The following is a 57,671-nucleotide window of genomic DNA, read 5'->3' on the forward strand; positions in this document are numbered from 1 at the left end:
CTGAAATAAACAAGATATTGGATGATATAGTCAATGTTGAGATAGGCAGTATTACCAGGGTGAGGATATTAGAGGCGGCAGCGATAGGTGCTTATAGAGCAGAGACAGGCGCAGAAGTTGTAAAGGTCTTGGTATGTGATGACGCACCTCAATTTAAGTTAATAACTGAGGATTTAGGATTATGTTGGGTTCATGAAGGTAGGCATTACAAGAAGCTAATGCCAATTATCTCCGAGTATAAACGAAAGGTATCTCTATTTTTAGAGCAATACTGGGGATACTATAAGAAATTATTAAGGTATCAGGAAAATCCCTCTGAAGAAGTAGCAAAGGTATTAGACGAGGAGTTTGACAGAATATTCTGGCAACAGACAGGATATAGGGAGTTGGATGAGAGGATATTGAAGACATTTGCAAAAAAAGAGGAAATGCTAAAGGTACTGAAATACCCACAGATACCGTTGCACAATAATGGTACAGAACTGGAAGCAAGAGTTCAGGTAAGGTTACGAGATGTGAGTTTACAGACAAAAACAGACGAAGGTACAAAGGCAAAGGATACTTTTTTATCAGTTATCAGAACTGCTAAAAAGTTGGGAGTGAATGCCTATAAATACATATCGGATAGGATAAGCAGACAATTTAAAATGACAGCCTTATCTGATATCATCAGAAGTAAAACAGAAGGATTGTCTCCAGGGTAAAAAAGTGTTTACCTTGAAATTTAAAGAGGATACATTATATACTTAGTAGAATAAAAATATTATTGGGACATAACAAAAGAGAACATTATTGTATTTTCAGAAAAGTGAACAAAAACGATAAAATTTATGCAAACGATAGAGACAAGTTTATTTACGATCAGACCAAACAAGATTTAAGAATAAAGGATTTACAGAGATATTCAATAAATGTAGTTTTAGTTGATGAATACACTGAAATAACCGGTATTTTAGAGCAAGTTGAGAAGCTATACAGGAAAAAGATAGTCTTTATCTCTGGAAGTGCAAATAGCTATGGCGATTGGGAAACAGGAAAAGCTCTAAAATTCGTCAAGGATTTGAGTCATAAATTAGCCTCAGAGGGAAACAAACTTGTTTCAGGTTACGGATTAGGTATTGGTTCTACGGTTATCACCGGAGCATTGGAATATATTTTTTCCACCAGGTATAGACATTTAGACGAACATATCATGTTGTATCCTTTCCCCCAAACATCAAGTACAACATCGCCTGAACAACGGGAAGAATTATTTAGCAAGTATAGACATGAGATGATTTCAAATACAGGTGTGGCTATTTTTATTTTTGGTAATAAGATTAAAGAAGATGGTAGAGAAGTTATAGCTGATGGTGTATTAAAAGAGTTTAATATTGCTATCGAGCATGGATTAAATGTTATACCTGTCGGAGCAACGGGTTTTGCTGCTGAGGAGTTATGGAAAAGAGTTAATGATAACTTTGGTGAATTCTATGGCGATAACGATAAAATAAAGTCTCTGTTTCAAAAACTCGGAGATAAAGATTCTACCATTGAAGAGCTAATCGAAAGTGTAATAAAAATACTGCATATCCTGCAGCAATCAAACGTTAAAGGAGTATAAATAGCAATGAGATACGTATTTTTTAGTTTTGATTACGATAGAGATATTTGGAGGGTAAACGTTGTTCGTAATAATTGGGTAACAATGTGAGCTACTTGGATATCTGTCATTTCTTTCCGTCATTTTGTTATCATACATATAATGATGTATATTTGGTTATAGATTGGAGGTATTGAGATTGAAGAGGCTTAGAGGGATATTGACCCGTGACAGGGTAATGAGTGATAAGGGTGGTTTTACGTTGATAGAGCTGCTTGTTGTGATGGTGATATTAGGGTTATTGGCGGCCCTGGTTGGACCGAGGGTGTTTTCGAAGGTTGGCAAGGGTAAGCAGGCGGCTGCAAAGACACAGATCGAGTTATTATCTCAGGGCATCGAGCAATTTAAGGTCGATACCGGTCGGTTCCCCAGCAACGAGGAAGGTCTTGAGGCCCTGCGCACCAACCCCGGCGCCGATGGATGGGATGGCCCCTATCTGAAGAAGAAAGTCCCCCTTGATCCTTGGAAACAGCCCTATCACTACGTCTATCCCGGTACTAATGGCGATTATGATATCTTCTCCTATGGCGCCGACAACAAAGAGGGCGGAGATGGCGACAACAAGGACATCAACAGTTGGGAATGACAAATAACGGAGCATAAATGTTTAGAACATTAGGGATAAGAATAATGGGGTCAAGGGGACTGGTCCCCTTGCAGGGGGGTCTGAGGGGGGCGAGCCGCCCCCTTCTTTACTTCCTTACGTATAATTATGGGCAAGTACTTAACAAGAGAGGGTGGGTAGAAAAGTGTAGTTGTTTTACAGTCCCAGCTCCTGTGGCAGTCCGATCCTTCCAAGTACGGCTGATGCGGCGGCTACGGCCGGATTTGACAGGTAAACTTCGCTCTGTGGATGTCCCATTCTGCCGACAAAGTTTCTGTTGGTAGTGGCGATGGCCCTTTCTCCCTTTGCCAGTATTCCCATGTGTCCGCCCAGACATGGGCCGCACGTTGGAGTTGATACTGCAGCCTCGGCTTCTATAAACACCTCCAGTAGCCCTTCCCTCATGGCCTCCATGTAGATGGCCTGCGTGGCTGGGATGACAATGAGGCGAACGTTTGTGTTGACCTTCCGCCCCTTTATAACGGCTGCGGCCTCCCTGAGGTCTTCGAGGCGACCGTTTGTGCATGAACCGATGACCACCTGGTCAATGGTCACGTTGGTCAGTTCGCTTGCCGGACGCACGTTGGAGGGCAGGTGCGGGCAGGCCACGGTTGGTTGTATCCGTGAGCAGTCGTAGTCTCTGACGTCGAAGTAGGTTGCCTCTTTGCCGGAGGTGTAAAAAGTGCATGGTCGTTTGGCCCTGTCATTGAGGTATGCGCGCGTGGTGTCATCTGGGACGATGATGCCGCTTTTTCCGCCAGCCTCTATTGCCATGTTGCACATGGTCAGGCGGTGGTGCATGGGCATGGCGCTTATCACCTCACCCTCAAACTCCATTGCCATGTACAGGGCACCATCCACGCCGATATCGCCGATGGTGTGCAGGATCAGGTCCTTACCGCCGACCCACTTGTTCAACTTCCCGTGGTAGACGAACTTCATCGATTCCGGCACCTTAAACCAGCACTGCCCACTGGCCATGGCCGCGGCAACATCGGTGGACCCCACGCCCGTGGAAAACGCCCCCAATGCCCCATACGTACAGGTGTGGCTGTCTGCCCCAATGACCAGGTCTCCGGCAACGACCAATCCCTGCTCGGGCAGCAGGGCATGTTCAACCCCCATTCGGCCCACGTCAAAAAACAGGCTCATGTCGTACTCCCGTGCAAAGTCCTTGAGTTCCTTGCACTGTTCTGCCGCCTTGATGTCCTTCTGCGGGGCAAAGTGGTCGGAGACAAACACCACCCTGTCCTTGTCAAAGACGCCCTTGGCCCCTATCTTCCGGAATTCCTGGATAGCGATGGGGGCCGTTATATCGTTGGCCAGAACCAGGTCAACCTTGGCGTTGATCAGCTCCCCACGCTCAACCTCCTGCTTTGCGGCGTGTGCAGCGAGAATCTTCTCTGTGATAGTCATACATGTCCTCCAAAATAGTTACAAACAAAACATAGTCTCCTAATTTTAGCATATTGACTGAAGTGTTTATAAGCAAATTTTTTTACGTCGGCACCACTGTAGTGAATGTATTCCGGGTGAAAAGATTAAGCAGGTGTTTTTTGGAACCCCCTCCTCCCTCTGTGGTCGGGGTGGAGGGGGATTCGACTAAACTACGGAGTGTTTTTTGGATGTGTTTGTGGTCAGTACTTTATCTGCCAGGGTGACTGTATGGTCCCAGGGGAGCCGCCGCCGGTGATTGTCGCAGCGTTCATAAACCAGATGACCACCTCACCGGTAGATGGGTTTTGCCACAGGATATCTCCCTTGCCATCGCCGTTGAAGTCACGCACTCCTTTGGCCAGCCATGGGGTTGCAACCACAGCAACTACACCTCCGTTGATCACCATTGAGGCATTCATAAACCAGATGGCTGCATGACCACTGACCGTGTTTTGCCAGAGTACGTCTGCCTTGCCATCGCCATCGAAGTCACCGGTATCTACTATCAACCATTGAGATGCGGCATCTCCCGGAGAGCCTGAACTGTGTATCACTGTGCCATTCATAAGCCAGACAACAATTTGACCACTGGCCGTGTTTTGCCAGAGGATGTCTGCCTTGCCATCGCCATCGAAGTCACCGGTGGCTTTAATTTGCCAGTTTAAGTCGCTCACAATCCCAGGGAATCCACCGCTGACAATGACAGTTCCATTCATTATCCAGATGGCCACTTGACCTGTCACGGTGTTGTACCAGAGAATATCACTCTTGCCATCGGCATTTAAGTCAGCCACCGCTTTTATCTGCCAGGTCATGTCAGGGACAGTGGATGGCGAACCACCCAAGGTTATTGTATATCCGTCCATGAGCCAGATAATTACCTGACCGCTGGTGGTGTTTTGCCAGACAATATCGCTCTTGCCATCGCCGTTGAAGTCACCCGTTCCTTTTATCTGCCATGTCAAGTCTGATACTGTAGCTGGCGATCCTCCTGTTGCTATCTCGTCATCATCCAGTAGCCAGATGACTACCTGGCCGGTAGAGATGTTCTGCCAGAGGATGTCGCTCTTGCCGTCACCGTTAAAGTCTGCCCTCTTACCCGATTTGGGTGGTATGGCAGCACTATGGCCTGCATCGGCATCCTTGAGGCTATTGTCGGATATCTCCGGCTCCGGGACGTTGCCGAGGGTTGAAGCAAAGACCATACCCTGGTTGAAAACCGCTAACACCATGCAGACAAACAGCAACAGAAATCTTATAGACAACCGTGTATGTCTGACATGTTTATTCCTCACTTGTTTCATAGAATCCTCCTTTTTTTATGAGCCTGCTTTTTTACTAATCAGATTAGCACAAACAACCACGCCGTGTCAATCCAAAAGAGTCTTTAATAGCAATGGTCTATGGTGTATCCGAAAAAATATAAAAAAAATACACCCCCTTTATTAATTTATTGAAATCCTGCATAATATAAAAACAAGACAGGATGCTACTATATGAGTTTGCTGTTTTACTATAAAATTGAAGGATGAGAGGTTAATATGGCAGTAAAGCAAATGTTCGTATGTTGTAGGAAGTCTATTTATCAACAACTCAGTCTTATATTTAAGGAATATAACAAACAGGTGGACGTAAGGTATTTTGGCAGGACGGCAGACCTTGAAGAGGCACTCGGCCGGGATGAAGACTGCTGCATGCTAATGCTGGATGCCGTGATGGAAAAACGTTCCATCTTTGAGTTGGCCATAAAGATCAAGCAAGACAACCCTGAGATCAATACACTGTTACTGGTATCATCCGACGCCACCAAGGATGAACTGGTAGAGGTCATTGACGCCAAGGCTGTTTGCGGTGTACTGTTGATACCTTTTACATCGTCTCAGGTTGAGGACTATATCACACGGGTATGCTGTCTTGACAGGGAAGAAGAAGAAACCCCGTTAACGGCAAAAAAGAATGTTGTAAGAAAGCATAAATTCTAATTCTTTAGGGTAATAACCGTACTTTTGATAGTTTTATAAAAGAAAGACAAACCACCTACGCCTAAGATTGCTCTGCCATAAGAGCAATAAAACATGCCTTTCTTTTTAACTACAGGTGACACAGGTGCCTCTACAGCCGCTCGATCCACAACTTCCAATCAAGTTCCAGAGAGCAGCGTAGGGGGTATCTCTGTGTGGTTTATCCTTCGATTAGCTTGTATTTACGTAAGATGTCGAGCAGCTTGTTCTTGTCGATAGGTTTTACGAGGTAATCGTTACATCCCCACTCAAATGCCTCATTCTTTTCCTCTTGCAGGTCATAGGCGGTAGTCATAATGACCTTTACCTCGTATTGTTGTTCGACGCCGGCTTTTTTTTCCATTTCTCGCAAGTCCTTCAGTGCCTGCTGCCCATCCATCTCCGGCATCATTATGTCCATACAGATCAGGTCATAGGGTTCGCCATCCTTCCAGGCATGGACGAAGGCCTCCAGTGCCTCCTCTCCGTTTATTGCCACATCACAGTTCCCATATCGGGAAAGGATCCTCTGTAAGAGCGTTCTGCTCTTAAATTCGTCTTCTACGACCAACGCTTTCATCAACTTACCTCCGGTTTCTCATAAACATTCAATGAATTCCCTGATGGTTCTGCAGTGTTTAAACCACGGAAACCTCACACTCTAAACTCTATTGTAAACATGGCGCCTGTTTCGGTGTTTTCGACATATAAACTGCCGCCCATGTGATTTTCAATGATTACCTTTGACATATACAGGCCAATACCGATGCCGTCTTCCCTCGTTGTAAAGTACGGCTCAAAAACCCTGTCGATAATAGTCTCCGGTATGCCCTGGCCATTGTCTTTGATCTTTACCATGACATTTTTGTGGTCTCGGCATATAGTTATATCTATGTCGCCCCTGCTGTTGGTTGTGAACTCTCCGCCCTGGCGTTTTTTAAGAATTGCATCCCTGGCGTTATTGAGTACGTTGAGTATAACCTGCTGAAATTCACCGGGGTAACCTCTTATAACAAGCCCTGTTGAAGCACCCAAGCCCACAGTATTATCGGAGACAACGGTTGAACGGACATAGATGTCCATGCTCTGCAGTTGAATGTGTACCAACGAAATAACGTCCTCGATGGCCTGTCTTATATCAAAGGAGACCTGGTCCTTGTTGGGTTTGAAGAAATTGTAAAAATCCGTAATGGTGTTGGACATGAAGGCCAACTGCGCCATTGACTCCCTGGACATATTCTGTATGTATAGTTTGTCTATTTCGCCGAACTCATATGCCTCCTCAAGGTCCTGGATGAGCAACCCTATGACGTTTAAGGGCTGCCGCCACTGGTGCGATATGGCCACCATCATTTCGCCCATTGCGGCCAGCTTTGACTGCTGTATCAGCATGTGCTCCTTCCGGCGCCCCTTTTCGATCTCATCCCTCACCTTGGATTCGAGATTTTTGTTGAGCTCCTCCAGTTGTCTGGACTTCTCCTTCAACTTCCTTTCCATGTTGTGCTTATACAGGGCCATCTCTATGATTATACGCAACTCTCGCTTTTCAAACGGTTTGATTATATACCCGAATGGGTCCGTCTCCTTTGCCCTCTGGAGGGTCTTGTCGTCGGTATAGGAGGTCAGATAGACAATGGGTATATTCAGAAATGCGCTTATATTCTCTGCCGCCTCTATCCCGTCCATATCCCCGCGCAGGAGTATGTCCATGAGGATTATGTCAGGGCGTTCATCCTCTGCCTTCTTTACCGCATCCTCACCACTAAAGACTACCGAGCACACATTATAGTCCAACCCCTCAAGCATCTCTTTTAGGCTGGTAGCGATGATCCACTCGTCCTCCACAACCATAATCCTGGTTTTTACCAATTCAGTTGTTATCCCTTTCCCGCAACAGTTTTTATAAAGCTGCCATGCATCTATGCATAGTTATGTATATTCTATGAGGTCTTTGCCCTTTATGTCAACCATATCTTGTTGAACGCATAAAGAAAAATTTTCCTGACACCGTAAAAAAATTTCCACCCAGTCTGCCACCGCCCAATCACCGTGGATATCTCGTCAATGTGTCTCAGGCGGCAGGTTATCCTTAATACAAGCGGGTGTTAACCTGAATTCTTCCATGAATTTATTTTCTGGCACGACAGTTGCTATAGAATAATCAGTTTATTTTAAACTGGCTGTAGAATAACAGACTAACTGAGGTATTTTATTATGTTACTAAGTTGTTACAGGCAAGCTATACGGATGGATATAAAATTATCTAAGTTCAAACAATACATGGAGGTGTAATATGGCAGGATTTACAATCAACACGAACATCATGTCAATCAACGCTCAGAGAAATCTGAGAAAGACGCAGTCTCCCCTTAGTGAGACGATGCAGAGGCTGTCATCCGGTCTGCGCATCAACTCGGCCAAGGACGACGCTGCAGGGCTGGCAATTTCCACCAGGATGACCACACAGATAAGAGGTCTTACGGTCGCCACCAGGAATGCAGCCGACGGCTTATCGATGGCACAGACAGCAGAAGGTGCCATGGATGAAATAGTGAACAACCTTCAGAGGATCAGGGAACTTGCCGTGCAGGCAATGAGTGGTCAGTACGGTGTAACTGACGTCTCATTCATGCAGAGTGAGATCAATGCCCTCGTGGAGGAAATAGGCAGAACGGCTGAACAGGCCAAGTTCAACGACAGAAAACTCTTAAGCGGTGTGTTTACATCCCGTATACATGTAAGTTATGCCGCCTCAGACCCGTCAATCTCTTTCAAACTTGCGTCTCTGAACACCGATGCCATTGGCGGTGCAACCTTTACATCGACAGGCAAAAATGGCGCTATGATGTATCTGTACGATATACACACGGCCACTACAACCGGCGTAGTGGGTGTAGGTGACAATGCCTTCAGGGATAGTTCCGGCGCAGCCCCTACCTGGAGCGATACGACCAACGGACCGATAGTCTATACAGGAGCGGCTACCCTAATGGTTGCAGACCCAACCAGTTACACGGGGTTTTCATCCCGGGCATCCAATACCATAGCAATTTGTGACGGGGCCATGAACACGGTGATCAGCGAAAAGGCAAAGATGGGCGCCAAGTCCAATCAGTTTGAGGCAATTATCAGAAACATCGACAACGTCCTTGAGACTACGTATGCGGCAAGGTCAAGGATATTAGACGCTGACTTTGCTCAGGAGACAGCGAACATGACCAAGTTCATGATACTGCAGCAAGCCGGCATGTCAGTCCTGGCACAGGCCAACTCTATCCCGCAAAACGTACTGCAATTGCTAAAATAGCCCCCTCCCCCAACAACCTCATCGATAAGGATAAAGGGAAAACTCCATCACCCCTTTATCCTTACAGATTCCCGAATAAACTCACGCAAGCATTAACGCCAAACACGGCCAGGACAATGCCCCGGAGATTTTCAGGGTATTGTCAGGAGGCTATGTGTGCGCTTGCTGTATGGCTATAACTTAAGGGATTCAATGTCTATGTTGAATTCCCTGATCTTGAGCTGCAGGTTCTGTCTGTGGATATCGAGGAGTCTGGCCGCCTTTGATATATTGCCCTCGCTCTGTATCAGTGCCGATGTTATGAGGTCTCGTTCAAACTCGTACTTGGCAATCTTCATGGGTTTAATGAGTCCAATTCCGTGAGTTGGCCCAGGCGTCTGAGCGGTCTCTCTTCCACCGCGAATTGCACCCGATATGGTTGCAGGCAAGGCATCAACGGCGATGTGCTCACCGTGACCAAAGATGATGGCATGTTCGATGGCATTTTCCAGTTCCCTGACGTTTCCCGGGTAATCGTAGTTGGTCAGTGCCTCAATGACCTCCGGAGAGAGGCCTCTGATTTCCTTTTCCGGATACTTCTGCAGGTACTTGTTCAGGAAGTAAACGGCCAGCAGCGGGATGTCTTCGCGTCGATCGCGCAACGGGGGAAGGTGTATGGAGATAACGTGCAGTCGGTAAAACAGGTCTTCTCTAAAAGTTCCTTCTGTGACGGCCTTTTTGAGGTCCTTGTTTGTAGCGGCAATGAAGCGCGTATCCACCTTCTTGAAAGATGCCTCCCCCACTCTGTTAAATTCACCGTTTTGGATAACCCGCAGGAGCTTGACCTGAAAATCCGGTGCAGTCTCTCCTATCTCATCAAGAAACAGGCTGCCACCGCCTGAGAGCTCTATGAACCCAATCTTGTCCCTCAACGCCCCAGTAAATGCCCCTTTTATATATCCAAACAGCTCAGATTCGATGAGGTCCTTTGATATGGCGGCACAGTTGAGGGGCACAAAGGGGTTGTCCTTGCGATTGGAGTTGTAGTGGATGGCCCTGGCCACAAGCTCCTTGCCCGTGCCCGACTCACCGGTTATCACCACGCTGCCCGTGCTCTTGGCAGCGTACAGGATCGTCTTTCGTAGCTCGTACATGCACTGGCTCCTGCCCACCATGTTGTCAAATCCAAAACACTGACTCACCTCCTGGCGAAGGTGGTCTATCTGATCGGTCAACGTCAGCTTTTCTATTGCCCGTCTTGTGGTGACCCTAATCTTGTCGGGGGATAACGGTTTTGTGAGGTAATCGTAGGCGCCGCGTTTGATGGCATCCACGGCCGTCTCTATGCTGGCAAAGGCCGTGATAAGTATGACCTGTGGGCAGGGTATGCGTTTCTTGACCTCTGTTATGATCTCCAGACCACTGATATCAGGCAGGTTGAGGTCGGTGAAGATCACATGAAAATCCTGTTCGTATATAAGCGACAGGGCATGCACTCCCAACTGTGTGGTCACCACGTCGTGCCCCTCCTTCCTAAGGATGATCTCCAGGGTCTTACAGAGGCTCAGTTCGTCATCCACTACGAGTATCTTTATCTGCATATAGACCTCTCTTTATCCGTTTATTCTACACAGGTTCCTGTGATAGCGGTATTTTGATCTTAAAGACGCTACCACTGCCCAGGACACTCTCAACGCTGATACTACCCCGGTGCCTGTCGATGATCTTCTTGGAGATGGTCAACCCCAGCCCCGTGCCGCCAAGGTCCCTGCGTGTTGAGAAAAACGGCTCAAACAGGTTCGGTATCACCTCCGGAGGTATGCCGCTACCACTGTCCTTGATGCTAAACAACACGTGGGTCTCTGTTGTGTAGCCACGGACGTGAATGGTACCATTAACCGGTGTAAACTGGCAGGCATTGTTGATTATGTTGACAAAGACCTGAGTCATTAACACAGGGTCAACAACAATTGTCGTAGGCAACTGTTCGATATAGGTCGTGAGATAAGGCATGTTGGCTCCCAACTTCCTTCTGACCGTTTCAATGGCCTCCGTGACAAGCTCAGAGGGATTGGCTTCCTTTAGTTTCAGCGGCTGCTGTCTTGCAAAATCGGCCAGCGCACGAACCAGTACCTGACAACGGTTGGCGTCCTTTATCATCAACTGTACGAGTTCCCTCTTGTTATCAGACTCCGGTATCTCTTCGTAAAACAAATAGAGCATCGATATGACAGAGGAGAGGGGGTTGTTTATCTCATGTGCAATCTCTGAGGAGAGCAGACGCATGGCTGCCATGTTTCGCTTTTCTATGATCTCATCCTGCTTGTGCATCAGTTCGTTGTTGGCATCCTCCAGTTGCCTTATGGTGTTGGCGTAGGCTGCGCGCACTGTTGTCAGGTCGGCAATCGTGCGATTGTAGGCCGATATGAAAGAGCGTATCTCCTGCGGGCCATCGATATCGAGGTAGTAGCCGGAGTTGTTGTCCCTGGTGATGTTGTCAAGGGCATGTTCTACATCCTTGAGTGTAGTAATAATCCCTCTTGCCAGCATATAGCTTACGATGATTACTCCAATTACGATGAAGACAAAAGATAAGGCAAATGACAACTTCGCCCTGGATATCTTGTTGTTTATTTCATTCCTCTCTGACCTGGTGATGTTGACCAAGGTCTTTTGTATCTCTCTGGCATAGTTACGCATATGTCTGAGTGTTTCATCATATGTGGCATCTTGCTTGTCATGGATCAGGGTCTGCATCATGCCGTCATAGAGTGCAACGGTGGCCTTTAAAGCTAAAAAGGCACGCCTTTCATCCTTGGCAATGTAGTCGTAGTTGATATTGTCGATATTGTTTCTGAGCTGCTTCATACTATCCGTAAACAGTGCTGCGTGCTCGTGTTCTTCCTTGAACAACAGGATGTTTTTTTCGTACCTGCGAGCCATAAGAAACGTGAGGTATATGTCGTCTACTTTCTCTATGATCAGCACCTTGTGGTATATATCGTTTAGCCCCTGAAGCTCAACAAAGATAATGGCAAAGGCCATAAATATCGGCGACATCATGCTCAGAAATATCCGCTGACGTAACTTTAACTGTCGCATCACTGTGATAATGCTACGGATTGCCCGTCCATATTGTGCGACAGCCCCCTTGATACCATTACGGCACAAAGAGTGTGCTTAACGAACGACTGTTAAGCAGGGTCTTGGATATATCCGTCAACGTATTGTCGGCGGCTTTTTGTTTGGGGCGGATGACAATCAGACCGTAGTTGTGTGCCTCGGCAATGACCTCGCCTGCCTCGTCCGTCTCCTTTGCCGTCACGGGGATGGTAGCGTCTATGGCTGCAATGAGCTGTGTGGCCTCTGATACGATTGCCCGTGTGCGTTGTCTGTAGATATTTTCAAAGCGTCTAAAACTCTTGCGGGCCTTCATGTATGGAACCTCGCTAATGTGTCCATAGTCAACGGCAATGGCCAAAAGATCAGGTACCAGAGACATTATCCCAACCCGTGCCCTTAATGCCCTCGCCAGCATCCCTGCATGTTTCACCATTGCCCCGTAACTGCCGCCGGTGTCATCGACATCCTCTATGACTACCAGTATGCTGTTTATTGTCATCGGGTTGCTGCTTACAAGGACGGGTTTGTTTTGTTGCAGGATCACGGTCTTTATCACACCATCAATAAGCCTCTCCGTTGTCCCTGTCAATGCCCCATTACTCATTGCAATTAGCTTTACGACGCCATTTTCACCAGCATAGGCCAGTATCTCACTTGCCGGTTCACCACCTGACATCACCACCTCCATACCGACACCAAGCTCACTGCCAATGTCATAGGACATCCTGACTACCTCCCTGGCCAACATGTAATGTTCCGTTTCGATACGCCTCTTAACCGTGTGCCATTTCGAAAACTCCGGAGTATAAAGCTCCGACCTGTCCACGTGAAACGCCACCACGCTGTAGCCCATACGCAGGGCCAAAGTGCAAGCTCCCCTCAGCGTATTATAGGCATCACCTGAGCCATCAACCGGCACCAGTATCTTCATGACCACATTAAGATAAAAAGGTATCCTCTTTATATTTCACTGTAACTATACTGTTACGCATCTTGGATTCCTGGTCAAGCCAGGAATGACACACTTGAAAAACGGCTGTAACTGTCATTCCTGCGAAAGCAGGAATCCATGCCTTTTAACCGGGAAATAAATTTTTTACCCTGCTTTTTTGAGAGTATACATAAAAAGGGTTTTGTTTCTGATAACATCAACTCTCTTGTCTACAAAGCAACACATACCTGTATTATAGCACAACGACATGCCCGCACAAAAAAAAGGGACGGGGAGGTGTCTCAGACCTCCCCAAACGGTGTGTTTTTCTGCGAGTGCAGGTGTTTGAAGCCTCCCCGGAGCTATAGGACCGAAACAACCGGACATCTCATCTCTTGTGAGGGCAGCATCTTTCTGGCAAACTGCTTGATTGAGTCAAAGAAGACCGAGTAGTTGACGTTTTTCGTTGCGGCAGGCACGACGATGAGCCGTATGTTTTGGGTGTCGGCCTGGAGGGCAGTTATGATTTCGTCGATCTCTCCCTTTTCAATGCGCTGATCTGCCTTTATGCCGTTTTCCGTGCAGAACTGCTCCACCCTGTCAAAGAACTCGTAACAGTCCCGCTCTATCTTGTTGCACACGGCAGCGTTGTTGCCGTATTCGCCGATGGCCAGCATCATGTTGCCGGAATCCCTTAAATCAGGCATGACTGCCGTTACCACGAGGTCTGCGCTATACTCATTTGCCGTCTCTCTTGCGTACATTATCGCCTTCTTATACTCCAGGCCCGGATACACTACTACTGCTACCTTCTTATTTCCTTCGATCTTACTCATTTCAATTTCCTCCTTTTATATGTTTTTCAATCTCTTGATTCTTCAATCGTTAATCTGTAAGGATGCCTTACTTCGATGACTCTCGTGCATACTCGGTGGCGTGTAACCGTCTCTCATACCTTATGCCCTGCACCATCTTTACCACTATAACAACGCTCAATGCAGTTGCAGAGCCAAGCATCAGATAGCCAGAGTAATTGTTCCACATCTTTTCCATCGCATATGCGCTCTGCATGACATCAGGTTGTTGGACAATCCACGTCTTTACGGCGCTCTTGTTAAGAAGCAACCAGTCCTTGATCTGTGTCTTATCCGTCAATCCGGTGGTGGTCTTCACCCATGCGTTGAGACTGCCCGAGTACACATCTTTATAGCTTGACGATATGTGCTTGAACACCACCGACACGCCCGACAGGAGCATCGTCACTGCAAAGTAGAAGCGGATGATAAGACCCTTTACGTACTTTGTTGCCAGTGTCCCGAACTGAGCGCCCACCGCAGCGCCACAGAGCATGATAACGGCGGCCACGATCTCAACCCTGCCCTTAATGGCGTATGTAAATGCCCCGTATGCACCTGAAATCATGACTTCAAACAGGTCGGTACCCACTGCCACGGTTGTCGGACAACCTATGAGGTATATCAAAGCGGGCATCCTGATAAAGCCGCCGCCTACGCCTAAAAATCCGGCCAGAAATCCCGTCAATGTCGCTATGCCGCCAATGACCCACAGCGATATCGTAATCCCCGACGTCTTAAGGTGAACCATCGGAGGCAGGTTGATTTCGTGCAGTCTCAGTGCCAGTGGAGACGTACCGGCATCCGTGATCTTGCCGCCGCTATTCTTGCTCTTGCGTGACAATCCAAAGAACTCATACAGCATGTAGGAGCCAAGTCCAAACAGCAGTACCATGTAAACGACCCTGACAATCGGCCCAACCCTGCCGATCTTCTCCAACCACATGATCAGCGTTGCTCCAAGCTCGATCCCGATAGCCGTAAAGACTACCATCAGCAGGCCCAGCTTCAGGTCTACGTTGCCCAGCTTTCTGTGCTTGATGGTTGCCACAACCGACTTGCCCGCAATGTGAGCCATGTCGGTACCAATGGCGTAGGCCATCGGGAAACCAAATACGTTGAGTGCCGGGGTTACCATAAATGCCCCGCCCACTCCAAAGAATCCGCCTATTACTCCCACCGTCAGTCCGATCAGTATCAACTGCCAGCTCATCATATCCACACCCGCTATGGGTAAGTGTATCATAAAATAATCCATCGTCGTTTCTCCTTCTCTACCAGCTTTTAGTGGTGAATCTCTATCTTGTTGTACTTAATCCCAAGGGCCTTAAAGAACACCTCTATGCCGGCCCCTATCAATGCCCCTATCCCCGCCATCGTAACCACAGTTAAAATGGCAAATCCTACGTGATTGCTCTTGTTAAGTTCCACTGCCCAGTTGATGATGTTTTCCATGTGTGTAATCCTCCTTAAAAATTCGTATTATTGCTTAATGTTTACTCGTTGACCATGTCAATTTCCCTGCATATCTCAAAATGCGTGCCAGAGATAAACTTGGCGATTAATCAAGGGAAATCACTGGGCGTCATTAAGAAATAGCAGTTTTTTTATGGCACTGCCGGTGCAGCTTTTTTATATGCACCAATAGCTAATAGAGGCAAGTATACGGTTTAAACGCCAACGCTGTCGCTAAATCACTGCACGCATCAATATCACTGCGTCTGGATAGGATTGAGTATGATGGGGTCAAGGGGACTTCTTCATGGCCGGGGTGCCTCACCCCTCCCCTTGCAGGGGGTTCTGAGGGGGGGCAGAGCCGCCCCTTCTTTTGCTTCTTTACGTATAATTAATTATAGGTAGACACTTGTCAGACAGAGTTGGCACGATGTCCAGGTAACGGGGTATTGTTCGGAGGCTATGTGTGCGCTCATCTCAAAGCGATCAAGGAAACTTGAAATCTCACATTTTCATACACGGAGGGGACCTCGGTTGCATGAAAAATGCCTATCAAATATTAAAGTAAATATTTAGCATTTATAAAGTAACTTTGTATAAATAAATTTTTTTCTTGACATCGATTGGCCATGTGGTATAAAGTGGATCAGAGTGGTAGAAACGTGGTAGAGGCATGGCAGGTTTTTACGGCAGACATATTTTAAAGGTCGATGACAAGGGCAGGCTCGTTATACCTGCACAGTTCAGGGACGTCATAAAGGACAACTATGGGCGTAAGATATTTATCACCTGTACCGTCAATGACGAGTGTTTGCAGGTGTTTCCTGACAAGGAGTGGGAGGCGCTGATGAACAAGGTGGCGGCCTTGCCGCGTTCAAGCGATGCGGTGAAGTATTTTATGAGAAAGGTGGTAGGTTCGGCCTGTGAGAGTGAGTTTGACAGACATGGCAGGGTGGTCATCCCTCCGATACTCAGGGAGGAGGTCGGCATCATGACGGATACGGAGGTTGTGCTGACCGGCGTCAGCGACAGGCTTGAGGTGTGGCAGAGGCAGAGGTGGGAGAAGATGTTCAGGCCGGGCGATGCCGACGTCAGGCAGTATGAGACAGAGTTGGCAAGGTTGGGAATATGATAAGGTGGTATCTCTATATGAGCGGAGGGTTTAGTGTGCGTGTGTCACAAGCCGGTACTGGTAGCGGAGGTTATGCGATTCCTTGAGATAAACGGAGATGCCATCTGTGTTGATGCAACCACGGGCATGGGAGGACACACTCGGCAAATGCTGCAGAGCCTTGGCCCCGGGGGCAGGGTCATCGCCATTGACAAGGATGACGCCGCCATTGCCATTGCAAGGGATACAATTGCAGATGAACGCGCCGTTATAGTCAAGGAAGACTTCGCCAATATGCCCGACATCGTCAGAGGGCTGGGATACGATGGCGTCGATGCAATCTTGTTGGACCTGGGGCTGTGCATGGGACAGATCAGGGACAAGGAGCGAGGGTTTAGCTTTGACTCCGACTACCCCCTTGACATGCGAATGAACAGGGACATGCCACTGAGCGCACATGAGGTCGTAAATACATTCAGGCAGGAGAGGCTACAGGAGATAATCCGCACATACGGCGAGGAGGGCAGATACAGGGCCATCGCCAGGGCCATTGTTGCATACAGGAAGGACAAGGCTATAAATACCTGCCGGGAACTGGCCGATATTGTCTGCCGCCAATACCGGAGTGGTAGCCGGAGTGGTAGCCGGGGGGAAAGACGAAAGATACACCCCGCAACAAAGACGTTTCAGGCCCTGAGGGTGTTCGTCAACGACGAGCTTGGCACGCTGGCACGGACCCTGGATGCCTGCCCGAATTTATTGCGCAGTGGCGGCAGGTTATGTGTCATTTCGTACAATTCACTTGAAGACAGGATTGTCAAAATCTTCTTCCGACAGCAGCAGGCGGCAGGGCAGTTGCAAACCCTCACAAAAAAACCTATAACACCAGGCCCCCTGGAGGTGCGGGATAATCCCTCCTCAAGGAGCGCCAAACTACGAGGAGGTATCAGACTATGATCCGTACCAGGAGACATGAGTTGCTAGGCAACGTCCTTATGGTCATGGGTGCGTTGCTGATTGTGGCCGGTATATTTTTTACCGTGTGGCTGCGCTCGAGTATCAAATCGTTGCAGTACAGGCTGGGAAACCTGCAACAACGACAGCACCAGCTTATAAAGGAACAGAGAAACCTCATTGCCAAAAAAGATGGTATGCTCTCCATCGCCAACATAGACCAGGTGGCCAAGAAGATGGGTTTTGATTTCCCCGACAGGAGTAAGGTCATACATGTTAAAGAAAAAGGTTAACTATTTGAGATGATATCCGGCATGGATAATAAGGTGGATGAGCAGTGCTGAGGAGCAAACGTAGCATTTTTTTGTACGTGCTGATCTTTGTGGGGTTTTCTGCCATCATTGTGCGGCTGTTTGACCTGATGGTCATAAATCACGAGCGCCTCGCAAAAAAATCCGCCATACAAACCACCACCGAACTCTCCATAGAGGTCCGACGTGGAATGATACTGGACAGACTGGGCAGACGTCTTGCCGTAAACCTCGAACACAGCTCCGTCTACCTCGACAGGCTCAACTATACCCCGGATGAGAAAAAACTATACCAGATGGCACAGATTATCAACACCGACTATGACGACCTGGTACGGTCTATCAAGGGTGACAAGGGCTTTGTCTGGATAAAGAGAAAGATACCCATGGAGGACACAGTCAGGATAGAACAATTAAAATTCAACGGGATAGGCCTCCTGCCGGAACCCAAACGTCACTACGCTACGGGTTCGCTGGCCGCACATATACTGGGTTTCGTGGACATCGACAACAGAGGACTGGAGGGCATTGAGGCACAATACAACAAAGACCTCACCAAATCCGGCGGCAAGTACTCCGTGGAGCGGGATGCACGCGGAAACATCTTTTATACCTCCAACGAAAATGAAATAACCGGTAATTCTATTGTACTGACCATAGACCAGGGGCTTCAGTACATTGTGGAGACCGAGCTTGACACCGCCATTGACAAGTGGAAGGCATCCGCAGCAACGGCCATCATGCTCGACCCCTACAGCGGTGAGATACTGGCCCTGGCCAACCGTCCAACCTTTGACCCCAATCACCCCGCCGGGGTTACCCCCTCGGCACGACGCAACCGCGCAATAACAGACATCTACGAACCCGGCTCGACCTTCAAGATCGTAACGGCAACCGGCGTCCTGGAGGAGAAACTGGTGCGCCCCGATGAACTGATAGACTGCCAGGGCGGCTCTATCCAGGTCGGCAGAAAGAGGGTCAAAGACGCACACCCGCACGGCGTACTGACCTTCATGGAGGTTATCCAAAAATCCTCCAACGTGGGCACTATCAAACTGGCGCAGCGACTGGGCAAGCAGAGACTCTACGATTACGTCAGGAAGTTCGGTTTCGGCGAAAAAACTGGCATCGATCTGCCGGGGGAAATCCCGGGCTGGATCAGAAAGCCCGAAAAATGGTCCGGCACCTCCATCGGGGCAGTCCCCATCGGACAGGAAATAGCGGCCACCCCCCTGCAGTTAGTAACCGCATACTCAATAGTGGCTAATGGTGGTTATGCCGTCTATCCCCACATAGTCAAGGCTGTTATCAACCCCGAGGGCAAGACCGTTAAATACTGGAGTGACAACAAGAAAGAGAGACTGATATCCAAGCACACCATAGGTATTCTAACGGAGGCCCTCAAGATGGTCACCCAAAAGGGTGGCACGGCCAAAGACGCCACAGTAGAGGGCAACACCGTGGCAGGAAAAACCGGCACGGCTCAGGTCTTTGATAAAAGCATCGGCAGGTACTCAAGCGTTGACTACATCAGCTCCTTTGTTGGCTTCGTACCGGCAGACAAACCGGCCTTTGCCCTGATTGTCGTCGTGTGGAAGCCACGTGGACAGATTTACGGCGGCCTGGTTGCAGCCCCGGTGTTTAAGAACATAACGGAGAAATCACTCTCCTACCTCAACGTGCCAAAGGACGACACACCAACGGATGACAAAATAAAAAAAGACATCCTCGTTGTCGATAAAGGAACCGTAAACACAGCACCGGGGATATCAACCCCGTGGAAGGTAAACTAAAACATCATCAGGACAATGGACATAATTACAGTGTTGGAAAATATAAATAAAGTCAGCGACCCGGGACTGATAACAGAATATAACACGGGCAACCTCAGCGGCCAGGTCAACGATATATCGTGCGACTCAAGGAGGATCAAACAGGGCGGCATGTTCTTTGCCCTCAGGGGGGTACACTCCGACGGTCATGCCTTCATCCCCGATGCCATCAAACGTGGCGCTAGGTGGATCGTCTACGACAGCGATATATCACCGGAGTTGCTCAACTCCAGAGACGTAATGATGCTCAGGGTGACCGACGTCCCCCTGGCTATGGCACACATCGCCGCCAACTACTACGGCAACCCCGCAAGCGCTATGAAGCTGATCGGTATCACGGGCACCAACGGAAAGACAACAACCAGTTGCTTACTCAGATCAATACTTCAGGCATACTGTAAAAAAACAGGACTCATCGGAACCATACACCACATGATCGGCGACCACAGCTACAGCTCCTCACACACCACCCCGCAGGCCCCCGAGTTTCAGATGTTTCTTAGACGTATGTGTGACGAAGGCTGTCAGTACGTGGTATCGGAGGTCTCCTCCCACGCCCTGGCACAAAAACGGGTCGATGCCGTCACCTTTGATGCAGCCGTATTCACCAATCTCACCAGAGACCACCTCGATTACCACATCAACATGGAGGACTACTTTAATACCAAAAAGCGTCTCTTTACTGAACTGCTCAACCCCAAGGCCACGGCAATTATCAACACGGACGATATCTACGGCATTACCCTGTACAGGCAGCTCAGGGCACTCAACAAAAAAACCCTCTCATACGGCATAACGACCACGGCCGATCTAATGCCCTCTAATGTAGAGAAAACAATAAACGGTCTTGCCTTTAAGCTCCATGATAACGGAGAAACATACAGCGTGAGGTCAAACCTAAGCGGCTACGTCAACGTCTACAACATCCTGGCGGCTTTTGCCACGGCACGTAGCCTCGCTATCCCCGTTGATATCATCCTCAGGGGCATATCGCTGCTCCAGGGGGTCAGAGGCAGACTCGAGGCCATAGAGCGTGGACAGGACTTCTCTGTATTCATAGACTATGCCCACACCAACGATGCCATGGACAACCTGATCAGTGGTATAAGAAGATTTTACAATGGGCGCATTATTACGGTCTTTGGCTGCGGCGGCAACCGCGACACCGGCAAAAGACCAATGATGGGTAGAATCGCAACCTCTATGAGCAACTTCACGATTATCACCAACGACAATCCCCGCCACGAAGACCCCCTGGACATTATCGCCCAGATCAAGGCCGGCGTTGTGGGAAACCAATATGAAATCGAACCAGACAGAAGAGAGGCTATCAAAAGAGCCGTCTACATGGCAGAGGCCGGTGACGTAGTACTGATTGCCGGCAAGGGGCACGAAACCTATCAGGAGGTCAGGGGCGTCCGGTATCCCTTTGATGACAGGGAAGTGGCACAGGCATTTATCGATGAGCGCCTGGGGGGAAACGGGGTGGCAAATCCGCCCTCAGGTGAGCAATAACAATGCTTTATTATATACTATACAGTTTACACGGCCTCTACACACCACTAAACGTGTTCAGGTACATAACGTTCCGGACGGCCATCGCCGTCATCACGGCACTCTTGATCACCTTTGCGCTGGGTCCGACAGTTATCAACTTCCTCAAGCAGATCAGTCTGACCCAACAGATACGAACCGACGGCCCCAAAAGCCACCTCTCAAAGGCCGGTACCCCCACAATGGGCGGCATCCTGATCCTGGTCTCCATCCTCGTATCGGTCCTGCTCTGGGGTAACCTCGCCAACAGATACATAATAATCATGATATTCTCAACCCTGAGTTTTGGCCTCATCGGCTTTGTCGATGACTACCTCAAGGTCTCCAGACGCAACTCCAAGGGACTCAGGGCCATGTACAAGTTTGGACTCCAGATACTGGTCGCCCTGCTGGTGAGTGTTGCCCTGTATGTCTTCCCCTCCGACCAGTACGGCACAATACTCATCATCCCGTTTTTCAAGAAAATGCTGATAGACCTGTTTATCTTCTACGTCCCCTTTGCGGTGTTTGTCATCGTAGGCTCAACCAACGCCGTTAATCTGACAGACGGAATCGATGGCCTGGCAATTGGCCTGGTGGGGATCGCAACACTGGCAAACGCCGTGCTGGTGTACATATCAGGTCATGCGGAACTGGCAAAGTATCTCCAGATACTCTACCGCACGGACATCGGAGAGCTTACCGTGTTTTGCGGGGCCATGCTGGGGGCATCACTGGGCTTTCTGTGGTACAACGCCTATCCCGCCGAGGTCTTCATGGGTGACGTTGGCTCCCTGGGGCTGGGTGGGGCACTGGGTACGCTGGCCGTTATAACAAAACAGGAAATCGTTCTGGCTATCGTGGGTGGCATATTCGTTATCGAAACCCTGTCGGTTATCCTCCAGGTGGCCTCCTTCAGACTCACCGGTAAGAGGATTTTTAAAATGGCCCCCATACACCACCACTTTGAACTAAAAGGGTGGGCCGAACCAAAGACCGTCGTGAGATTCTGGATCATTGGCATAATGCTTGCTCTATTAAGTCTGACAACTATCAAATTGAGGTGAATTCTATGGAAAAAGGTTATTGTAAGTTCAAAAAGTTGACAGTAAGTTATGTTTGTGTCTTATTATCTTTCTTAATCGTTATTTTTATCTCAAATTCGTCCTATGGAAGTGATATTACGGCCAGGTCTGCCGTTATCATGGATAGTGACAATGAAAGGATACTTTATGCCAAAAATCCGACACACAAGCAACCCCCTGCAAGCACGGCCAAACTCGTCACGGCCATGGTGGTCATAGACAACATCAGGACGAACGATGTCGTCGCTATCTCAAAGAATGCCGCCAAACTGTACTGTTCCGGGGCGTCTCTGAGGGAAGGAGACATGTTGTATGCCAGGGACCTTCTGTACCTGCTGCTTGTCAGGAGCGTCAACGGGGCTGCGTTGGCCCTTGCCGAGGCTGTGTCCGGTTCCGAGGAGCAGTTTGTACTCCTGATGAACAAGAAGGCAGCACAGATAGGGGCAAAGGATACAAAGTTTGCCAACCCTCACGGTCTGCCCGGCGGGGAACAGTACATAACGGCATATGACTTGGCCCTGGTTATGAACGAGTCCTTGCACTATCCACTGATCAAGGACATAATCAACACAAAGACCAAGACCGTCTCCACCATAGATGGCCGCAACATAACGGTGGCCAACACCAACAAGTTGCTCTGGTCCGATAACGACCTCCTGGGGGGCAAGACCGGTTACACTAAGGAGGCACGTCACTGCCTGGCCTTTGCAGCCGAAAAGGGAGACAACACCCTTGTAGCAGCCGTCCTGGGTGACAGCAACAGGAGCTCCCTGTGGCACAGCGCCAGGAATATACTGTCCAAGGGCTACGACATATCGTCGGGTAATGCAGCCCCCGTAATCCTGGAAAGCAATATAGACGAAACACGTGTCAAGGCTGCCAGTGTGCATAAACTCAAAAAGAAGTATCGCAAAACAAAGTCTTCCCGCATCCGGCACAGAGGCAAGGACACGCAGGTAAGAGAAATGGCAGAAGGCGGAGACGACAACGTGGACAAAACCGGCAAGTCACGTGCTGTTGTTAAAAAAATCAAATTCCGGCAAGAAAAAATCCTTAGCACTGACAAAGAAGAAAAATGTCAGAAAATCTGGCACTATCGTTAAAAAGTCAAAATCAGACAAAAAGAAATCCGCATAACTTTTTATGGAGAGTACGACAATGTTTAAAGGCATTAGTGGTAAGAGGGCAGTAGTAATAGGGCTTGCAAGAAGCGGCGTGGGGGCAGCCAATCTCCTTGTCAGATTGGGCGCCATTGTGACGATCATGGACGCGTTGAGTTATAAAGAGGTCTCCGGCTACGTCGAACAACTGGACTCTGCGGTGGATATCAAACTCGGCCAGTTCAACGATGATATCCTCAACAAGGCCGACCTCGTAGTCATAAGCCCGGGGGTGTCGATGCAGCATCAATCTATCCAGCGCATCCGACAAAATGGTATAAAGGTCATCGGCGAACTTGAGCTGGCATATCAGGTGATAGAGGAGTTTCACAAGATATGCGCACTGGGCTTTCTGGCAATAACGGGAACAAACGGTAAGTCCACAACGACTACCATGGTCAATGAGATACTCAAAACCAGCGGCTTTAAGACCGTCCTGGGTGGCAACATCGGCAAGGCCATCACGGATGAAATCAGCAAACTCATCAAGTCATTTGAAAAACCGCGGGACTTTGTCTGTCCCGACTACATCGTAACCGAAGTATCGAGCTTTCAGATGGAGTCCATCGACAGGTTCCGTCCCAGGGTGGCGGCAATCTTAAACATCACCCCGGACCACCTCGACAGACACATGACCATGGAAAACTACACGGATGCCAAGTGCAGGATATTCGAAAACCAGGACAAAATGAACTTCCTCGTCCTCAACGCCGATGACCCAATCACACGCGACCTGGCCTGCCGCGTAGGGAGCAATGGCCCCGAGGTGCTGTACTTCAGCCGCAAAGAGGACATCGAAGCACCCGCCTGCGGACGACTCCGGGGGGCGTTCTACAAGGATGGCATTATCTCCTTCAGATTGCCGGAGCTTGAGGTGCTGTGTCCTGAGTTCTTTGTCGCTCCAGGACGCTCCTGGCTTGTGGGTGGCGAAATGCCGGTGTTTAAGACTTCCGAGCTTAAAGTGACCGGCGTACACAACATAGAAAACGCAATGGCTGCGGCGCTTATGGCGCTTACATGCGGGTGCAGTATGAAAAACATATGGGATACGCTAAAGGACTTCAAGGGCCTCGAACACAGGGTCGAGTTCGTGGAAGAAATCAACGGGGTCAAATACTACAACGACTCCAAGGGCACCAATATCTGGGCAGTGATAAAATCCCTGGAGAGCTTTGAACAACCCGTCGTGCTCATTGCCGGGGGCAGGGACAAGGCCGGTGACTTCTCTGCCCTCAGGGAGGCCGTCAAGGGCAAGGTCAAGGCCGCCGTCCTGATCGGTGAGTCAAAGGAAAAGTTCAGGAAAGCCATACAGGACATAACCACCGTGTATATGGAAAACGACCTGCCCTCTGCCGTCCTCAGCGCAAAGGGCATTGCCGGCGCCGGTGATGTCGTCCTGCTCTCTCCGGCATGTGCCAGCTTTGACATGTTTAAGGACTTCGAAGAACGAGGACGTGTCTTCAAAGACACCGTCACAGGGCTGTACAAGGAATCAATCGCCAACCCGTTATCCCCCGCGCAGGCAGGTGGGTAGCAGAAGCGGTCTGATACGCAGATGACACCACAGAGTACCAGGATAAACGGACAGTTTGACAGCGTGTTGTTGTTGACTACGGCGGCCCTTGTGTTGACGGGGGTGTTGATGGTCTACAGCTCCACTTCCGTCGTCTCACCGGCCTCCAGGGCACAGATGAGTTCCAACGCGGTAAATGCCGGCCAACCCACTGCAAACTTAAACCTGGTAGATGTACGGTATCTCAAAAAACACCTGGCCTCCGTGGCTTTGGGCATACTGTTTATGATCATCGCATACAAGCTGCCAATAGACATATACCGCAGGAGGGCATTGGAGATATTTTTCATAGCCCTGGTGCTCCTGATAGCGGTGAACCTCCCCATGATTGGCGCCACGGTTAATGGTGCACGCAGGTGGCTGCGCATATGGCACTTTACCTTTCAACCCTCCGAGGTCATGAAGCTGGCAGTGGTAATCCTCATGGCCAGGTACCTCGCCGGCACCGACTTTAAGACCAATGCCGTGACCGTAGGCAACAGTCTGATCGATTTTAAGGCATTCATAAAACCAATTATCCTGATGGTCTGCATACAGGCCATCCTGCTGCATCAACCGGACTTTGGTTCTGCCGCCATAATCGGCGTAATAACTTTCACGATGCTCTTTCTGGCAGAGGTCAAACTGAAATACATCTTTTCGGTGGGTTTGGCCTTTATACCGGTGGTGATTAAGCTGGTCAAGGAACCGTATCGGTTAAAAAGAGTGTTGGTGTTTTTAGACCCGTGGGCAGATGAGAAAAACAGCGGATTTCAGTTGATACAGTCGTTTGTGGCGCTGGGCAACGGCGGCGTACACGGCGTCGGTCTGGGAAAGAGTATGCAAAAGCTCTACTTCCTGCCGGAGTCAAAGACTGACTTCATCTTTGCCATAATAGGCGAAGAGACCGGCCTCTTGGGTGCGGTGTTTGTGGTATGTCTGTTTGTACTGTTTTTCACCAGGGCGATATTGATCATGAGCGGGTTGAATGACCGGTTTATGTTCTTTATGGCAAGCGGCATAACGCTCCTTATCGTACTTCAGGCGCTGATAAACATGTGCGTTGTCACCGGAATGGTACCAACAAAGGGGCTTCCCATGCCTTTTATAAGCTACGGAGGCTCCTCGATGATCATAAACCTGGCAGAGGTCGGACTGCTGCTGAACCTCGCAAATCACACGACAGTGCCGCACCCTGAATCAGTTGTACAGGGCAATACGACCAGACGAGTTAATCACAGAAAGGCAAGGGTGTTCTCATATGACAAACAACAACAGATGTAAGGTGGTAATAGCCGGCGGTGGTACCGGCGGACATCTCTACCCTGCCATAGCCATAGCAGAGGAGATCAAAAAAAAGATGCCACAGGCAGACATACTCTTTATGGGCACCGACAGGGGCATAGAGACCAGGGTGCTGCCACTGGAGAAGTACTACGTAAAACTCCTGCGCACGGAGGGCTTTGTAGGCGTGTCACTGAGCAAAAAGATATGGGCACTATTTAAGCTGATCGTAGCGTTCTTTGATGCGGTGTCGTTTTTGAGAGGCGTCAGACCCAGCGTGGTGATAGGCACCGGCGGATATGCCTCTTTTGTGCCGGTTGCAGCGGCAGCATTGCTGTCCATTCCCATCGTGATACACGAACAGAACTCCATCCCCGGTCTTGCCAATAAGCTGCTGTCAAAGGTGGCAGACAAGGTGTGCATCACCTACGAAAGCTCACTGGACTATCTGCCCAAGGACAAGGCCATCATCACGGGCAATCCCGTCAGGGAAAAAATCCTCAAGGCGACCAGGACACAAGGACTGGAGATGTTCTCCCTGCGTGGGGACCTGCTGACGGTGCTCATCTTTGGAGGCAGCGCAGGAGCCAGGGCTATTAACAAGGCCGTCATGGAAACACTCCCGCTGTTAAACAACTACAGAGACAAGATACAGTTCCTGCACCAGACCGGTAACGCAGACTACGAGCTGGTCAGAGGCGCATACCAGAGCAACGGATTCTCCGGCACCGTGGCGCCATTTATATTTAACATGCCCGAGGCCTATGCCTGTTGCGACATGCTCATATCACGGGCAGGGGCAACCACGCTGGCCGAAATAACAACCATCGGCATCCCCGCCATCCTGATCCCCTATCCCTATGCCGCAGGGGCACATCAGGAGGCAAACGCAGCCAGACTCTCCTCCAGCACCGCTGCCATCATGATCAGAGAACCGGAACTGGACAGCGAGTCCCTGGCACGACAGATTATCTCCCTGTGCAGCGACGCCAACCTCAGAAACAGACTCAAGCGCGACTGCAAGGCACTAGGAAAACCAGACGCAGGTAAACGGGTCGCACACATCGCTCTGGCGCTTATGAAAGACAAATCACACTATTATAAACAGGAGTACGACAGATGTTTAACCAGTACAGAGTAATACACTTCGTAGGGATCGGCGGTATCGGTATGAGCGGCATAGCCGAAGTGCTCAATAATCTCGGCTATGAGGTCACCGGCTCCGACATAAAGGGCTCCTCAACGATAGAAAGACTGCTCACCCTGGGCATCAAGGTATACATTGGCCACCGCCCGGAAAACATTGACAGCGCACACGTGGTCGTTGTCTCATCGGCCATAGGCAAGGAAAATGTCGAGGTAACGGAGGCACGAAGACGCTCAATCCCCGTTATCCCGCGTGCGGAGATGCTGGCAGAGCTGGGCAGACTCAAGTACAGCGTCCTGGTGGCTGGCTCACACGGAAAGACCACCACCACGTCGCTCATATCCACCATCCTCCTGGATGCCGGCTACGACCCCACCGTGGTCATCGGCGGCAAGCTCATGGCTACCAACAGCAACGCAAACCTCGGCAGAGGACAGTTCATGGTCGCAGAGGCAGATGAGAGCGACGGCTCTTTCCTCAAACTGAGCCCGACAATAGCAGTATGCACAAACATCGACAAGGAACACATGGACTACTTTTCGGACATGGAAAACCTCAAAAAGGCATTCCTGTGCTTCCTCAACAAGGTCCCATTTTACGGCCTGAGCGTCGTGTCGGCAGACGACCCAAATGTCAGGGACATTCTGCCACGCATAAACCGAAAGGTCCTCACCTACGGACTGTCACACCCGGCTGATTACACGGCAGGCAATATCACCTTTAACGCCATGACCACACAGTATGACCTGTTTTTCCAGGGTGAGTTCCTCGACCGCTTTGAGGTTCCGCTGACGGGCAAACACAACATCCTCAACACCCTGGCTGCCACGGCCGCCGCCCTATACCTCAAAATAGACATAGAGTCCGTCATAGGCTCCCTGCAACGCTTCAAGGGCATCAAACGCAGACTCGAATTCAAGGGCGAATCCATGGGCGTCAAGGTCTATGACGACTACGGTCATCACCCCACAGAGATACAAATGACCATCCAGGGCGTCAGACAACAGACAGGAAATCGACTGCTCGTCGTCTTTCAGCCCCACCGATACACCAGAACACAGGCACTGATGGAGGAGTTCGTACACTCCTTTACGCACACCGACAGACTCTACCTCATGGACATCTATCCGGCAGGGGAAGACCCAATAGAGGGTATAAACTCACAAACGCTCTATCAACGTCTCAGGTCTGAGGGGGTGGAGGTCACCTACTTCAGCGACACGCAGGAGTTGTTGAGCACCCTGTCGCGTGAGGCCAGAAGGGACGACTATCTGCTGACCTTTGGCGCCGGAGACGTCTGGAAGGTCGGTGAGGATTTCATAAGGGGCAGCTATGCACGTAACTAGTGTCAGTTGCGATTACTCCACCCTGGTCAGAGACCTCAAGGGTATGGCACATTACAACGAACCCATGCGACACCACACGTCGCTGAGGATTGGCGGTGCGGCAGCGTTGTACTATGAACCCGGCAATCTCGACAGTATGGCAACACTCCTGCAAAGGGCACGGGAGAGTGCGCTGCCGCTGTTCGTTATCGGCGGAGGCAGCAACCTGCTCTTTGGCGATGAGGACCTTGATGCTGTGGTGGTCTCAACACGTCAGTTGTGCACCATGCAGTGGCTGCTGGACGACGACAGTCTGACAATCAGGGCGGGGGCCGGAGTACCACTGGCCAAGGCATTGAACTTTGCCCTGAAGGCATCAGCGGCAGGTCTCGAGGGGCTTGCAGGCATACCCGGCACCGTGGGAGGGGCCATCGCAGGCAATGCAGGTTCCTTTGGCTTTGAGATCAAGGACGTCGTCGAGGACGTTACCGTTATCACAGGTACGGGTGCATTGAGGCAATTAACCAGAGACGCCATCCCGTTTGCCTACAGACACTGCGGACTTGCCAGTGAAAACCTCATCGTCGAGGCCGGCCTCAGACTCATCAGAGGTGATGCCTTCGCACTAAAAGAGCTATTTAATGACTGCCTCGCACAAAAGAAAAAGTCCCAGCCCCTGACTGAACTATCGGCAGGGTGTGTGTTCAAAAATCCCCCCGGCGACTTTGCCGGACGACTCATAGAGGCAGCAGGATGCAAGGCAATGGCACAAGGACAGATAGAGGTCAGCAGACAACATGCAAACTTCTTTATAAACAAGGCAAGAGGCACAGCCGATGACTTCCTCTGTCTGATGGCAAGGGTGCAGGAGAGAGTCCTGGCACGCTTTGGCGTGGAACTCACACCGGAAATTAAAATGCCAGTCAAGAGGGTTGCAGCTTGAACTACATAAATAAAAAAATACTCGGAAGACAACATCTCCTTAAGAAAAAAACGGACAAGACCATGTCCCTGAGACTTATCGTTGCCATAGTGGCAATTGTCATCCTGACAGGGTGTGCAACAGCGGGCGTATATATGTTTATAAAGGCCGATTTCTTAAAGGTTCAGCACCTGCACCTCGAGGGCAATTTCCACCTCCGGGAAGCCGACATGCTCAGACTGCTAAACGTAAATGGAAAAAGCCTCGCAACCATGGACTTTAACAGTGTCTCCAGTGGACTGTTTGTTTCCCCATGGGTCAGCCACGTGACGATGAGAAAGGAGTTCCCCAATACGCTGTATGTCCGGATAAAGGAAAAAGAGCCTGTCGGACTCCTCTCCAACGGCAATGATACATACCTGGTGGATAACTCCGGCCAGAGGCTTGAAAAGGTAGAGCTTCCCCCTTCAGCGTTATCGAATGCCCCGGGACGCTCCTCGTTACCCGTCATCAGCGTTGATGCGACCAACCACAAGACCTATGACAACGCCCTGAGACTCATTGAGGCCCTGAACAAAAACAGCGTAACTCAAGGGAAAAGCATCCTGATAACAGGGGCAAAACCCGAAGAAATAGCCATCCGTATAAACGATACCCTCGTCCTGCTAGGCTCGGGTGATTACGACAAAAAGCTCAAAAACTACCTCCAACTCAAGGACGAAATAACCGACAAAAACATCCCCATAGAGTACATAGATATGAGATTCTCACAACGCCTGATAGTGAAGCAGGCCAGGAGGCCGTCCTGAAAGACACAATCGTTGTCGGACTGGACGTTGGAACGAGCAAGATATCCACGATCGTGGCTGAGGTCAGTGCCGCCTCGATCAGGTTCATTGGGGTCAGCACGACACAGTCACGGGGCGTCAGAAAGGGCATGATCATAGATATGGAAGCGGCCTCAAGGGCTATCAGGACATCCATAAATGCTGCCCGTAAGCTCTCCAACACCGAAATAACCGATGTCTACGCCGGCATGGCAGACAGCCACGTCAAATGTATGCCCAACACGGGCGCCGTGGGCATAGCACGCGGGATCATCCGACAGCGTGACATCGAGTGGGTGATGGAGACGGCCAGCAGCATCTATATCCCGCTGGATAAGGAAGTAATGCACATCATCCCGCTGGAGTACGTAGTCGATGGCGAGGGGCAGATAACAAACCCCCTAGGAATGCGAGGGGTACGTCTTGAGGCCAACGTGCAGATCGTTACAGGCTCTGCAAACTCTTTACACAACCTTGTCCGATGTTGTGAGATGGCAGGGGTATCGGTGGCCGACATCGTACTGGACCCTCTTGCCTCTGCCATGGCAACCCTCAGGGATGACGAAAAAGAGTGTGGATGCATACTGGTGGATATCGGCGGTGGTACCACGGATATCGCACTGTTTCGGGACTCCAGGTTTATCAGCACATCCATACTGGACATCGGCGGCAACCAGATCACAAACGATATATCCGTCTGTCTTGCAATACCGTTGCCGGAGGCCGAAAGGATACAAAAAGCATATGGTATCAACGAATATAACGCAGGGGAAATTACCGTGGCTACAGCCGGCGGTGAAAAAAAGGTCGATGGCAACCTTATCTCCGAAATCATACAATCACGTACCGAAGAAATATTAAACCTCATAAAGACTGAAATAGCACATCTATGTGGAAACGCCACGCCATCCTTTGGGGTGATCTTCACCGGCGGAGTGGCACAATTAAAGGGCTTTGAGATGTTGGCACACGCCGTCCTGAACATACCGGTCAGGGTGGGGATGCCAGAGGGCAGGGATATGATCGAAATGGTCAGAAACCCCATATACGCAACCGCCGTCGGACTGATCTTGTACGCACAGAAGAGTATGGACGATCCGTCGTCTATGGAGCTGCTTGCGGGAGATCTGAGCCATATCAGAAAATGGATAAAGGGACTGGTGGGTAAGCTGTTTTCAGCCTAGTTGACAAAACATATAGAATAGAGATTAAATAGATAGATTAAAAAGAGAGGGAGGTACACATGTTTGAACTGTTAGAGAGTAATGAAGGTAAGGCAAACATTAAGGTAATAGGTGTTGGTGGCGCCGGTGGTAACGCCATAAATAACATGATCATATCCGACCTTAAGAACGTTCAATTTATTGCCGTTAATACGGATGCTCAGGTGCTTCAGACCTCCATGGCTGAGTACAAGTTGCAGATAGGAGATAAGATAACCAGGGGGCTTGGAGCCGGTTCCAACCCGCAGGTGGGAAGGGAATCCGCACTTGAGGACAACGAACGCTTACGTGAGATACTGGAAGGGGCCGATATGGTCTTCATCACGGCAGGCATGGGTGGAGGCACGGGCACGGGTGCTGCTCCGGTTATCGCAGAGATCGCCAGAAACCTCGGGGCACTGACCGTGGCTGTAGTGACAAAACCGTTCTTTTACGAAGGCAGAAAACGCCTCAGTAACGCAACCCTCGGAATCAAAGAGTTAAACCAGTTTGTTGACACCACCATTGTCATCCCCAATGACAAGATACAACTGGTCGTGGAAAAGGGCACGCCGCTTGTAAAGTCTTTCGAAATCGCAAACGATGTCCTCAGGGACGCCGTCCAGGGCATCACCGACCTGATACTCGTCCCCGGACTGATAAACCTCGACTTTGCAGACGTCAAGACCATCATGCAGTACTCGGGCAAGGCCGTCATGGGCATAGGCAAGGGCAAGGGCGAACAGGGACACATAGAGGCCGCCAAAAAGGCCATCTCTAACCCACTCCTCGAAGAAACCTCCATCGACGGAGCCAGAGGCATACTGATCAATATCACCGGAGGCACCGACCTCTCTCTGGATGCCGTACAAGGGGCCTCGGAACTCGTTTTTGACTCCGCACACGATGACGCCGATATTATCTTTGGCGCCGTGATCGACCCAACCATCACAGGCGAAGTCAAGGTCACCGTCATTGCAACCGGATTTGAAGACAAGAAAGAACCAAAGATGTCTCTGCCGGAGATGAGCAGGTGGAAGTCCACAGAGAGAGACCGCGTCTTCACCAGAAGTTCCGACAGATTACTGACCAAGAACCTCTTCGATTTCTCAAAAGAGGACAAGGTCCCAACAACAGAGCTGATGTCCTACGACGACGACATCGATATCCCAACTTTCATAAGAAAACAAAGAGAAGACAAGAGATAAAAGGCTTTCCCTCCAAACAGGGCAGAGGATATCCCTCCTCCTCACACATAACGTCCTCTGCCCACTCCTCCTCATCACAGAAATATTTACATTAACAAATTGTTTGTCGTTCGTTCCCCTGAAGTATCACAGTCTTTCATTAACGGTCACTCTCAAACCCAAGCTGTCAAGCAGAGACGAGAGAGTGTGTGGGGCGTTTTCCGATGGCATTGGGTATATACTTTCCTTGCTGATGTTTGTTTTTTTTGAGACATTTACAACCCATCCGGCCTCGACAATATTACTGAGGGCTAGTAAAAACGCTTCTTTAGAGTTTTCCTCCAATGCTGCATTCAGATACTCAATTGCTTCATCAGGGTCTCTGAGGGCTTCAAGTAAGGTGTCTTTGTAGCTAATAGTTTTTCGTGTCATCATTTGCTGTGACAATCTCTATCTGTTTTGTTGATAGTTCCAACAATTTCATGGTACTCTATAGGCTACATATTTTGCAAGAGGTTCATTCTTTATTTTGGAGGACTTGTGAGATGGGGGATAATCATACAAGCATAGTAGCAGCGATATCCGGCAAGGTCGAAAGCGGTCGGCGTGCGGTGTACATCGACGGTGAATTGTCGCATCACATTGATGAGGAGAAGGTTGTTAAGCTCCTTGGGGAGGCACGCAACAGTCTTTGGCGCACTGATCCGGTTGCGGGGGCTGATCTTGGGATGCGGTTGTACAACCTGCTCAATTGTAGTGCGGGGACGCTGCAAAGGCTCATTGGCAATACCAGGGCTGCCGCTGATAAACATACGCATCTGTATTTACAAGTTCCATACGACTTGACGCAGTTACCGTTTGAGTTGTTGCACAACGGGAGTTTTGTCTTGATCCATCACAACATACACGTAATCCGCCTGGTTGATAATCTGGGGAGACTGACCTCGGATGTGTCAAAGAGGGAGCCGTTAAAGATGCTCTTTATGGCCTGTTCGCCAACGGATATGCACCAGACGTCTGTCCTGAAGTTTGAGGATGAGGAGGAGCGCATCTTTAGGGCCACCCGTGAGTATAACATCGACATGAGGGTTGAGGACACGGGCAGTATCGAGGGGCTTATGCAGACCAACATTGCAGGTGGAGGGTTTGACGTCATCCACATAACGGGTCATGCCGCTCTGGATAAGGACAAGGGGCCGGTGTTTTACATGGAGGATGAGGTTGGCAAGCTCCGGAAGGTATCACCGGAGATGTTGTGGGAAACGATCAAGGATTTTCCGCCCAGGATGCTTTTCCTGTCGGGGTGTTTGACGGGGAGCACAGATGAGAGGGCAAACTCTGAATCCTTTGCGTACCAGATGGCGCAGAGGGGGGTACGATGGGTGCTTGGGTGGGGATTGCCTGTCTCGGACGATGGCGCGACGCCTGTGGCTGCCGAGGCTTACAGGTGTCTCTCCATTGGCAAGGGGGTGGACTATGCCGTGCAGAGTGCGCGGAGGATGGTTGAGGGCACTTACCATCCCTGGCCGCTGTTGAGACTATTTGGTGATGCGGCGCCGATTGTGCCGTTGGTGGCGGCTGGTTTGCCGGTCAAGACAGTCAACCCCGTTACGTTGAGGCACAAGTCGCTTCAGGACAGCAAGGTGCGGGTGCTTGAGAGTGGGTTTGTTGGCAGGAGGCGGTATGTCCAGCAGGGTGTTAGCGTGCTCAGGGGGAAGGCTGGCAAGTATGGGCTTTTGGTGCGTGGCCCCGCTGGGATTGGGAAGAGCTGTCTTGTCGGGAAGCTCGTTGAGAGGGTCAAGGACAAGGAGTTGGTGGTCTTTCACGGGGTGGTCAGTGAGGCGGATGTGACCGTGAAGCTAAGGCAGTTGCTTAAGAGATTGGGCAATGATGAGGGTTTGGCAACGCTTAAATCTGATAAACCGTATGGGCAAAAGATAGAATTTCTTTTCCGTAAAGCCTTTAAAAATGACATTTCGACTGTTATCTATTTCGATGATTTTGAGCAAAACCTCATCCGTAGCGGCAATGAGTACAACGTGAAGCCTGATTCAATCGAGGTCATCCTTCCCTTTCTTGAGGCGGTTGATTGGGCTGAAGGCAGCAGCAACGTCGTGATATCGAGCCGATATCCGTTTATCCTTGAGGCCGATGGTGAAGACCTGTCCAGAACGAAGCTCGTTGACCTTGCGCTGATATCCTTTGATGGTGCGGACTTAGACAAGAAGGCGAGTAATCTTGAGTTTGTCGCAAAGAGCAGCCACGTTGAGATGTATTTGCGATACGGTGGCGGCAATCCCCGATTGCTGGAGTGGTTAGACGTTATCGCCAGGGACGAGGCCAGGTACGATTTAAAGGCCCTTGAGACGAATTTGCAGGATTGGCAAGGTGAGTTCATCCACGAGTTTCTTGCGGATGTGATCGCAGAGACGGTGGGGGAGGAGTTCCACGGGTTTATTCGGAGGGCGGCAGTGTACGGGGAGCCTGTGGATGCGACTGCCTTTGAGGCGTTTGGCGGCGCACAGTTTTTGGACACGGGCGTTGATCTGACGTTGGTTGAGCGTGAGGTGCGAGCCGCACTGGCAATAAAAGATTTATCCAGGGGTAAGTTCGTGTACTGGGTGACGCCCGTCATCCGAGAGAGGATGTGGGGCGAGTTGACGGTAGCTTCGTCCTGCTCAACCACAATATACACATAATCCGGCTGGTTGATGACCGGGGCAAATTAGCCTCGGTTGTAACAAAGCAAGAGCCGCTTCGGATGCTCTTTATGGCCTGCTCGCCGACGGATCAAACACGCCTTGACTTTGAAAGGGAAGAGGAGCTTATTTTCAACGAAACTGCAAACTATAACATCGCTATGACCATAGAGTACACTGGCAGCCTCAAGGGCATTAGGGAGGCCAATATTACAGGCGGTGGGTTTGACATCATCCACATAACGGGTCATGCAGGCTTCGATGAAGATATGAAGCCGGTGTTTTGCATGGAAGATGCGGTTGGTAAGTGCTATGATGTATCACCGGATGATCTGTGGGATGCAATCAAGGATTTCCAGCCAAAGGTACTCTTTCTCTCCGGCTGTTTCACGGGTGGTGAAGATAAAGATGCGGCATCTGAGTCGTTTGCATACCGGATGACGCAGAAAGGTATAAGTTGGGTGCTTGGCTGGGGACTTTCCGTCTATGACGAGGAATCGGCCATTGTGGCTGCCGAGGTATACAGGAGTCTCTCTATTGGCAAGGGGATCGATTACGCAGTGCAAAGCGCCCGGAGGCTGCTTAAGGGCAAATACCATCCCTGGCCGCTCTTGAGGCTCTTTGGCGACGCATCGCCGATTGCGCCCTTGGTTAAGCCTGGTTCGCCACAAAGACCAAACAACCCCGTCGATGTCAGGCGCACAACGCTCAAGGGCTGCGGCATAAATGCCCTTGACAGTGGCTTTGTTGGCAAGAGGCCATATCTAAAGGACGGTTCAGAGGTGCTTGCCAGGGGGAAGGATGGCAAGTACGGGCTTTTGATACATGGCCCCGCCAATAGCGGAAATAGCCGGCTCGCTGCAAAGCTCATAGAAAGGCGTGTGGACAAGGAGTTGGTCGCCTTTAAGGGGGTGATCAATGAGACAGGTGTTGTATCGAAACTGAGGGGGTTGCTTAACAGATTGGGCAACAAAGATGGCTTGAAAATCCTGACTTCGATCGACTCATATGAGGACAAGATACGAGACCTCTTCCGCAATGTTTTCAAGAGTCAGGTCGCCGCAATCATATATTTCGACGGTTTTGAAGACAACCTTGATCCCGCCGGCAGTAAGTATTACGTAAAGCCTGAAACGATTGCGGTCATCCGTCCCTTTCTTGAGGCGGTTGAATGGGCCGGGGGCAACAGCAACATCGTCATAACCAGCCGCAATGAGTTTGTCCTTGAGCATGACGGAGAAAATCTGCCGGCGACAAAGCTCTTTGGTATCAGACTAAATAACGGAGCATAGGGGGATGACGGAGTGCTCCAAAAGCTGGTGGCGCGGTCCTTTCCCAAGGTGATAAAAAAAGGGAGACAGTTAAGTCCCGCCCCCCTTTTCTTTCTAACTTGTTACTACCTCTATCCTGCGTCAAACAGGATTTGCTTATCGATGTTGATCCACAGTGCGAGTGTTTCACCGAGGGCTGCGTAGAACTCACTGCCGGCAGTTGTAACAAGGCGTTCGCTGAACTTATCGGCCCAGCGACCAAGGTGGTCGGTGATAAACTTGCGTTGGGCATCGACGACAATGCAGGCATTTTCTGCGTCATTGTTTGCCAATGCAGTTGCCTCCTTGAGTGCCATTACGTGCATGTACTCAAGTTCCGTGGTGATGTGATCGACGCGCTCTGGCGTGTTGGTGGCCACGTCCAGACCAAAAGCCCGGTAAAACCCGGCGATGTCGGCCAACTGCGCCTGCTGTGACAGCGAATGTTGCGGCGTCTCCTTGTTGACGTACTCCATCTCAGATGGAATAGCCAACATCATACCCGTTGGCATAAAGAGATTGTAGTACTCACCGTAGAGGACGTCAAAGCTGACGGCATCCAGCGCACCCTGCATCTTCTCCAGGAGGGGGAGAAACCCCTCTCCCCCCTGAATATGTTGCACCAACTCATGCCAGACAGGTATATATTGGCCACGCAGGTATTGAAAGTACTCCTCAGTGAGTCCCTTAAACCCACCGGTAAGCAGCCCGTATATCCTGCCTCTTAACTGCGCAATGGCAATGTCTTGCTCAACCGTGTCCACTATGTATATCTACTTTGCAGCGTCAAGCATCAAAGGCGTCCACAATACCGATATGGACTTCATGCCATCGAAGTCCTTGTCGCTTCCGTTCCAGAGTGCGAAGTTTACGTATGTCTGTTTGCCGGGAGTGAAGGCAGCGTCAGACATATCCTGGCTCTTCATGTCCCTTACAAAGACAACTGTCCACTTACCGCCCTGGTGTTTGCCTTTTGCGGTGGCGTTTTGCTGCTGCTGCCTTGTCAATGTGCCGTAGCCCTCTGTCACGTACTCAACCATGGTGGCATCGGGAGAGGGTTTACCCGGAAACTGCGCCTTGAGGATCGAGTCAGACAGACCAACGTGTACGCCTTCGGTTTGAGGTTGACGGTCCATAGGTCTGTTGCCGTCTTTTTCTGCCTGCCAGTCTGCACGCCACTGCCAGATGTTTACCGGTTCACCCTTGGAACCCATCAGCGCAGAGGGATTCAGGCCGCCCGTGTGCATACCAGGAAACATTAAGGCTACCGAGTCACGAAACGTATCGATGGCACTTTCAATGTCAGCGGTATTGTCATCCCAGGTCAGTTGAAAGGCGATGGCTTTTCCGTTATGTATGGCCTTGATCGAAAGGTTTGGCACCTTTTTGCTCATGTTAAGTACATATCTTGCGTTGCTTTGCAGCGCCTTGATATCCTGTGCGGGTATGGAGCCACCCCCGGCCTGGGGACTTGTTACCTCCATGGCGATGAGTGTTGCGTCATAGGGCTTTGCCGCACTAAAGAGGTCGTCACTGTCAAGCGTGATAGGCTTGTTGACGTAGTGAACCCTGATGTTGTTGCCAGTTGAGGCGGCAAACAGGGCGCCCGAACATATCATTGTCAGGGCAAGACCCATGCTGATTACAACTATAAACTTCTTGTTCATTATCTCCTCCTGTATGTCTCGTGTTGACTACGTTACGTCAAGACGGTAAACGTCCAGCTTCTTGTCATAGGATTCCCTGAGCGCCTCCGGTTCTTTTATCGGCGCCTGGGCCACGAGCTCACCTTTGCTGTTGTATCCATGAGCAACTTCGTTTTTCACCTCAAACTTGGTCATTATCTGTGGCGAGCTTCCAAACAGCACCAGGAGTCCCTTCATTACGGAATCATTTGGGACGACCTCTCTGTAGGTCTTCACGGCGTGCTCAACACCCGGACCAAACATCTGCTTCATGTACGGCGTCGGAACATGTATGGGGGGGATGTAGTAGACGTTAGGCTGCGTGCCAAACTGCGGATACAGCGGCAGTGCGAGCTTTTTGATGTGTACGAGGTAGTCTATGGGATTGTCCTCTTTTGCCTTATCCGGGGCACTGAGCCAGCCCTGCATACGAATCTTGCCTATGCAGTGTTCCATACACTGGGTCTGGAGTCCTTCCTCGACCTTTGGGTAACAGGCCACGCACTTTTCGGAGCGGTAGGTGGTGGCGTTAAACATCGGTTTTTTGTACGGACAACCCGATACGCACTGTCTGTAGCCCTGACAACGCGACTGGTCTACCAGGACGATGCCGTCTTCGGGGCGCTTGTAGACGGCCTGTCTGGGACAGTTGGCCACACACGCCGGGTAGGTGCAGTGATTACATATCCTTGGCAGGTAGAAGAACCAGATCGGATGTGGCAGGGTCTCTATGTGCATACCTTGCTTTACGTCTCCGCCGTAGATTTCGTCCTCACCTATGTTGGGGTAGGCGTAGTCTTCCAGTGCGGGCAGGAAGCCTTCGACGGTCTTGTTTTCTTCGGCGGCCCTTTCAAAGATCGTTTTTCCTGCGTAGGAACCATCCTTCCATGTCCCGTTTCCGAGCTTTTCAAGGAGCTTGAAGTCCCAGTACAGGGGATATCCGCCGTAGGGTTTGGACTCCACATTGTTCCAGAACATGTACTCTTGCCCACGGCCTGCCGTCCACGTGGTCTTACAGGTTATCGAGCACGTCTGACACCCGATGCACTTATTTATATCAAAGACAGCGGCAAACTGCTTCTCTTGCTTTGGCTCGTCAAACGGGTACTGCATCTTTCGTTTGATCTGCCAGTTATATACCTCTTTCATGTTTGCATACCTCCTTAGAAAACTTTAGGATATAAATTTACCTTCAAGATACTCCTTGAACTTGGCACTCTCAAGAGAAGGCCTTCCACCGAGTGTGACCGGTCTCCACTTACCCTTACCGCTCTCTCCACCGTCCTCCGCCTTTGTGAACTTGGCATAGGTCTCACGGGGGGCACCGTTTGCACAGTGGATGTCTGGTGCAAAGCCTTGCCCGATGGCCTGTCCCATAAAGTCCTTTCTGATCAGCGTATCGGTGAGCAGCGTTGGCCTCAGCCATGTACGCGTGCCGCTCTGGTGTCCGCCGTAACGGAACATGGACTGATACCCCGTATCAGGGCTCTTTGCCAGACCGTCCTTGCGTGTTTCGTGTCCCTTGACCGAACCGAAGGAGGCCATGTAGAGGTTAAACCACGTCCTAGTCACGCCACGCGGTGTACCAGGGTAGTAACGTGCACGCATCATACATCTGGCAACCTTATACTCATCTGGGCGTTCCTGCCAGCCCTTAAACGGCATGTCTTCGGGATCAGCATCGGCCCATATGTAGTCGCCATCTTCAATCCCCAATTCCTTTGCGTCTGCGGGGTTGATATCCATGTAGCCCTCTCCGACCCACGGCTTACGTTTGTCACGTCTGTAGATGTCGCCAAATGGTCCCCACCACACGGCCATGTAGTCAAGATCGCCACCAAAGGTGTGGACGGCGTGTCTGAACTTTGGCGTGAGCCATATGTGTTTATATCCCTGTTTGTTGAGGGGGTGGTTCGACTTTAATAGCTCATCCGGTGTGTAGACAACGTTTCTCACCTGTCGTGTATCCCTGGTTAGGTCGGTGCGAGGAAAGCCGTATTCCTCCGGGGTCTTAGGTTTGATCAGGGGGTGGGGTGCTGCCACAATTACATTTGGTTCGTAGTAGGTGGCATCTATAGGCTCTCTGTGAAGCGGGATGCTCTCACCGTATTCCTTAAACTCCGGCTCGTCGCGATAGAACTCCAGGCGGCCGCTCTTGGAGTACCACGGCTTTGACTCGTTACTCTGCTCATAGCCGATGAACTTGGGATAGGTCTTGCCCATCATCATTGAAGGTATACCGTCTTTTGCCAGTTTGAGGAGTTCCTCGACGTTGTAGCCCTTCATCATGTTTGAGTGACTGAGGACCCGCTGGATGTATGGTTTGGCACGATGCTTTTCATCGATGAATGCCCAGTAGTCGTTGAAGCGATTGTCTCCGGTGATCTTGGCCAGTGCTGCGGCTACTCCCTTATACGTTTCCGTATTGCTCTTTGTGTCATGTATGCGCTTGATTTCGGTTAGTGGCATAACCTGCATAAACGGATTCGTACAGGACTGAGTCATGTCGTGTATGTTATACTCTGCCCAGCTATCGACACCAAATACGATATCGGCATACTCACAGGTACCCGTCCACCACCACTCGTTTATAAATATCGCTTCGACCATGCGTTTTTGTGTACCTTTGGCACGATAGGCGGGGTGTCTCAGGAGGTTCATAACGAGATCGAAGTGACCCTTGCTATTACCGAGTATCGAGTTTGCCCCTGAATACCACATGGCCTTTGTTGGCAGCGGCATATGGGTCTTGCCGTTAAAATACTTGCCATGGATCTTAAGCGGTTGGTCTATGTGTGAGAAATAGTGGGCGGATTGGAATGCGAAGTACTGCTTGACCTTGGCCGGGGCGTTGGGGTCCAGTGTGATATCAAATGGATTTTCGGCCATGTACTGAGGCATACCGTTGAAATAGGCAGCGCGATAGTTGCCGGCGTAACTGCCGACGTTACCGCCGAAGAAGCCCACGTTCCTGGTCAGAGCCGCTACGAGGAAGATAGCCCTGTCCTTCTGGTCGGCGTTAAAGAACTGGTTTGGTCCCATGCCCACGGCAAAGAGGACGTGTTCGGGGTTTTTGGCAAACTGCCGCGCCAGACTGTATATAGCCGACGTTGGTGCCCACGTTACCTTTGAGGTATTCTCCGGGGTCCAGGTGTCGTTTAAGTGCTGCTTTATGATGTCAAAGACGGGGCGGACCTTTACGTCTTTACCGTCTATTTTCACGGTGAATTCGCCCTCAATGGCGGGGTCGATGCCGAGTTTTGTGAAGTGCTCGCCCACGTCGTCGCGGGTAACTACGGTTGGTTTACCGGTCTTGGTGTCCCATACGACAAAGTCGTCCCACTCGTTGCGCATCTTTCTGGTTACGCCGGGCATACCCACGTTGGTCTGGATTGGTTTTGGCAGGTCTTTGGGGTCATCGACAACCTTTATAAATTTGAGGTCTTTGGGCTTGTAGTCTTTGCCGTGTATGTCTCTGGCCTTGAGCACGTTGCCGTTGTCCATACGAACGAGCATGGGCAGGTCTGTGTGAGTCTTGACAAAGCCCTTGTCGTAGAGGTTCTCTTTTATTAGCACCTGTGCGATACCCAGGGCCAGCGCCGGGTCAGTGCCGGGACGGATGACGACAATTTCATCGGCCTTGCTGCACGTAGAGCTGTACTCCGTGGCTATGACGATTACCTTCTTGCCCTTGAGTCTTGCCTCTGTCAGCCAGTGTCCGTCGGGCATCTTTGTGGATATCCAATTTATACCCCAGCATACGGCGATGTTACAGTATTCGACGTTTGAGAGGTCAAAGTCAATGGTCTGTTGCCCGCACACCATCGGATGTCCAGGTGGAAGGTCCGTGTGCCAGGAGTAGTTGTCCAATCCCATGCTACCCTTGGCGTCGTCGTCGCTGACCTTTCTGACGTGTTTATCGAGAAGGGCCATCGAGTTGGCATTTCTGTACTGTCCATAGAGTTTTATTGAACCCAGTACCGGCATACCACCTCTGAACTTCATGGTCCTGGTACCGGCACCACCCATTTTATCGATCATGCCTGCGTCGTAGTCCTGACGCTTTAAGAACTCGGCACCCTCCTTGCCGGAATAGCGGGTGGCGACTTCGGTAAATGTCTTTGCTGCTATCTCATAGGCCTTGTCCCATGGTACCTGTACGAACTGGTCCTCGCCCCTTCTGAACATTTCGGCGGGGGGCATGCCGTTTTCATCGCGCGGGAAGCCTTTTTCCACCCACTGCAAGAACCCCTTGCGCACCATGGCTCCCTTGACCCTTCTGTCGCCATAGAACCTTCTTACGAGGGCTATACCCTTGTTACAGTGGCGCGGGTCCCATCTCTGGGATGCCTTGGTGCCGTAGACGTCGGTGGCCTTGTGGTAGTTCTGTGACGGCCCGACTCTGACGACAACACCGTTTTTGACGTATGCCTTCAGATAACAGTTGTGTGTACAGTTGGGTGTACACATAAAGACGAAACTGCTGTCGGGCTTGTAGATATCTCTGTAGACCTTTTCCCAGCCACGGTTTGGATAGTGCGAAAGCGGGTCAGCTACTCCAACGGCCGGTTCCAGGGCATTGAGTGCGAGGGCCTCCTTTGCGGCCAGCGCAGTCAACATCACACCGCCTGTGGCGGCCTTTAGAAAATTCCTTCGTGATATGTTGGCCATATGTTTGCTCCTTTTTCAACAATTTTTACTAACATGTCCGTAGTGTTGCCATTTACTTGGTCTTCTTCATCAGTTTTAGCGTGTAGGATACCAGGTTCCACCTCTGGTCCTCCTTGAGGGAGTCTTCGTAGGAGGGCATACCGGTGCCGTCAAGGCCGGTGGTAAAGGTTGCGTAGACGTTCTCCGGCGTGGAGCCTCTCTTGAGGGCACCCGTGGTAAAGTTAAACGGGAGGATTGGCTTGCCCTGGTCGTCCTTTATTTCGGCTGACTTAGGGCCGTCTCCCTTGCCTTCCTTACCGTGGCACTCCCAGCACTTCATGTCATTGTACACTTTTTCGCCCTTGGCAATGGAATCAGCGGAGCCTACGTAGGCCGGCTTTTTCACTTTGATAGGCTTACAGGGTTGTTCATCCGTCCACCTGCTGGAGAAGGTCTTCAAATACGCTACGACTGCATCAATTTCCTTCTGCGACACGTCATGGTGCGAAGGCATACCGGCCCTCATAATACCGTTTTTCACTACCGACTGCATGTCACTGTTTGTTGGCATACATCCCGTAGCCGTAGAGCGGAATTTAAACGTTCCGGTCGTGAGGTCCCGGGGATACACCGCCCACATCTTGTTGCCAACCTCTCCTTTTTCCACGATGCCAATAGCGCCGTTGCCGTCACCCTTTGAGTTGTGACAGATGGCACACCGACTCTCGTACACCTTCTTACCCAATCCATCGTCAGCCCCATAAGCGTTCCCAGGCTTACGGGCAAATACCAACGCCACTACCAGATACAGCAACACAATCGTTGCCAGCCTAACACCCTTGCGTACTCTCTTAGTACCTTGCATACTGCTTCTCCTTTCTTGAGAATATTTTTAATGTGGTCACATTACCACCCATTAACAGTTAACGTTTAATTTTCATGACATCAGTGTTACATAATCACTGACTTGGTATGCTTCTTGCTACTTCCTAACAAACCGACTCCACACTATCCATATATATGTATTCAGTATGACATTGATCATAACATTATATAGACATCATATTTAAAAAAGCAAGTAGTGTTTCACCTTAAAAAAATTCTTGACAACATATTAATGTAAAGGTGATAATAGTCACCACAAGCTGCTAATTATGAAAATGGCTTTAAACATAGCACCATGCGCTGAGTGTGGTTCTACCTGTTCACGTCAATTTTGGATAGAGTAAAATCGAACTGACGGATAGTTATATCTATCACATATCAAAAAAAATTAAGGAGGAAGGATACATGTCGATAACGCGTAGGGAATTTCTCAAGACTGCGGCTGCCGTCTATGCGGCAACAGCAGCGGGCATGTTTGTGCCTGAGGAGTTGCAGGCGGCTGCGGCAAAGGCTGAGGCAGACTGGAAATGGGACAAGTCAGTATGCAGGTTCTGCGGCACCGGCTGCGGCATCATGGTAGCCACAAAGGGCGACAAGATCGTTGCCGTCAAGGGCGACCCAGCCGCTCCGGTCAACAATGGTCTCAACTGTATCAAGGGCTACTTCAATGCAAAGATAATGTACGGCGCTGACAGGCTCACAGAGCCACTGATGCGGGTCAACGAAAAAGGAGAGTTCGACAAAAAGGGCAAGTTCAAGCCTGTAAGTTGGGAGCGTGCCTTTGACGAAATGGAAAGGCAGTGCAAGCAGGCTTATAAAGAGCTTGGTCCCACTGGTATTGCCATGTTTGGTTCAGGACAGTACACCATCATGGAAGGTATTGCGTCCGTGAAGTTTATGAAGGGCGGTCTCAGAAGCAACAACCTGGACCCCAACGCCAGGCATTGCATGGCAAGCGCCGTGGTGGGTTTTATGCAGACATTTGGAATCGACGAACCCCCCGGCAACTACGACGACATGCACCATGCCGATGCCGTTGTCTCCTGGGGGGCCAACATGGCCGAAATGCACCCCATACTCTGGTCCAAGGTCACGGACAGAAAGTTAAGCGATAAGCACAAGGTCAAGGTAATCAACCTATCTACCTACGCCAACAGGTGTTCCAACATAGCGGACGTCGAGATAATATTTAAACCCGGCACTGACCTGGCAATCCTCAACTACCTTATCCGTGAGATCGTTGTCTCAAGACCGGATGCAATGGATGCCGATTTTGTCAAAAACTACTGCGCCTTTGCTACCGGCCCGGCTGACATCGGCTACGGGATGCGTAACAACCCCAAGCACCCGTCGTTTGATGAAAAGGAGACCGATACGGTTGCCAAGGAGCTGTCAAAGGTCATATCAGACGACGAAGCCGTAGCGCTTAAGGCCCTCGGCATAAAGGCCGGCGACAAGATGGAGAACAAGAACGCCAGTACTCCGGACAAACACTGGCTGATCAGCTTTGAGGACTTCAAAAAGGGCGTGGAACCATATACCCTGGAATATGTTACAGCCCTCTCCAAGGGCGACCCCAACGAGTCGTTGAAGGAGTACGCAAAGAAACTCGAAATACTTGCCGACATATACCTGGACAAAGACAAGAAGGTGACCAGCTTCTGGACCATGGGGTTCAATCAGCACATACGCGGCTCATGGATAAACAACATGATCTACTCGTTGCACCTGCTCCTTGGCAAGATGTGTCAGCCCGGCAACGGGGCTTTCAGCCTCACCGGACAGCCAAGCGCCTGCGGTACGGCCAGAGAGGTCGGCACCTTCTGCCACAGACTCCCCGCCGATATGGTCGTAGGCAACCCCGATCACAGGGCAAAGACTGAAAAGCTCTGGAAACTTCCCGAAGGCACCCTCAACCCCGTCGTCGGCTCACACTACACCAAGATCATGCGTGACCTGGAGGACAAAAAGATCAAGTTTGCCTGGGTGCAGGTCAACAATCCCTGGCATAATACGGCCAACGCCAACCACTGGATAAAGGCAGCCAGGGAGATGGACAACTTCATTGTGGTATCCGAAGCCTATCCCGGGATCACGGCCAAGGTGGCCGACCTGATACTGCCCACGGCGATGATATTCGAAAAATGGGGCGCCTACGGTAACGCCGAAAGACGCACACAGCACTGGCGTCAGCAGGTCACACCGGCAGGCAAGAGCATGTCGGACCTGTGGCAGATTGTGGAGTTCTCAAAGCGTTTCACCCTGGCCGAGGTGTGGAAGGAGCACAAGATTGGCGATACGACCATACCCGATGTCCTGTCAAAGGCTGAGGCAATGGGCTACAAACCAACCGACACCCTGTACGACGTACTCTTTGCCAACAAAGATGCCAAGACCTACCAGTGGCCTGACCCGGTGGGCAAGGGATTTATCAACACCGAAGCTGCATCGGATAGCAGAAAACTGGACGGCTTCAAAGGCTACGGCTTTTTCATACAAAAGTACCTGTGGGAGGAGTACAGGCAGTTTGGCCTTGGCGACGGTCATGACCTGGCCGATTTCGACACCTATCACAAAGTCAGAGGTCTCAAGTGGCCGGTAGTGGATGGCAAGGAGACCCACTGGCGATTCAACGCCGAATACGACCCCTACGCCAAAAAGGCCGACAAGGGCAAATTCGTCTTCTACGGCAAGGCATTCAAGAAGCTGCCGATGGGAGACTTAAAAGGCCCGACATCCAAGGACCCCAACGACATATCAAACAAGGCCAAGATTTTCCTGAGATATTACATGGAGCCACCCGAAATGCCCAGCACCGAGTATCCGTTGTGGCTCACCACGGGCAGGGTGTTGGAGCACTGGCACAGCGGTACGATGACCATGCGCGTGCCCGAACTCTACAGGGCGGTACCGGAGGCCCTCTGCTTTATGCACCCCAATGATGCCAAAAAGGCCAACGTCTCCGACGGCAATCTCATCTGGATCGAGTCCCGCCGCGGCAAGGTCAAGGCACGGGTGGACACCAGAGGGCGGAACAATCCCCCGGAGGGGCTTATCATGGTGCCGTGGTTTGACGAAAACGTGTTCATAAACAAGGTGACACTGGATGCAACGTGTCCGCTGTCCAAGGAAACGGACTTTAAAAAGTGTGCCGTAAAGATATATAAGGCCTGAGCTGATTGATGAATAAGGACAGGAGGCATTTTTTGACGGGCGTGGGGTCTGCCGCTGTTGCCGGTATCCTGTGGGGGAGGGCGGTGTCTGAGACGCAGGTATCCGCCCTTGTACTCAGGCCGCCAGGGGCGATTGCCGAAAAGGACTTTATTGCCAGGTGCATACGGTGTGGCCAGTGTGTGGAGACCTGTCCGTTTTCTACGCTCGTCCTGGCCGCTGCGGGTGACAACAAGCCACCGGGGATGCCGTTTTACACCCCAAGAAAGGTCCCCTGCTACATGTGCAGGGACATTCCGTGCGTACCGGTCTGCCCTACACACGCCCTGGACAGAGCGCTTGTCAGTGAGGGCGACAGGTTGAACATCAACAAGGCGCGCATGGGGCTGGCCGTCCTTGACAGGGAGACGTGCGTTGCCTACTGGGGGCTTCAGTGTGATGCCTGCTACAGGGTTTGTCCGCTGATAGACAAGGCCATAAAGGTTCAGTACAGCCGCAACGAACGAACCGGCAAGCACGCCTTCATGGCCCCCGTCGTGGACAGCGAACACTGTACCGGCTGCGGACTGTGTGAACATGCCTGCATCAACGACAAGGCATCCATCTTCGTCCTGCCCCGGGAGCTGGCCACAGGCAAGGCCAACGTCAGATATCTCAGGGGATGGTACGAAGGCGACGAAGGAAAACTACGGCAACTGCCAAAAGATACCGGGGTGGCCACGCCACGGAGCAAGGGCAGCGCCGTTGACTACCTCAACAAGGGGGTGGACTGAGATGCTCATCCATGCCAACAGGTTTCTGCTCACAAGACGCATCGTGCAGGCAACCGTGATGCTGTTGTTTTTTGCCGGCAGTGCCGCAGGGTGGACCGTACTCAGGGGCAATCTCAGTTGCGCCAGGGTCTTTGACGTCCTCACCCTGGCCGACCCCTACGCCGTCCTTCAGATGTTTGCAGCGGGGGTGATGCCCACGGCTGAGATAGCAGTGGGGGCGCTGACGGTAACGGTCATCTATGCCCTGCTCGGGGGACGGGTATTCTGTGCCTGGGTATGTCCGATGAATGTGGTCACGGACCTGGCCGCGTGGCTGCGGAGACGCCTTGGTATAGCGGCTGACTTTCGACTTTCGAAGACAGCCAGGTACTGGGTGATGGCTCTGGCACTTGTGTTGTCGGCGCTACTGGGCGTGGCGGCATTTGAGTGGATAAGCCCCGTGGGAGCGCTGCACAGGGGGTTGATATACGGCTTTGGCGCGGGATGGCTTGTTGTCCTGGCCGTGTTCATATTTGACCTCCTGGTGGCAAGGGGTGGGTTTTGTGGGCATCTCTGCCCTATGGGTGCGTTTTACTCGCTTATAGGCAGGGGCAATCTCATCAAGCCCGTCCATAACCCGGATAAATGCACGATGTGTATGCGATGTGTCGAGGTCTGTCCGGAGAGACAGGTGCTCTACATGATCGGAAAGAAAAACGCTATGGTCAGCTCTGGGCAGTGCATAAATTGCGGCAGGTGTATTGAGGTCTGCGGCGATAATGCAATCGGCCTTGGGAGCAGGTTGTTTTCTGATAAATGAAAACCGTAAAAGGAGGAATACTCTTATGATGAAGGTTACAAAGGTTTTGATTTCGTTACTGTGTGTGCTTTTTTTATTTGGCATGGCCTTGGCTGCTGATAAAAAAAGTGGCGTATCCGATGATGAGATCGGATTGAGAAAGACTCCCCTGATGGATGAAGATAAGACCATGCCGGTAGAAGGCAAGTATCAGGCCGCTTTGCCAGGGAGTAGCAAGGCTGTGGATAGGTCTTTTGAGAACAGTCCGCCGTTGATTCCGCACGATACCACAGGGATTTCACCAATCACGATGAGTATGAACGAGTGCCTCAATTGTCACATACCCGAAAACGCTAAGGGCGTTAAGGCTACTGCCATACCCAAGTCTCACTTTATGGACATAAGTGCGGGCAAGGACCTTAAAGGGCAACTCAACGGTCACAACTATAACTGCACGCAGTGTCACGTGCAGCCCTCCAAGGTCACCCCGCTGATTGACAACGAGTTCAAGCCCGCGTTCAGGAGCAAAAACGACAAACACCGCTCAAATCTTGCCGACAAGGTAAACGAAGGGGTTGAGCTGAAATAGGAGGCAAACGAGCTTGAACATTACAAGTGTGGTGGTACAGACCGACTCTCGGCATATGGCCGATGTGCTGGAGAGCCTCGGGAGGGTTGAGGGCTGTCAGGTGCATTTTACGGACAACGAAGGCAAGATAATTGTTACCGTAGAAGGTCAATCGCAGGATGAGGACATGAAGACACTCCGTGCGATCTCTGAACTGCCGCACGTGCTCAGTGCAAACATGGCATTTACATGCAGCGATAACGAAGATTGACGGTGCATTCACAGGGGATTGGGAGTCGTCCCGTCCCCTGCTCCTGGTCATCGGGAGGTGATTTTTCTTACCAGCTCCCCTTGACGCGCCATTATTCTTAACCCTAATGTTCTAAACATTTATGCTCCGTTATTTAGTCTATGAGATTAATGGCTCTCCACAAACCAATAGTCTTATTACAAACTCTGCCCCATCATCTGTATTGCTGACTGTCAAGTTACCACCCATGTTTGTCTCTATGATTGCCTTTGACATGTAGAGTCCAATGCCAGTGCCTTCTGTATCTTTTGTCGTAAAATAGGGATCAAAGACCTTACTTATTATGTCTCCTGCAATACCGCCGCCATTGTCTCTTATTGAAATTATAATGTTATCTCTTTTATCATTGTTATTAATCCCTATAGTTATTTGCCCTTGTATGTTATCGGTTGTTTTTCTCTTAGCAATAATAGCATCTTTAGAATTACTGAGAATATTAAGTATAACTTGTTTGAATTCATTTGGATATCCATCTGTAAGTAATATATCATCCCCATGAGCTTTAATTTGGAGTTCTATATTATTTTTTTTAAATATCCGGATAAACATCGATATTAATTCTTCTATAGCGTCCCTGACATTAAACGTAACTTTTGTCTTTGATGGTTTAAGAAAGTTCATAAAATCGTTTACAGTGTTTGACATAAAAAGGATTTGACCTGTTGATGAATCAACCATTGCATTAATATATTCCTCATTTAACTCGTTATATTTATACGCATCTTTCAGAGTGTGTACTAATAGCGACAAGACAGTTAGTGGCTGCTTCCACTGATGTGCTATTAATCCTATCATCTCGCCCATGGCTGCCATCTTTGATTGTTGTATTAACAATTGTTCTTTTTGTCTGGTCTTCTCCAACTCCACGGCTATCCTTTTTTCAAGTTCCTTGTTTAATTGCTTTAGTTTGGCCTCCATCATATGCTTGTATAGCGCTATCTCTATGTTTGTCTGCAAATCTCCGTCATGAAAGGGTTTGAGTAAATATCCAAATGGTTCGACCTGCTTTGCTATCTCTATTAGTTTTTCATTTGCATGAGATGTCAGGAAGATAACCGGAATATCAAGATCATCGCGTATATGCCTCGCAGCCTCTATTCCAGTCATTTCACCGCTTAACACAATGTCCATAAGCACTATATCTGGTTTATCGATCCCTGCTTTTTCAACAGACTCCTCACCTGAAGATACCACAGATGTTGTAATGTACCCCATAGATGTCAAGGCTGTCTTTATGCTATTTGCAATTACAAATTCATCTTCAACTATTAAAACTCTCTTGGCCGACATCTTTTCTCCTCTCTTTAACTGGTTTAAATCTTACCTTTATCTCTGTACCTTCCTTGTTTTTCAATTCTACCTTACCGCCAAGTTGTATCTCTGTTATACCTAATATAAGTTCAAGACCCATTGTTTTGTTATTTCTTATATCAATGGCTTCCGATATCCCAATGCCATTATCTCTGACTATCAACTCAATATATCCTTCCGGTGTGTTACTTAATCCTATGCAGACTTCACCCCTCATCTCATCAGGAAATGCGTGTTTCACTGCGTTGGTTAGCATCTCGTTTATCAACAATCCACAAGGTACGGCAGTATCAATTCCCAACTCCAGCTCAGATACGGAAATGTTTAGTTGAATCCTTTCTAATTGATTCCTATATATGTGATAAAGATTTTGTACAAGTTTATCAACGTAAACACTGAAATCAATCCTGGCTATATTGTCTGAGTTATAGAGTAACTCGTGAACCAGCGCCATTGCCATTATACGATTCTCGGCCTCCCTGAAAATATTGTTGTAACGGATGTTCTGCGCAAAAAAAGGCTTACTTCCTTTAAATATAAGGTTTTATAAAAGAAAATGTGTAAACACGTAGACACTAAAACTTGATTTTATTAGTGAGGCATGGTATAATACATTTCATGATAACTTATTAATATAGCAAAGAATTTTAAAATGTAGACACTATCAATTTTGAATAATCGTTTAGTGTCAAGGGGTTACACGATTTTTTACAGTCAAAACCCAGAACATCCGTTGTAATATCTGTCCTTTATCTTGTATCGCTGAGTCTTCAGTATACCGGCGACAATCGCCAGATTGTTTTTAACCCTGTGATGAATCTCACCAAGTAGTAATTCCTTCTCTCTGAGAGATATTCGTATTTGTTCCTCCGCCATTATTCTCTCTGTTATCTCTCTAGTCATATGGATATACTTATTAGTTACACTATCTTTATCAGCAATTGGATAAAGCGTAACCTCAACATAATGTGTTTTACCATCATTATCTATATGTTTGTGGATTACAGACTTGTGTGTACTGAATATAAAATGTCAATGGCAATCTTACAGCTAAAGCTGAGGTGTATCCTCTTAAAAAAGGATGGTAAAATGGGGTCAAGGGGACTTCTTCATGGCCGGGGTGCCTCACCCCTCCCCTTGCAGGGGGTTCTGAGGGGGGGCAGAGCCGCCCCTTTCTTTCTTGCCTTAAAGTTATAGTTACCATGAAATATAAAGAGGATACGCTGAGGTCTTAACATTTGGCTATTGATTTATTTGTCTGTACTATATTATCTTTAACGTTAGTGGAATTAAGCGACGTACTAGGTGCATTTGCCGGCAAGAGGGTGTTGATAGTGGGGGACATAATCCTGGACCACTTTGTCTGGGGGCGGGTCAACCGCATATCACCGGAGGCCCCCGTGCCGGTGGTTGAGGTGCAGCGGGAGAGCTACCTGCTCGGCGGAGCTGGCAACGTGGCAAACAACATCATTGCCCTCGGAGGCAGTGCCGCTATTGTTGGCGTCATAGGTGGCGACCACCAGGGGCGGATCATCTCCGGGCTACTCAGGGACAAGGGGATCGAAGATGCCGGGGTCTTCTGTGACGCACGGCCAACCACAATCAAAACCCGTGTCATTGCACACCATCAGCAGGTGGTCAGGTTCGACAGGGAAGACGCCCGGCACATAGACGGCAACATGCTTAAGGGCATCGGTGACTTCATCGGACGGGTCATCGGAGATTATGACGGCGTGATAGTCTCCGACTACAAAAAGGGGGTCATCAGTCCGCGCCTGATACAGACCATACTTGGGCACACCAGTCCAACGGGAAAATTCGTCTGCGTAGACCCAAAAGTCGGACACTTCCATTACTACCGAGGCGTATCTCTGATCACACCGAACCTCAAGGAAGCCCAGGAAGGTTCCGGCATTGCCATCAAGGACAACATGACCCTGCAGAGGGCCGGCGCAACCCTCCTGAAGAACCTGCACACACACGCCATACTCATCACACGTGGCGAAGAGGGCATGAGTCTGTTCCTTGCCGACGGTACCACGCACCACCTGCCCACGGTGGCCAAAAAGGTCTTTGACGTAACAGGGGCAGGTGATACGGTGATAGCAGCTTTTACGCTAGCCTTTGTATCGGGGGCATCGATGGTGCAGGCCGCCATACTCTCCAATCACGCCGCAGGCATAGTTGTCGGCATGGTGGGCACTGCAACCACCTCGGTCGAAGAAATCAAACGCTCAATGGTTACTGCCTGATAATCGCTCATCTGGTATACCCCTTGTCTGCATCATTTCTTTTTTCCACGTCTGACAGGCTTCCGGTCTGAGATGTAGGGTTCTTGTTCTTCAGCGGCCTTCAGGTAGTCACCGGTCACAGAGTGTGAGGTCTTTTTTTTTTCATCCAGGGACACAATGGCTATCTCTATCAGCTTTCTGACTGCCTCTGCGCGCGATGACAACCTGCAAGAGAATCTAAAGTCCTCTATTTTGGCCAACTGAGACTTAGAGGTGAAAAACACGATTTTCTCATCTTTGCTCTCTGTACCTTCTTCCATAAACACCTCCTTACATAAAGTTTACAAATATTATACACAAGACACACTTTATACACTTGACAAATAATATACTATTTACATACAATAGTAACATTATATCATTGACTATGTCAAAAAGGAGGCAACATTGAAACAGTTTACCAAAAATGATTACGGCACAATTAACATGCCTGGTGGCAACAGGCACAGTGGCAACAGACCCGGTGATGTTACGGAAGAACTGGAAAAGATCAGGGCCATGCTGACATTCATGGCCGACACAACGGACTTGCTGTTAGCGGCAACGATGAATGAAAAACAGCAACCCATGGACGAAACACCCTATGGCATGCACCTGCTCTTTATGGAACTGATATCGAGGCTGGACAGGGCATGTGACAGACCACACGAATAACCCTCCGTAGTCGTCGTAACGCTTGATAGTCCGGTTGCCCTCCCCTACCTGTACGGCATAGGGAGGGCAACGCAGGGGGAGTGCTCAGTCCTTGCACTGCACGACGTCCTTGCCCGTAACCCTGGCATTGTACAGGGCTACCTGAGCGTGTGTCATGAGGTCGTCGAGGGTGTCGTGTTCCTTCAGCGTGGCCATGCCTATGGACAGGGTTGTGCAGAGGTTTTTCTCCGTAAATCGCTCCAGCTTCAGGGTTTCCTGGAAGCGTTCAATGACTACCTCTGCCTTGTCCATTGGGGTATTTGGCATGTAGAGGATAAATTCATCGGTGCCATAGCACCCCAGTACGTCTATGCCGCGGATGCACGATTTGAGGTGTTCGGCCAGATCCGAGTACAGCCTCTTTGCCACATCTATGCCGTAGACGTTGAGCACGCTCTTGAAATTGTTCATATCCATAAGGACCAGCGTAAGGGGGATTTTATGCCGACGACTCTTGTCAAACTCATCACGCAGCTTCTGGTGGAAGAAGTGATAGTAGGTAAGACCGGTGGCAGAATCAATGTCTCTGAGTTCGTTCAGCAGCGTGGTGAATCTTTCTTTCCTCAACGCCTCACCGATCACTTTGGCCATATCAGCGAGGAATTCCCGCAGTTCATGTGCAACCTCCATCGCCCTGTCAAAGTATACCGCAAGAAAGCCCACACTGCGTCCGTCAATTGCCACCCGTACCGCTACGGCTGTGTCATAGTCTTTCTCCACCCACAGGTCGTGGTAGTCCTCCGTGTCACTCTGCCCTGTAACGACAACGACTGGTTCCTTGTAAAAGACCCGTTCCACGGCGCCGTCGCCGATACCACGCCGGTACAAGGTGCTAAAGTGCGCCGAAATGTTATACCGGTTTGCTATTCTGAGGTAGTCGTCCTCGACATTTTTCAGCACCAGCACCCCATGACTGATACCGATAGAATCCTTCATGGCAAACAGTATCTCGTGTATCGTGTGGGTAGCGCTCTCCTGCTTACTCAATAAATCTATAGCCTTGCATACATCCTTAAACAACACTTCCGTCATCATCTTTTTCAAGCTCCCAGTTTATAGTTTCTTAGTTATATTTTACAACAATTCCAAAGAAAACTACAACCTCAAAAGCAGTTGATGCCTTATTGCATTATTTTTAGTCCTATATTTATAATAGATGGAGAGGTTAAGTTTGTCGTTAAAAAAATGTGAGCAAGGAGGTTTGTTTATGTCTGCACAGTTAGAACAGGAACGAGCAAGTGAAAGTGTAAACATCAGAGAATACATCACAGACAGCGAAGGACGTATAGTAGCGGCCATATTAGATATTGAAGAGTTAAGAAGGGTTGAGGAGTTAATAGAGGACTTATCGGATTTACTCGTCATAGAAGAGCGCAAAAATGAACATAGAGTAGATTTCTTCGATTATATGAAAAAACGACAAGCTCGCCTGTATGTACAAGCTGGAACTGACAAATCAGGCTGAAAAAGAATTAGACAAGTTGCCTGAATATCTCTTTCAAAAGATAAAACAGGGAATTTTAAATTTAATCGATGACCCTTATTGTTATCCTCATTCTAAAAAGCTAACAGATAAAGAGAATTCACGTAGATTACGTGTGGGGGACTACAGGGTTATTTTTAGGATTTTTGAGACAGAAAGGCTTATTGTTGTCTCACGTATCCGCCATCGTAAAGAATCATACAGGAAATAACCCTTTCAACTAAAACCTTCATGAATAGGAGCAATGTTCGCTCCCGCTACGGCCACAAAGAAGCCCCCTTGACCCCTTCTTGTCTTGTTGATAGTGGATTGATTATACACAACATTCCAAATTATACGGTCGAACTATTACGCCAAAAAACCTCCCTGTTGACAATCGTGACTGATATTGATTATCATTTTACATCTTGGCCAATCATTGCTGATTGAAAAATATTAGATATGGAGGTATATATGGCAAATGTCAGTTATAAGGAACTTGGTCTGGTAAATAGCAAAGAGCTTTTCGAGAAGGCCGTCAAGGGAGGCTATGCCATCCCGGCGTACAATTTTAACAACATGGAACAACTACAGGCAATCATCATTGGGTGCGTGGAGACAAAATCCCCCGTCATCCTGCAGGTGTCAAGCGGCGCCAGAAAGTACGCCAACCAAACGCTGCTGAGATTCATGGCCATGGGAGCCGTCCAGATGATGAAGGACATGGGAGGAAACATCCCGATCGTCCTGCACCTGGACCACGGAGATACCTTTGAGCTTTGCAAGTCGTGCATAGATACGGGCTTTTCTTCGGTAATGATCGACGGCTCGCACCACCCCTATGAGAAAAACGTCGAGCTGACAAAGCAGGTCGTCCAGTACGCCCATGCTAACGACGTTACGGTCGAAGGCGAACTCGGCGTCCTGGCAGGTATAGAGGACGACGTCTCCTCGGAGGTCAGTCACTACACCAAACCCGAAGAGGTCGAGGACTTCGTAAAACGCACCGGCGTAGACTCCCTGGCCATCTCCATCGGCACCTCCCACGGGGCATACAAGTTTAAGGTCAAGCCCGGTGAGGAACCACCGCCTCTGAGATTTGACATCCTCGAAGAAGTGGAACGCCGCATACCCGGATTCCCAATCGTCCTGCACGGGGCATCGTCGGTCATCCCGGCCTATGTTGACATGATAAACCAGTACGGCGGAAAGATTGACAACGCCGTCGGTGTGCCCGTCTACCAACTGCGCAAGGCAGCCGCATCGGCCGTGTGCAAGATAAACATCGACAGCGACGGCAGACTCGCAATGACAGCCATGATCAGAAAGGTCTTCGCCGAAAGTCCAAAGGAGTTTGACCCGCGCAAGTACCTGGGACCGGCACGCGAGGAACTCGTTAAGATGATCAAGGAGAAAAACGAACAGGTACTTGGAAGTGCCGGAAAGGCATAAACACTAAAGGCATAAGCGGTACAGACATAACGTTACCTCAATGCCCCAAACACGTACACTCTGACGCCGTGTATACCCCCCCCATAGTACTACACATGCACGTGGTACCGTGGGGGGCTGTCTTCTCCTAATATGGTAAAAGAACTGTTGCTCATAGACGACGACATGGCATCCGCTGTTGCAGCGGAACAAGCCTTTGCATCGATGGGATTCACCATCCGCTACAGCCCTGACCTTCAGTCTGCCCTGCAGATGCTCAGGGCCACAGACCAGATCGTGTTGCTCAAGATGTCTATGCCACAGAGCAGCGGCCTTGATGTCCTGTTGAGTGTGCGCTCCGTGTACCCGGACTCCACCGTGATTGCCCTCTGTGCCCACGGCGACTCACACGCGGCCATACTCAGGGCCGGGGCCTTTGCCTGTCTCAATGTGCCAACCGACGTTGAAGAATTAAAGGTGGTTGTCGAAAAGGCAGCCCAAGATATGGCACAACGCCTGGAACTGTCACGCCTGCGTGCACTGCACGGCACCCGAGACCTCAATCCGCTAACGGGCAAGAGCAAAAAAATGGCCAAGGTGTTAAAGGACATGGAACGTGAGGCCTCAAACCAGGGGGCAACGCTAATCGAGGGCGAGTGTGGTACCGGCAAAGAGTTCATAGCAAGGGCCATACACAACCTGGGCAGCCGAAGGGATGGCCCCTTCGTATCCGTCAACACGACCACCACCCCAGGAGAACTGCTCGATGCAATGCTGTTTGGCGAACTCAACGATCCCCTGAGACAACGGCACACGCCCGTTGTATGTGGTCGCCTTGCCCGAACCAACGGCGGTACCATCTTTATCGACGAAGTGTCAAATTTCGACCT

General features: G+C 50.0%; 54 protein-coding genes (1 of these 54 running past the window's edge). 33 read left to right on the forward strand and 21 right to left on the reverse strand.

Features of this window, described 5'->3' with window-relative positions; genetic code table 11:
- The 3 genes from Mcas_RS16065 to gspG all read left to right on the forward strand — a co-directional run.
- The coding region (locus tag Mcas_RS16065) for an IS66 family transposase (protein ID WP_156033003.1) at positions 1-704 on the forward strand (704 nt) is incomplete at its 5' end.
- Between the two features lie 104 nt (positions 705-808).
- On the forward strand, positions 809-1,603 hold the full coding sequence (locus Mcas_RS01690; protein ID WP_156033005.1) for a hypothetical protein: 795 nt from the start codon (positions 809-811) through the stop codon (positions 1,601-1,603).
- A 178-nt stretch (positions 1,604-1,781) separates the two neighbouring features.
- Positions 1,782-2,228 (forward strand): type II secretion system major pseudopilin GspG, encoded by a 447-nt coding sequence (gene gspG, locus Mcas_RS01695; protein ID WP_200873609.1) that lies wholly within the window; start codon positions 1,782-1,784, stop codon positions 2,226-2,228.
- Between the two features lie 174 nt (positions 2,229-2,402).
- Here the strand turns inward: gspG and leuC are convergent, their stop codons facing one another.
- The gene (gene leuC / locus Mcas_RS01700) at positions 2,403-3,662 is read right to left on the reverse strand and encodes a 3-isopropylmalate dehydratase large subunit (protein ID WP_040333764.1); all 1,260 of its coding nucleotides are present in this window, start codon (positions 3,660-3,662) and stop codon (positions 2,403-2,405) included.
- Between the two features lie 221 nt (positions 3,663-3,883).
- Positions 3,884-4,987, reverse strand: coding sequence for an FG-GAP repeat domain-containing protein (locus tag Mcas_RS01705; RefSeq protein WP_052566695.1), 1,104 nt, complete (start codon positions 4,985-4,987; stop codon positions 3,884-3,886).
- Between the two features lie 237 nt (positions 4,988-5,224).
- On the opposite strand from Mcas_RS01705, the gene Mcas_RS01710 reads away from it, so the two are divergent.
- Complete coding sequence (locus Mcas_RS01710) at positions 5,225-5,665, forward strand: DNA-binding transcriptional response regulator (protein ID WP_040333765.1); 441 nt, start codon at positions 5,225-5,227, stop codon at positions 5,663-5,665.
- A 199-nt stretch (positions 5,666-5,864) separates the two neighbouring features.
- Here Mcas_RS01710 and Mcas_RS01715 read toward each other — a convergent pair whose 3' ends face one another.
- Together Mcas_RS01715 and Mcas_RS01720 are read right to left on the reverse strand one after the other, a co-directional pair.
- Complete coding sequence (locus Mcas_RS01715; protein WP_040333766.1) at positions 5,865-6,263, reverse strand: response regulator; 399 nt, start codon at positions 6,261-6,263, stop codon at positions 5,865-5,867.
- A 74-nt stretch (positions 6,264-6,337) separates the two neighbouring features.
- Positions 6,338-7,552: a response regulator gene (locus Mcas_RS01720; protein ID WP_052566696.1), complete on the reverse strand. Its 1,215-nt coding sequence runs from the start codon at positions 7,550-7,552 to the stop codon at positions 6,338-6,340.
- Positions 7,553-7,976: 424 nt separating this feature from the next.
- Between Mcas_RS01720 and Mcas_RS01725 the strand changes: the two genes are divergently transcribed.
- Positions 7,977-8,990, forward strand: a complete 1,014-nt coding sequence (locus tag Mcas_RS01725) for a flagellin N-terminal helical domain-containing protein (RefSeq protein ID WP_040333767.1) — start codon at positions 7,977-7,979, stop codon at positions 8,988-8,990.
- Positions 8,991-9,163: 173 nt separating this feature from the next.
- Here Mcas_RS01725 and Mcas_RS01730 read toward each other — a convergent pair whose 3' ends face one another.
- The 6 genes from Mcas_RS01730 to Mcas_RS17935 all read right to left on the reverse strand — a co-directional run bounded on the left by Mcas_RS01730 (position 9,164) and on the right by Mcas_RS17935 (position 15,332).
- Positions 9,164-10,570 (reverse strand): sigma-54-dependent transcriptional regulator, encoded by a 1,407-nt coding sequence (locus Mcas_RS01730; RefSeq protein ID WP_040333768.1) that lies wholly within the window; start codon positions 10,568-10,570, stop codon positions 9,164-9,166.
- 25 nt (positions 10,571-10,595) lie between these two features.
- Positions 10,596-12,071 carry a sensor histidine kinase gene (locus Mcas_RS01735; RefSeq protein WP_081853526.1) on the reverse strand — a complete coding sequence of 492 codons (1,476 nt, stop codon included), beginning with the start codon at positions 12,069-12,071 and terminating at the stop codon, positions 10,596-10,598.
- A 58-nt stretch (positions 12,072-12,129) separates the two neighbouring features.
- A complete protein-coding gene (locus Mcas_RS01740; RefSeq protein WP_040333770.1) occupies positions 12,130-13,023 on the reverse strand; it encodes a universal stress protein in 894 nt (297 codons plus the stop codon).
- 362 nt (positions 13,024-13,385) lie between these two features.
- A complete protein-coding gene (locus tag Mcas_RS01745; protein ID WP_040333771.1) occupies positions 13,386-13,859 on the reverse strand; it encodes a universal stress protein in 474 nt (157 codons plus the stop codon).
- 67 nt (positions 13,860-13,926) lie between these two features.
- On the reverse strand, positions 13,927-15,135 hold the full coding sequence (locus Mcas_RS01750; protein ID WP_040333772.1) for a sulfite exporter TauE/SafE family protein: 1,209 nt from the start codon (positions 15,133-15,135) through the stop codon (positions 13,927-13,929).
- A gap of 26 nt (positions 15,136-15,161) precedes the next feature.
- Positions 15,162-15,332, reverse strand: coding sequence for a hypothetical protein (locus Mcas_RS17935; protein WP_156033009.1), 171 nt, complete (start codon positions 15,330-15,332; stop codon positions 15,162-15,164).
- 673 nt (positions 15,333-16,005) lie between these two features.
- Between Mcas_RS17935 and Mcas_RS01755 the strand changes: the two genes are divergently transcribed.
- From Mcas_RS01755 to ftsZ, 15 genes are read left to right on the forward strand one after another with little or no spacing between them, the layout of a single operon-like run.
- Positions 16,006-16,464 (forward strand): division/cell wall cluster transcriptional repressor MraZ, encoded by a 459-nt coding sequence (locus tag Mcas_RS01755; RefSeq protein WP_052566697.1) that lies wholly within the window; start codon positions 16,006-16,008, stop codon positions 16,462-16,464.
- Positions 16,465-16,497: 33 nt separating this feature from the next.
- On the forward strand, positions 16,498-17,400 hold the full coding sequence (gene rsmH, locus Mcas_RS01760; RefSeq protein WP_040333773.1) for a 16S rRNA (cytosine(1402)-N(4))-methyltransferase RsmH: 903 nt from the start codon (positions 16,498-16,500) through the stop codon (positions 17,398-17,400).
- Entirely contained in the window at positions 17,397-17,690 is a 294-nt protein-coding gene (locus Mcas_RS01765) for a hypothetical protein (RefSeq protein WP_040333774.1), read from the forward strand. Before rsmH ends, Mcas_RS01765 begins: the two co-directional genes overlap by 4 nt.
- Positions 17,691-17,734: 44 nt before the next feature.
- Positions 17,735-19,501 (forward strand): peptidoglycan D,D-transpeptidase FtsI family protein, encoded by a 1,767-nt coding sequence (locus Mcas_RS01770; RefSeq protein ID WP_156033011.1) that lies wholly within the window; start codon positions 17,735-17,737, stop codon positions 19,499-19,501.
- 15 nt (positions 19,502-19,516) lie between these two features.
- A complete protein-coding gene (locus tag Mcas_RS01775; protein ID WP_052566699.1) occupies positions 19,517-21,055 on the forward strand; it encodes a UDP-N-acetylmuramoyl-L-alanyl-D-glutamate--2,6-diaminopimelate ligase in 1,539 nt (512 codons plus the stop codon).
- A gap of 2 nt (positions 21,056-21,057) precedes the next feature.
- The gene (mraY, locus tag Mcas_RS01780) at positions 21,058-22,140 is read left to right on the forward strand and encodes a phospho-N-acetylmuramoyl-pentapeptide-transferase (protein WP_040333775.1); all 1,083 of its coding nucleotides are present in this window, start codon (positions 21,058-21,060) and stop codon (positions 22,138-22,140) included.
- A 5-nt stretch (positions 22,141-22,145) separates the two neighbouring features.
- Positions 22,146-23,261 (forward strand): D-alanyl-D-alanine carboxypeptidase family protein, encoded by a 1,116-nt coding sequence (locus Mcas_RS01785; protein ID WP_052566700.1) that lies wholly within the window; start codon positions 22,146-22,148, stop codon positions 23,259-23,261.
- 55 nt (positions 23,262-23,316) lie between these two features.
- Positions 23,317-24,852 (forward strand): UDP-N-acetylmuramoyl-L-alanine--D-glutamate ligase, encoded by a 1,536-nt coding sequence (gene murD / locus Mcas_RS01790; protein WP_052566701.1) that lies wholly within the window; start codon positions 23,317-23,319, stop codon positions 24,850-24,852.
- A gap of 21 nt (positions 24,853-24,873) precedes the next feature.
- The gene (ftsW, locus tag Mcas_RS01795; RefSeq protein ID WP_052566702.1) at positions 24,874-26,154 is read left to right on the forward strand and encodes a putative lipid II flippase FtsW; all 1,281 of its coding nucleotides are present in this window, start codon (positions 24,874-24,876) and stop codon (positions 26,152-26,154) included.
- Positions 26,132-27,295: an undecaprenyldiphospho-muramoylpentapeptide beta-N-acetylglucosaminyltransferase gene (gene murG / locus Mcas_RS01800; RefSeq protein ID WP_052566703.1), complete on the forward strand. Its 1,164-nt coding sequence runs from the start codon at positions 26,132-26,134 to the stop codon at positions 27,293-27,295. The genes ftsW and murG overlap by 23 nt, the downstream gene beginning before the upstream one ends.
- Positions 27,274-28,647, forward strand: coding sequence for a UDP-N-acetylmuramate--L-alanine ligase (gene murC, locus Mcas_RS01805; RefSeq protein WP_040333777.1), 1,374 nt, complete (start codon positions 27,274-27,276; stop codon positions 28,645-28,647). The genes murG and murC overlap by 22 nt, the downstream gene beginning before the upstream one ends.
- Positions 28,634-29,569, forward strand: coding sequence for a UDP-N-acetylmuramate dehydrogenase (gene murB, locus Mcas_RS01810; RefSeq protein ID WP_052566704.1), 936 nt, complete (start codon positions 28,634-28,636; stop codon positions 29,567-29,569). Before murC ends, murB begins: the two co-directional genes overlap by 14 nt.
- A complete protein-coding gene (locus Mcas_RS01815; protein ID WP_040333778.1) occupies positions 29,566-30,357 on the forward strand; it encodes a cell division protein FtsQ/DivIB in 792 nt (263 codons plus the stop codon). Before murB ends, Mcas_RS01815 begins: the two co-directional genes overlap by 4 nt.
- A gap of 20 nt (positions 30,358-30,377) precedes the next feature.
- On the forward strand, positions 30,378-31,559 hold the full coding sequence (ftsA, locus tag Mcas_RS01820) for a cell division protein FtsA (RefSeq protein ID WP_268748982.1): 1,182 nt from the start codon (positions 30,378-30,380) through the stop codon (positions 31,557-31,559).
- A 59-nt stretch (positions 31,560-31,618) separates the two neighbouring features.
- Positions 31,619-32,785, forward strand: a complete 1,167-nt coding sequence (gene ftsZ, locus Mcas_RS01825; RefSeq protein WP_040333781.1) for a cell division protein FtsZ — start codon at positions 31,619-31,621, stop codon at positions 32,783-32,785.
- 126 nt (positions 32,786-32,911) lie between these two features.
- Here the strand turns inward: ftsZ and Mcas_RS01830 are convergent, their stop codons facing one another.
- Positions 32,912-33,199, reverse strand: a complete 288-nt coding sequence (locus Mcas_RS01830; protein WP_052566706.1) for a helix-turn-helix domain-containing transcriptional regulator — start codon at positions 33,197-33,199, stop codon at positions 32,912-32,914.
- A 110-nt stretch (positions 33,200-33,309) separates the two neighbouring features.
- Here Mcas_RS01830 and Mcas_RS01835 point away from each other — a divergent pair, with 110 nt between their 5' ends.
- Together Mcas_RS01835 and Mcas_RS01840 are read left to right on the forward strand one after the other, a co-directional pair.
- A complete protein-coding gene (locus Mcas_RS01835) occupies positions 33,310-35,463 on the forward strand; it encodes a CHAT domain-containing protein (RefSeq protein ID WP_040333782.1) in 2,154 nt (717 codons plus the stop codon).
- Positions 35,412-36,755, forward strand: a complete 1,344-nt coding sequence (locus tag Mcas_RS01840; RefSeq protein ID WP_156033013.1) for a CHAT domain-containing protein — start codon at positions 35,412-35,414, stop codon at positions 36,753-36,755. Before Mcas_RS01835 ends, Mcas_RS01840 begins: the two co-directional genes overlap by 52 nt.
- 110 nt (positions 36,756-36,865) lie before the next feature.
- Here the strand turns inward: Mcas_RS01840 and Mcas_RS16070 are convergent, their stop codons facing one another.
- From Mcas_RS16070 to Mcas_RS01865, 5 genes are read right to left on the reverse strand one after another with little or no spacing between them, the layout of a single operon-like run.
- Positions 36,866-37,537 (reverse strand): TorD/DmsD family molecular chaperone, encoded by a 672-nt coding sequence (locus tag Mcas_RS16070; protein ID WP_052566707.1) that lies wholly within the window; start codon positions 37,535-37,537, stop codon positions 36,866-36,868.
- A gap of 9 nt (positions 37,538-37,546) precedes the next feature.
- Positions 37,547-38,440, reverse strand: coding sequence for an ethylbenzene dehydrogenase-related protein (locus tag Mcas_RS01850; protein WP_040333784.1), 894 nt, complete (start codon positions 38,438-38,440; stop codon positions 37,547-37,549).
- 27 nt (positions 38,441-38,467) lie between these two features.
- Positions 38,468-39,607: a 4Fe-4S dicluster domain-containing protein gene (locus Mcas_RS01855; RefSeq protein ID WP_040333785.1), complete on the reverse strand. Its 1,140-nt coding sequence runs from the start codon at positions 39,605-39,607 to the stop codon at positions 38,468-38,470.
- 24 nt (positions 39,608-39,631) lie between these two features.
- Complete coding sequence (locus Mcas_RS01860; RefSeq protein WP_040333786.1) at positions 39,632-43,129, reverse strand: molybdopterin-dependent oxidoreductase; 3,498 nt, start codon at positions 43,127-43,129, stop codon at positions 39,632-39,634.
- 52 nt (positions 43,130-43,181) lie between these two features.
- The gene (locus tag Mcas_RS01865; protein ID WP_040333787.1) at positions 43,182-43,973 is read right to left on the reverse strand and encodes a c-type cytochrome; all 792 of its coding nucleotides are present in this window, start codon (positions 43,971-43,973) and stop codon (positions 43,182-43,184) included.
- A 425-nt stretch (positions 43,974-44,398) separates the two neighbouring features.
- On the opposite strand from Mcas_RS01865, the gene napA reads away from it, so the two are divergent.
- The 5 genes from napA to Mcas_RS01890 are packed head-to-tail and all read left to right on the forward strand — an operon-like array spanning position 44,399 to position 49,554.
- Entirely contained in the window at positions 44,399-47,167 is a 2,769-nt protein-coding gene (gene napA, locus Mcas_RS01870; protein WP_040333788.1) for a nitrate reductase catalytic subunit NapA, read from the forward strand.
- Between the two features lie 8 nt (positions 47,168-47,175).
- Positions 47,176-47,937 carry a ferredoxin-type protein NapG gene (napG, locus tag Mcas_RS01875; RefSeq protein WP_040333789.1) on the forward strand — a complete coding sequence of 254 codons (762 nt, stop codon included), beginning with the start codon at positions 47,176-47,178 and terminating at the stop codon, positions 47,935-47,937.
- Positions 47,909-48,736: a quinol dehydrogenase ferredoxin subunit NapH gene (gene napH / locus Mcas_RS01880; RefSeq protein ID WP_200873610.1), complete on the forward strand. Its 828-nt coding sequence runs from the start codon at positions 47,909-47,911 to the stop codon at positions 48,734-48,736. Before napG ends, napH begins: the two co-directional genes overlap by 29 nt.
- 25 nt (positions 48,737-48,761) lie before the next feature.
- Positions 48,762-49,304 (forward strand): nitrate reductase cytochrome c-type subunit, encoded by a 543-nt coding sequence (locus Mcas_RS01885; protein ID WP_162176231.1) that lies wholly within the window; start codon positions 48,762-48,764, stop codon positions 49,302-49,304.
- A 13-nt stretch (positions 49,305-49,317) separates the two neighbouring features.
- Positions 49,318-49,554, forward strand: a complete 237-nt coding sequence (locus Mcas_RS01890; protein ID WP_052566708.1) for a chaperone NapD — start codon at positions 49,318-49,320, stop codon at positions 49,552-49,554.
- A 138-nt stretch (positions 49,555-49,692) separates the two neighbouring features.
- On the opposite strand, the gene Mcas_RS01895 is transcribed toward Mcas_RS01890, so the two are convergent.
- The 3 genes from Mcas_RS01895 to Mcas_RS17320 form a co-directional block, all read right to left on the reverse strand.
- A complete protein-coding gene (locus tag Mcas_RS01895; protein WP_052566709.1) occupies positions 49,693-50,883 on the reverse strand; it encodes a response regulator in 1,191 nt (396 codons plus the stop codon).
- Positions 50,855-51,442 (reverse strand): sensor histidine kinase, encoded by a 588-nt coding sequence (locus Mcas_RS01900; protein ID WP_320408693.1) that lies wholly within the window; start codon positions 51,440-51,442, stop codon positions 50,855-50,857. The genes Mcas_RS01895 and Mcas_RS01900 overlap by 29 nt, the downstream gene beginning before the upstream one ends.
- Positions 51,443-51,618: 176 nt before the next feature.
- The gene (locus tag Mcas_RS17320; protein ID WP_081853531.1) at positions 51,619-51,807 is read right to left on the reverse strand and encodes a histidine kinase dimerization/phosphoacceptor domain -containing protein; all 189 of its coding nucleotides are present in this window, start codon (positions 51,805-51,807) and stop codon (positions 51,619-51,621) included.
- Between the two features lie 380 nt (positions 51,808-52,187).
- Between Mcas_RS17320 and rfaE1 the strand changes: the two genes are divergently transcribed.
- The gene (rfaE1, locus tag Mcas_RS01910) at positions 52,188-53,156 is read left to right on the forward strand and encodes a D-glycero-beta-D-manno-heptose-7-phosphate kinase (RefSeq protein ID WP_156033015.1); all 969 of its coding nucleotides are present in this window, start codon (positions 52,188-52,190) and stop codon (positions 53,154-53,156) included.
- Positions 53,157-53,188: 32 nt separating this feature from the next.
- Here rfaE1 and Mcas_RS01915 read toward each other — a convergent pair whose 3' ends face one another.
- A complete protein-coding gene (locus Mcas_RS01915) occupies positions 53,189-53,455 on the reverse strand; it encodes a hypothetical protein (protein ID WP_040333793.1) in 267 nt (88 codons plus the stop codon).
- A gap of 127 nt (positions 53,456-53,582) precedes the next feature.
- Here Mcas_RS01915 and Mcas_RS01920 point away from each other — a divergent pair, with 127 nt between their 5' ends.
- The gene (locus Mcas_RS01920) at positions 53,583-53,849 is read left to right on the forward strand and encodes a hypothetical protein (protein ID WP_040333794.1); all 267 of its coding nucleotides are present in this window, start codon (positions 53,583-53,585) and stop codon (positions 53,847-53,849) included.
- A gap of 84 nt (positions 53,850-53,933) precedes the next feature.
- On the opposite strand, the gene Mcas_RS01925 is transcribed toward Mcas_RS01920, so the two are convergent.
- Entirely contained in the window at positions 53,934-54,923 is a 990-nt protein-coding gene (locus tag Mcas_RS01925) for a sensor domain-containing diguanylate cyclase (protein WP_040333795.1), read from the reverse strand.
- Positions 54,924-55,095: 172 nt separating this feature from the next.
- Here Mcas_RS01925 and Mcas_RS01930 point away from each other — a divergent pair, with 172 nt between their 5' ends.
- The 4 genes from Mcas_RS01930 to Mcas_RS16075 all read left to right on the forward strand — a co-directional run.
- Positions 55,096-55,353 (forward strand): RelB antitoxin-like protein, encoded by a 258-nt coding sequence (locus Mcas_RS01930; protein ID WP_040333796.1) that lies wholly within the window; start codon positions 55,096-55,098, stop codon positions 55,351-55,353.
- Positions 55,322-55,582, forward strand: a complete 261-nt coding sequence (locus tag Mcas_RS19105) for a type II toxin-antitoxin system RelE family toxin (RefSeq protein ID WP_081853534.1) — start codon at positions 55,322-55,324, stop codon at positions 55,580-55,582. The genes Mcas_RS01930 and Mcas_RS19105 overlap by 32 nt, the downstream gene beginning before the upstream one ends.
- A 242-nt stretch (positions 55,583-55,824) precedes the next feature.
- On the forward strand, positions 55,825-56,802 hold the full coding sequence (locus Mcas_RS01935; RefSeq protein WP_040333797.1) for a class II fructose-bisphosphate aldolase: 978 nt from the start codon (positions 55,825-55,827) through the stop codon (positions 56,800-56,802).
- 132 nt (positions 56,803-56,934) lie between these two features.
- Positions 56,935-57,671, forward strand: the 5' portion of a protein-coding gene (locus Mcas_RS16075; RefSeq protein WP_052566711.1) for a sigma-54-dependent transcriptional regulator. It continues 733 nt past the right edge of the window; the window shows 737 of its 1,470 coding nt (coding positions 1-737); its start codon is at positions 56,935-56,937; its stop codon lies off the right edge, out of view.

This window comes from Candidatus Magnetobacterium casense (assembly GCF_000714715.1).
GTDB classification, from domain to species: Bacteria; Nitrospirota; Thermodesulfovibrionia; order Thermodesulfovibrionales; family Magnetobacteriaceae; genus Magnetobacterium; species Magnetobacterium casense.

What these genes read in the sequence shown, in the direction of transcription:
- leuC (WP_040333764.1), bottom strand. Translation starts at nt 3,662, where the DNA reads ATGACTATCACAGAGAAGATTCTCGCTGCACACGCCGCAAAGCAGGAG.
- mraY (WP_040333775.1), top strand. Translation starts at nt 21,058, where the DNA reads ATGCTTTATTATATACTATACAGTTTACACGGCCTCTACACACCACTA.
- murB (WP_052566704.1), top strand. Translation starts at nt 28,634, where the DNA reads ATGCACGTAACTAGTGTCAGTTGCGATTACTCCACCCTGGTCAGAGAC.
- Mcas_RS01705 (WP_052566695.1), bottom strand. Translation starts at nt 4,987, where the DNA reads ATGAAACAAGTGAGGAATAAACATGTCAGACATACACGGTTGTCTATA.
- Mcas_RS01855 (WP_040333785.1), bottom strand. Translation starts at nt 39,607, where the DNA reads ATGAAAGAGGTATATAACTGGCAGATCAAACGAAAGATGCAGTACCCG.
- Mcas_RS01895 (WP_052566709.1), bottom strand. Translation starts at nt 50,883, where the DNA reads ATGTCGGCCAAGAGAGTTTTAATAGTTGAAGATGAATTTGTAATTGCA.
- Mcas_RS01835 (WP_040333782.1), top strand. Translation starts at nt 33,310, where the DNA reads ATGGGGGATAATCATACAAGCATAGTAGCAGCGATATCCGGCAAGGTC.
- Mcas_RS01745 (WP_040333771.1), bottom strand. Translation starts at nt 13,859, where the DNA reads ATGAGTAAGATCGAAGGAAATAAGAAGGTAGCAGTAGTAGTGTATCCG.
- ftsW (WP_052566702.1), top strand. Translation starts at nt 24,874, where the DNA reads ATGACACCACAGAGTACCAGGATAAACGGACAGTTTGACAGCGTGTTG.
- Mcas_RS01785 (WP_052566700.1), top strand. Translation starts at nt 22,146, where the DNA reads ATGGAAAAAGGTTATTGTAAGTTCAAAAAGTTGACAGTAAGTTATGTT.
- Mcas_RS01830 (WP_052566706.1), bottom strand. Translation starts at nt 33,199, where the DNA reads ATGATGACACGAAAAACTATTAGCTACAAAGACACCTTACTTGAAGCC.
- Mcas_RS01710 (WP_040333765.1), top strand. Translation starts at nt 5,225, where the DNA reads ATGGCAGTAAAGCAAATGTTCGTATGTTGTAGGAAGTCTATTTATCAA.
- murC (WP_040333777.1), top strand. Translation starts at nt 27,274, where the DNA reads ATGTTTAACCAGTACAGAGTAATACACTTCGTAGGGATCGGCGGTATC.
- Mcas_RS01915 (WP_040333793.1), bottom strand. Translation starts at nt 53,455, where the DNA reads ATGGAAGAAGGTACAGAGAGCAAAGATGAGAAAATCGTGTTTTTCACC.
- napA (WP_040333788.1), top strand. Translation starts at nt 44,399, where the DNA reads ATGTCGATAACGCGTAGGGAATTTCTCAAGACTGCGGCTGCCGTCTAT.
- murG (WP_052566703.1), top strand. Translation starts at nt 26,132, where the DNA reads ATGACAAACAACAACAGATGTAAGGTGGTAATAGCCGGCGGTGGTACC.
- ftsZ (WP_040333781.1), top strand. Translation starts at nt 31,619, where the DNA reads ATGTTTGAACTGTTAGAGAGTAATGAAGGTAAGGCAAACATTAAGGTA.
- Mcas_RS01715 (WP_040333766.1), bottom strand. Translation starts at nt 6,263, where the DNA reads ATGAAAGCGTTGGTCGTAGAAGACGAATTTAAGAGCAGAACGCTCTTA.
- Mcas_RS01850 (WP_040333784.1), bottom strand. Translation starts at nt 38,440, where the DNA reads ATGAACAAGAAGTTTATAGTTGTAATCAGCATGGGTCTTGCCCTGACA.
- Mcas_RS01730 (WP_040333768.1), bottom strand. Translation starts at nt 10,570, where the DNA reads ATGCAGATAAAGATACTCGTAGTGGATGACGAACTGAGCCTCTGTAAG.
- Mcas_RS01740 (WP_040333770.1), bottom strand. Translation starts at nt 13,023, where the DNA reads ATGAAGATACTGGTGCCGGTTGATGGCTCAGGTGATGCCTATAATACG.
- Mcas_RS17320 (WP_081853531.1), bottom strand. Translation starts at nt 51,807, where the DNA reads ATGACTAGAGAGATAACAGAGAGAATAATGGCGGAGGAACAAATACGA.
- Mcas_RS01860 (WP_040333786.1), bottom strand. Translation starts at nt 43,129, where the DNA reads ATGGCCAACATATCACGAAGGAATTTTCTAAAGGCCGCCACAGGCGGT.
- Mcas_RS17935 (WP_156033009.1), bottom strand. Translation starts at nt 15,332, where the DNA reads ATGGAAAACATCATCAACTGGGCAGTGGAACTTAACAAGAGCAATCAC.
- napG (WP_040333789.1), top strand. Translation starts at nt 47,176, where the DNA reads ATGAATAAGGACAGGAGGCATTTTTTGACGGGCGTGGGGTCTGCCGCT.
- Mcas_RS01865 (WP_040333787.1), bottom strand. Translation starts at nt 43,973, where the DNA reads ATGCAAGGTACTAAGAGAGTACGCAAGGGTGTTAGGCTGGCAACGATT.
- Mcas_RS01765 (WP_040333774.1), top strand. Translation starts at nt 17,397, where the DNA reads ATGATCCGTACCAGGAGACATGAGTTGCTAGGCAACGTCCTTATGGTC.
- Mcas_RS01935 (WP_040333797.1), top strand. Translation starts at nt 55,825, where the DNA reads ATGGCAAATGTCAGTTATAAGGAACTTGGTCTGGTAAATAGCAAAGAG.
- Mcas_RS01885 (WP_162176231.1), top strand. Translation starts at nt 48,762, where the DNA reads ATGATGAAGGTTACAAAGGTTTTGATTTCGTTACTGTGTGTGCTTTTT.
- Mcas_RS01775 (WP_052566699.1), top strand. Translation starts at nt 19,517, where the DNA reads ATGGACATAATTACAGTGTTGGAAAATATAAATAAAGTCAGCGACCCG.
- Mcas_RS01925 (WP_040333795.1), bottom strand. Translation starts at nt 54,923, where the DNA reads ATGATGACGGAAGTGTTGTTTAAGGATGTATGCAAGGCTATAGATTTA.
- Mcas_RS01725 (WP_040333767.1), top strand. Translation starts at nt 7,977, where the DNA reads ATGGCAGGATTTACAATCAACACGAACATCATGTCAATCAACGCTCAG.
- Mcas_RS01755 (WP_052566697.1), top strand. Translation starts at nt 16,006, where the DNA reads ATGGCAGGTTTTTACGGCAGACATATTTTAAAGGTCGATGACAAGGGC.
- Mcas_RS01735 (WP_081853526.1), bottom strand. Translation starts at nt 12,071, where the DNA reads ATGCGACAGTTAAAGTTACGTCAGCGGATATTTCTGAGCATGATGTCG.
- Mcas_RS19105 (WP_081853534.1), top strand. Translation starts at nt 55,322, where the DNA reads ATGTACAAGCTGGAACTGACAAATCAGGCTGAAAAAGAATTAGACAAG.
- Mcas_RS01930 (WP_040333796.1), top strand. Translation starts at nt 55,096, where the DNA reads ATGTCTGCACAGTTAGAACAGGAACGAGCAAGTGAAAGTGTAAACATC.
- Mcas_RS01750 (WP_040333772.1), bottom strand. Translation starts at nt 15,135, where the DNA reads ATGGATTATTTTATGATACACTTACCCATAGCGGGTGTGGATATGATG.
- murD (WP_052566701.1), top strand. Translation starts at nt 23,317, where the DNA reads ATGTTTAAAGGCATTAGTGGTAAGAGGGCAGTAGTAATAGGGCTTGCA.